Raw genomic sequence first — 57,671 nt, 5'->3', positions numbered from 1 at the left:
TCATAGACTGGGTCATTTTTAGTTCTGATAGGATAAAATACACTTCTTTTGTCTTTCATTTGTATGATTTTATAATGTTTTACAACGGTCAAGTATAAGAGCAGTAGCGGATTTCAAGGCGATTACCTGACTGCCACAACGAAATTTTATTAAATGTACAGACTTTGATTTTACCACTTCACCCGCTATTGCTCTTATACAATGTGTGTGCCTTGAATGGTGAATATAGGTCAAAAAGTTGACCGTTCCAACGGGTGAGAGTCCCTTAAGCGCGGGGGTAACGTCCCGAAGCCAAGCAAGTGGCAAGCTGGTTTGCCGTGAGGCATGCAGTGAAGTAAGCCAGACTGCGGTGTCTGTACTGACGAACAGAAACCATATACGGAGGCTATGAGGTCGGATGAGGTGACACAGCACACCGAAGTCCCAACCTTCCACAAGGAAGGAAGTACCAAAGTAGTAGATATGGCAGGGATAGACACAAGGATATTCATCTTACCGAGGGAGGTCTCTGGGTGTCGGGAACACCTAAGAGAAGTCAGCCGAGGTCGTAGTAGTTGCCGGTAACGAGCTGTAAGAGCTACAGAGGTCTCACTGGGCAGCGAAGGACTGAACATTGGATTACGTCCAAATTCGATAAGGAGCAACTTTTGGGGTAGCCTTATCTTAAGCAGGACCGAGCGTATAGAAATCTTCCTGTGGAAGATTTTAGTGAGGGGCCGGCATGCAGGGGAGGGTTAACAGTTTAACAATGATAGAAAAAGTACTCAACCGTAAGAACCTTTACAAAGCATACCGACAGGTGGTGCGGAACAAGGGTTCGGCAGGGGTGGACGGCATGAAGGTCACCGAACTGCTTTCCTTTCTGGAAAGCAACAGGGATAGGATTGCCACATCCATCCTCAACCACAGTTATGTACCCAAACCTATCAAAGGGGTCGAGATACCCAAGAGTAACGGAAAGACAAGATTGCTCGGAGTTCCCACAGTAGTGGACAGATGGCTCCAACAGGCGTTAAGCCAAGTGCTGATGACTAAATACGAACTTACGTTCGAGGAACACAGCTACGGCTTCCGTCCCGAAAAGAACATCCATAAGGCGGTAACACAAGCCCTGAAAAACATCAATGATGGTCCCGATAGCTATCGGGAGATATTGTGGACATCGACCTTAAGGGATTCTTTGACGAGGTTGACCACTCGGTTCTACTTCAATTGATCTACCAACGGGTAAAATGTCCGACTACCCTAAGGCTTATCAGAAAGTGGCTGCGTGCACCAATCCAGATCAACGGAAAACTGCACAGGCGTAGAAAAGGCGTTCCGCAAGGATCGCCACTCAGCCCACTACTGTCCAACATCCTTCTGGACTTATTGGACAAGGAACTGGAACGGAGAAACCTGAAATACGTCCGATATGCAGATGATTTCAGCATTTACACCAAGTCAAAGAAGGAAGCCAGAAAAGTGGGTAACGAGATCTACCTTTTTCTAAAGGAAAAACTCAGACTTCCCATAAACAGGGAGAAAAGCGGCATCCGAAGACCGTCCAATTTTGAAATGTTGGGTCATGCATTTGTTCCAACCTACCAAAAAGGAGTCAAAGGAAAATATCAGTTGGTGGTGAAGAAAAACAGCTGGGACTCACTGAAACGTAAGCTCAAGCAGATCACCAAGAAAACCAAACCCTACAGTTTTGAGGAAAGACTCAAAAAGATGGCAGAGGTATGGCGGGGATGGGTAAACAATTACCGTCTTGCCAGTATCTCCGCAAAGCTGAAATCACTCGACGAGTGGCTGAGAAACCGACTTCGATACTGTATTTGGTCCCGATAGCTATCGGGAGAAGAAACCCGAGCGGAAACGTAAAAACCTGATCAGATTGGGAGTGGACCAAGACCATGCATATGCATGGAAGGACTGAGCGTATAGAAAATGTCCAGTGGACATTTTTAGCGAAGGGCCAGGCCGCGGGAAGGCAGAAAGGGGGATGGGCTGTTGCCCAGAGTCCGATTCTGATCACTACGATAACTTTGTCACGACTAAGAAGAAAAGGTTATGAATCCATGCTTTCTTATTACCTCAAATCGCAACCTACAATCCAGTGAACCGCCGTATACAGCCTGCCCCGAACTTGATTCGGGGAGACCCGTACGTACGGTGGTGGGTCGTGTACTGAAATAGGTTGACACAATTTTACTAGAAATTGTAAACCTATAATCGGACAAAATGCGAAAGACAGAAAAATTCTCTGAGGAGGCAAAGAGAAAAATTGTTATGGAAGTACTATCAGGTACTTTGACTAAAGAACAAGCAAGGCATGTTTATGGAATTAAAAGTAAATCCGCTATCTTGGAATGGATGAGGATTTTTGCTGGTTTAGAAAGGAGAGTTCCTAAGGACCCTCTTCCGATATTAAGAAACATGTCAGAAAAACAGGATTCCAACAACGAGTTAAAAGCTCGTATTAAGCAACTTGAAGAAGAGTTGAAGCTTAGCCAGTTAAAGGGCAGGGCATATCAGATCATGGTCGATATTGCCAAAGAAGAATATGGGCTGGATCTTGAAAAAAAGTCTGGTGCCAAGCAGTTCAAAGACTCAAAGAAGAAGAGCCAAGGATAAGCTTGGCTCAACTTTGTGGATTGTTTGGCAAGAGCAGACAAGGTTACTATAAAGGTATCAATAATGTTTGTAAAGAGGCATTTGAGGAAGATTTGGTGCTAAGTTTTGTTCTCAAGATCAGGAAGAAGGCTAAAACATCCAGGTGGGGGTTGAGAAAAATGTATTCTTTGATAAAGAAAGATTTAACCCTACATAAAATCAAGATAGGCAGAGATAAACTGTTTGATCTGCTTCGTATGAACGGATTATTAGTTACTAAGAGAAAAAGGAGGTTTTTCACTACCCAGAGCCATCATTGGCTAAGGAAGTACCATAATCTTGTTGAAAATATGGTTGTCTCAAGACCCAACCAGTTATGGGTCTCCGATATTACCTATGTCGAGCTTAACAGGGAAGTCATGTATCTGTATCTTATTACAGATGCTTATTCCCAGAAAATAGTGGGCTGGAATCTTTCTTTTGACCTGAAGGCTGAATCGGCGCTTGATGCCCTAAAAATGGCTTTTCAATCTCAGAAATACATTGAACCATACTCCCTGATTCATCACTCAGACCGTGGGGTACAGTACTGCAGTTATGATTACACGGACCTTTTAAAAAAGAAAAAAGTCTGGATCAGTATGACGAAGCCTGCCTCCCCACATGAAAATGCCATAGCAGAAAGAGTAAACGGTATTCTTAAAGAAGAGTGGTTGGATGATATTGCTAGAGAACAAGGTGTCAATGCACAAAAATATATAAGTCAGATCATCAAAATCTATAATGATATGAGACCGCACGAAGGACTGGGGAGTAATCTTACGCCAAACCAAGTACATGACGAAGGTTTTCTAAGGCATGATACCGAACGCGTTATTGGGAATAAGTACAGCTGGAAAAAGAAGACCGAACCTGTTAAGATCCGGTCTGAAAATAGCAACACTATCGGACCAAACGACTATTCCTTGGCAAGTTGCTCCTCAGCAGAGCTTGCCTCCGCTTCATCGTGGTATTGTAAGTTATCCCAAACTTCTTAGAAATTGAAATACTAACTATATTTGAACAATAAAAGTGTCAACCATTTTCAGGACGAGACAGTGTGAGAGGCGCACCGTGAGCTTATGGCTCACGGCCGTCTACTCGATTGGCAGCTGGCATTTTGACTATATTGGTTCGGCAGTTCCCCATCCTCGATTTGGAAATAAGTTAGATTTTGTATTAATGTGCTTTGTTCCTCCTTTATGTGTACTGTAAGTATTGCAATGTGGTAAGTTTTTTTTAATACAACTGATAACTGCTTTTCGTGGGTGTTTTTTGTTACCTACAGCTGAAACCCAAAATTGGTTAGGATTAAAATTAGAAATCCAATTTGCACTAATATTCCTTCTACTACCGTGGTGGGGTAGCTGACAAATGTGAATATTTCTAATGTCAAAACCGTTATCCTCAGAGGATGCAAATGAGTCTACCCCTGCATCTGATGTGAATAAGTACTTCCTTCCACTTGAGTCAATAAATTTTGTCAATACCGAGGTCAAATTTTCTGCTGATGCGTCATTTTTTTCATCAACAATATCGCAAGGTTTTAGACCTTCTTCTAATTCATTAATTTCACTTTCAGGTTGTATATTTGAACCTACGGTCTTTAAATTATCAATATTTGTAAAATAAGCTAATTGTTCCAAGTAAAATGATTTAGAAGGCCCCACAATTTCAAAAAGATTGTGGTCTAAATGACTGTCGGAAAATGCTGGCAATTTATTTATGCCATATTGGTTCAAAACTTCGCTTAAATTATCCGCTTCTTTTAATGAAGAAAATAGCTTTTGTACTCTTTTGGTAGAGTAAAAAAAAGATTCATTAAGTTGTCTAATTTGTTGACGCTTCGCCTCTTCAATGTAGTCTGTCGGGTCATTATAATAGAACCTAGCAATTTGATTTTTAAAATAATGAACTAAGTCAATTAATCCTCCAATATGGTCAGAATGTGGATGCGTATTGATTATTAATATTGGAGTATTTGAAGGAATGTTTGGCTTAATATAGTCCTCGTAATGTTTAATGATTTTTTTTGAATCACTAGAGTTACCACCATCAATAAATGTTACAAAATCAGAACCCTCTGCTTTTGTCCACACAATTATACAATCTGCGTTACCCAATGATAACATATCTATGCTATGATCCATATTTTTTAGTTTTGATTATCTTTTGATGCCCTCGATTTTTCTATTCCCCAAGTTGCTTGTGCCAAGTCTTCAATTTTCGATATAAATTTGTCTACATTAAGACCGGCAATAAATGCAAGAGCATAAAATCCAAAATTTGAAGAACTAGTGTTAGTTTGTGCTTCAAGTACTAACAAACCTGCTTTTAAGAATAAAAAACTAACAGAACCTGTCAGTATGCTTGCAAATGGTCTTATTATATACCACGGATACCATTCACTGCTCCATTGTTTTCTCGCACTGTAATTGACATACAACCCTCTTAAACAATATAAAACACCACCAAAACCTCCTGCAAGTCCACAAGAGATTGGCAATTGATATGAAATAGTCCATTCAGGAAGTTGTCCGCTTAACAATAGAATTAGAGAGCTAACGAGTCCCAAGAGAAACAGAATTAAATATATTGCAATACCTATCATAATCTTAATTATTTGCGAGTTTGTTTTCTTTTATACAGCTGTTGGCATTCTTTCTGTCCGTCCGTTATGGTTTAAGGAAGTCAAATGCTTTAAATAGTTCATTGTCGGCTGGTTGTTTTAGTTCTGCTTCTTTATCAAAATGGTATGAAACCCAACGAACGTCTTTACTTTCAATGCTTGTATAAAAGTAAATTGCGTCAGACGCTTCAACGAATTTAATGAATGGTAATAATTCTAATGGTTTTGTCTGCTCCGAATTGCACAGATATAGCTTTTTTCTGTCGAGTGGAATTAGGCTTTTTATTGTTACTTCATTGAATGGAGTTCTTGCTCCGATAAGTTCTTTTGCGTTAAAAGTAAAAATACCATCTTCAAAACTGCTTGTTGTCGGAGAAAGCATTCGAGTATCTTCAAAAGCATCAGCAATGTGTTTTCTAAATTCGTTTAGTTGCTGTTCAAGTGTTAGAACCCTTTGATTGTTTTCTTCTTCGCTTGTTATTCCACCGTGTCCTTTCCATTTGTTTCTAAGATTGGCAACTTCAATTAAAACATTGACAATTCCCTTGCTTGTAATCATTGATAAAAAGGCTTCGGTAGGATTACCAAACAGACTTTTGCAATATTCTTTCTTATCGTTGTCTGATAGGTATTCTCTAATTGCTTTTGAAAGTCTCGAAGTAAGGACGTTCCAATTTCCAAACGTTGCTCTTAAATACCAATTTTGAAATTTTTCATCCTTGTCAATCCATTTATGACTTTCTGCTTTGTAAAATTCTTTGTCTTGAACCAAAGCACTTAGCATTAGCATTGATAGAAATTCCGAGAATGCTTCAAAGAAGTGAAACAAGTGTTCAATTTTCTTGCTATTGTCTTTGGTCGCATAATACCGCCAAAGAATTGAAGAAATAGGAAACGGAAGTTTGTCTATCCAATTTTCCAATTTTTCTTCTTGATTTATGGTTTTTAATTCCTTGGAGATTGATTTATAGCTTTTCGGCTGTTTCCATAAGTTCCTCTTGAGTTCATCAAGTCTCAAAGAGAATTGTTGAATTTTACTGTCAACTTCGATTAACTCTGCTTGGGTGGATAAGTCAGGTAAGAAGAAAACACACCTTGAAAGTTGAGATTTTGAAATTTGAGGAATTACTGCACCAACTTCTAAACTCTCTCTTAGTTTTTTACCAACTGGCGTATTAAAATAATTTGCCACATAAATCGCATTGGCTTTTGTCTCGTCAAGTTGGATTTGGTAATAATTTTTTGGCTTGATTTTCAGTTCTGATAAACTTGCAACAACTGGACTGTTTCCGACTTTGGGCAAATAAATAGAATTAGCTAAATGCTCGACTTCATCAGAATTGTCGCCTTTGAGTGCATTTATAGATTTAGAAATGTCAGTTAAGAGAATTGGCGGGTAGCCAATTCTCTTAACTAGTTCTTGCATTTCTTTTTCAGATACAAGTGAGTTCAAGGACTTGAACTCCATAAAATCTACAAAACAACCAAGTTGAATGGCTTTTGCTTCTTTATGATTTTTAAAGTTTTGGAGTATTGTTTTATTCGTTGTATCATCCTGTGAAATTTCAGCAACAAATGTTTTTTCTTTACTCTGTTTAGAAATAAGAATAAGGTTTGACGGAATATTTGTCATAGGTGCAAAAGCACCTGAAGGAACAGAAAAAACAGCTTCAACAAAAAGACCTTTCTTGTTCAATGCTTCTTTTCCTTTGTCGTCCATTAAAAATGAGTTAGAAACAAGGAATATCAATTTTCCATCTTGGGCAAGGTGTTCACCACATTTTAAAAGTAGAGTTGTTGCGAAGTCAAAAGGGCTTTTCTCTCCGTTTATGTGTTGCGTTCGCATTCCAAAAGGAGGAAAGGAAAGAACTAAATCAAAGTTTAGAGTTTCTTTCGATAGTTCATTTAATGTGTCACCAAGTTTTATATTTTGACTTTTTTCTTTGAATAAGGTCTTAATGGTTTCAAATTCTGTTTGGTTAATACAAGTCCCAAAAATGTTGTCAGCTTGAATATAAAAGATAGGAGAGGATATTGTAATCCAAGGGTCAAGAATTGATTTTTTGTTTTCGGGCTTTATTAGTTCTTCAATGAACTTGAAAACATAAGTCGGTGCAGTAATAGAATGAGTGTTTGTGAGTTTGGAAAGCAATTCCATTTCCTGAAAAATATTGTCAAGTTTTTCTTCTCCCAAAGTTGCTCCGATAAGTTCTAACAATCTGGTGTCACGAAACCCTGAAAAATTTCGGTCTGTCCGAAGTCGGTCAAGGTTACTCCAAATTTTATTTTTTATGTCCGTTTGTTCCATTGTTGTCGTTTTTTATGCTTGCTGCCAACGTGATTCAGCTTGGAGACGGCGGGCATTCGGAGCCATTCTCTCCCAGCCTACTCCTAACTTCTTAAAGATACTAAACTTTCAATTTACGTGGATCCGCCCGCTGTTTTACAAGGTGATGTTGGACTCAGTTATTTTTAGGTACACTATTAGTTTAACGAATGCCTACCACCATCTAAAAGAGTTTATCTAAACTATTATAGTCAAAGTTCGGTTTCATCATTCATATTTGAATTTTCTGAATATTAGTATAGTCAATTAAGAATCGAGCTTTGTAGCCATCCAGCTATAACACTCCCCATTTGTTGGACCAAAAGTATCAGTTGCTAAGTTAATTTATTTATTTGTTAATACTTCTTTAGTTGTCCTATTTCCCAAGGGTACCCTTGGGAAATAGGACAACTAACTTTTACTTTATGCTGCTTTTCGGGTTGGCCCATAATATCTTTCCCCAGGCTTCTCCCTAGTGGTATGATGAACCTTTTGGTTGTAATATTCAATATACCATTTGACACCTTTGAGCAGGTCATAACCGTCCTCGCTTGGGTTCAGATAGATGTAATCATACTTGATCGACTTCCAGAACCTTTCAATATATACATTGTCCAAAGCCCTTCCCTTTCCGTCCATTGATACTTTGATATCCAGCCCTTCAAGGTAATTGATCCATAAGGCTGATGTGTACTGGCTTCCCTGATCGGAATTGACTATCTCTGGCTTACCATTTTCTCTGATGGCCTCTTCGATTACCTGCTTACACCATTTGGCGTCCTGACTGTTGGATATACCCCATGACAGTATCCTTCTGCTGTAAACATCCATGACTGCGGTCAGGAACATAAACCCCTTCTGCATCGGAATGTAGGTGATATCGGTTACCCACACTTGGTTGGGCCTTTCAATCTTTAAGTTCCTGAGAAGATAAGGCCTGATATATTCACGCAAACCGGATTTGGTAAGGTTCTTCCTCCTGTAAAGGGTTTCCCTGCCCATCAGCCTGAAAAGCCTCCTGATGCGCTTTGGGCCGACAACGAAGCCCAGTCCTGTCAACAGATAGACCATCGACACAACGCCTTCAGTAGGGTGATCGGTAAGATGCCTGTCCATGATTCCCATCAGTTTCAGATTGATCTCGTTTTCCCCTTTTGGTTTGTAATATAGACTGCTTCGGGGAACCTCCAATACTTCACACTGTTTCCTTATAGAAAGCCCCTTATAATCGGAACAAACCAATGTCGCCCGGTCTTTCATATCCCCAGTTTCTTGCAGCTTTTTTTTAAAAAGTCATTCTCTACTTTTAGCTCTCCGATCTGGGCATAGAGCTGCTCAAGGGCAGGGCCTTCTTCCTTTTTCTTTGAATGATCCTTTTCAAATACAGCTGACATATTATCCAAAAACTCACCCTTCCACTTGGAGATAATCACAGGGCTAACATCGAACTTCTTGGACAATTCAGCCAATGTAAACTGATTCTTGATTGCTTCAAGGGCCACTTTTGCCTTGAACTCAGGAGAAAACTTTCGTCTTGTTTGCTTGTTCATAAGGTTAAATTTAAACGGTTTTTTTAACTTAACCTCTGGTCTCAATTTTGGGGAGTATTATAAGCCTTCCTTTTTTTATTCTTCCAACAGTCAATTTTTCCACCTATGGACATGAAAGTTATTGGAAGTTAGGAACAAAATATCCTGATATTATTAGCAGGTTAAATTAATATTTTGCAATTACTTAATTTAATAATTGTTTAAATCTTTTAAAACGAGGTAAAAAAGAAGTACATACCTGCCAAAAAAGCCACTATTCCTGCATAGTATATATTTACGTTTCCCATGTTAAAATCATCTCTTTTATATGCTTTATCCCTAATTTGAATAATAAAAATAATTATTGAAATGAGAATGAGTAATATTCCTATAAGCATGTTAAATATATCCATGGTCAAATTAATTAATTACCTCAATTTCTACATTATAAGCAATTATCATTTTGACCTGTTTAAGAATTTTTTCAATACTATTACTCCCATATCTTATGCTTCTTCTTTGCCGTTTTGTAATTGAGTCCAACGGTCAAGTATAAGCGTAGTGCGGGTTTTCGGAGCGATTCACTGTCCGCCAACCGCAAAGTTTATAAGAAGCAAAATTGCTCAATTTTAGCCACTCAGCCCGCATTACGCTTATACAATGTTGGGGCATCGTGCTTTTTGTTCCCTTTATTCGTACTTTTTTTTCAACTCTACAAGATACTCTATAAGTGCCTTTTTTTCATTCTCTTTGAGTTTTGCTTCGGGATGCATGAATAAGTACTCACGAAGGGGCATTTTGTTTTCTTCAATCTGGTTAATCATTGACTTGAGTTTCACACGCTTTCTTCTGTCAGAATAGTTGTCAAATTCAGAGTAATTCAACACGGTTTTCCCACTGTCAATATGATTTTGCAAGATAGATGCCACAGGCTGAATGTAAGCATACCAAGGATACTCCGTATGATTGCTGTGGCAGTTGTAACAGGAAAGAGAGAGGGTTCTGCTTATGTTTTCAGGTTGATTATAGATTTTCAAAAAATCCGTTTCCACGTTTCTTTCCCCTGTGTTACGTTGTACGGGGATAAATTGCATTCCCACAATGACAATAATAAGAAAAAGCACTCCCCTTTTTAACCATCGCCTCATTCAACGGTAATTTCTTGCTGTACTTTACCGCATTTGAGCATCTTGCTTCCAAACAAGGGGTTTTTTACTTCGTTTGAAGCACTGAGCCATGAACCACCCCGCTTATTGTTATACATCGGGCAATATTGTACATATAAATTTCTGTCTGCCCCGGCTATTTTTAGAAGGTCCTTTATATCTGTGGTAAGGGTTTCAAAGTGTTCTCTTTGGTGGTCAATTTCGCTTTTAGAGATATGTTCTCCATGCTCTTTTGCTACGTCAAGAATTTCTTTTATCTCTTTTTGCTGTTCTGTGGAAAAAGTATTTATGTTAAATGCTCCAGCGCTTTCAGCGAGTTGTGTACCTGCTTTGGCAGCCGCTTGCTGGTTATCGTTGGCTAAAGCGTCTTTTATACCCAGATAAGCGTTTATGATGCCCGCAGTAACGTCAGAACGTTCTACTGTAATGTTTTCCTGCTGTTCTTCTGTAGCTACGCCTTCATCAGAGTGTTTACCCGAAGCATTCCCATGGCTATGACCGTCATTATGGTCATGTCCTCCCTGATGTTCATGTTCTTCATGTCCTGTAACTTCGGTTTCTTCCCCGTTATTCTGCGAGGAGTTATTGCTGTTGCAGCTTACCATGGCAAAAGCAATGATGGCTGCGAAAAAGATTTTTGTTTTCATGTTGTTTTGTTTTTATTGGTTTATAAACGTTTCTGTTTGTAAATTATTGTCAGACCATGACAATCTATTTTGTTTTTTTCGTCTCAAGGTTATGTTGTCTTGTTTTGCATGTGCCCCAACGGTTTTCTTCACGCAACCATTGCGCTATTTGTTCCATATGGAATGTATTGCGCAACTGTTGCGTATATTTCTTAATTATCTCCCCATAAAACTACCACTTTCTTCACTCTAAAAAAATACCTACTACTGAGTATATTTGATAAAAAATGACACTTTACCAATACTTATAAATTGTCCAAAGAATTTTATATCCTGCTCCGAATACTCCTTTCACCGTTCCACTTACTTTTGAGACGCCTATGCGCTTTCTGTAATCTACGGGGATTTCTGTGGTTTTGAGGCCTGACTGGGCAGCTTTGATTTGCATTTCTATGGTCCACCCGTAGTTTTCATCTACCATTCCTAAGGCTTTCAATTGATCCCACTTGATCGCTCTAAATGGCCCAAGATCGGTATAGTTGGTCTTGTAAATCCAGCGCATCAGCGTCGTCGCTAGCCAATTCCCGAAAACTTGAGGCAAGGTCATCGAGCCGCCTTCTCTTTTCCCCAAAGCCCGAGAACCAATGACCATATCATAATCAGCTTCTATGATTGGCTTTATTAGATCTAGTAGCTGTTCTGGATAATCAGAATAATCTCCATCTAAAAACACGACAATATCTGCTTGTTCTTCAACTTTCGACAGGTAATCCATGGCTGTCAGACAAGCTTTGCCATAGCCTTTCTGCGGTTCATCCAGCACAATTGCTCCTGCTGCTTCAGCAACTTTTTTGGTGGTATCCGAAGAACCATTATTTGCCACGACCACATGCCTGACAATTGTGGGAATGTCTCGGATAACTTTTCCAATGGAATCCTCCTCGTTGAAAGCTGGAATAATGACGTCGATGATAGGCTGATTCAATTGCAAAATTTTTGATTTGGTGAAAAGAAAGGGTTTGAACTTGGTTACTTCAACCTGTAGCTTTTGAAAGATTCAATACTGACCAGCGTAAAACCTAAAGCCAACATCCCATGAAATACAAGCATTTCGTAGGTCTGAAAATAAATTGAAATTACAACCATCGATAGGAATACTACTGCCATGACACCTTCCAAATAAGTCGTCATGGGAACTTTGAGTTGGTGGTAGATATTTTTTTTCCAAGACTGCTTGTCACTGAGGTTGTATTTTGGTGTTCGGATAAAAGGTGATTTTTTACCCGTCAACCCTTGCCATACCGCTTGCGCATTGTGAATGGAAAGCCCCATAGAAACAGAAAGAAATAAGGGTAATTCCCACAGAAACCTCAAAATTCCTTTTGTAGAAAATTCCACCAAGCTCAAGTTGGCGAAGAAATAGACCAAAGCGATAATCACGAATCCAACCAAAAACACAGCTGCACCTCTAAAAATCTCTCCGGGAATCATCTCTTGCTGAAAAGCCCACCACAGTGGAATGCTACATAAACTTACAATCACCACCGCAATAAAAATCACCGCATTGAGTAAATGTGCTGATGCATGAAGTTTTTTTCTCAATCCAAAAGGGTTCAACCAGACATTTTTCAAATGTTTTGCAGCACACTCAGCGCCACCTTTCGTCCAACGAAATTGCTGGGACTTGATGGCTGACATAAAAGGTGGCAACTCAGCAGGTGATTTTATATCTGGACGATAGATAAATTCCCACCCTTTTTGCTGCGCTCTATAACTTAAGTCTAAATCTTCTGTCAAGGTATCGTCATGCCAATTTCCGGCATCGAGGATACAAGATTTTCTCCAAATCCCACCCGTTCCATTGAAATTGATAAATGCCTGCTGATGATTTCTCCCCATCTGCTCCACCATAAAATGTGCATCCAAAGCAAAAGCTTGAAGCCTTGTCAGAATAGAATAACCTTCATTCAGATGGGTCCAGCGACTTTGTACCATGCCGATTTTTTCATTCGAAAAATGCCCGATAGTCTGGAGAATAAAATCAGGATCAGGAACAAAATCAGCATCGAATACCGCAATAAATTCGCCTTTAGCCAAATCCAAACCAGCTTTTAGAGCTCCCGCTTTAAATCCAGTACGGTCTTCTCTGTGGATATACTGAAAATCGATCTCTGGATAATTTTGAATATAGCTTTTGATAATATCCGCAGTTTCATCTGTACTATCATCGAGCAGCTGAATCTCAAGCTTGTCTTTTGGATAATTAAATTTTGCTGCTGCATCAATTAGCCTTTCGACCACATATTTTTCATTGAAAATCGGGAGTTGTATCGTCACAAAAGGAAGCTTTTCCCAAGCAGGAGGACTTGCCTTAGGGATGTTTTTTCTAAACTTAAAAAAATGATAAAGTAAATTTGCCTGAGCAAAGCTATACAGGAGGATAAACAACATCGCAAGGACATAAATGCCCATGATGATATAAATAAAGATCATTAAGATTTTATGCTTATGGATTTATTGCCAATGATGATAGGCATGTCATTGATTCTACCTTCTTCACCTGCATTTTCTAATTTTAAGACTCCTCTTGGACATACTGATGAACATACTCCACAACCTACGCAGGAGGATCTGACGATATTTTGACCTCTCTGAGCATACCAGCGCACATCGATTCCCATTTCACAATAAGTTGAGCAATTACCGCAGGAAATACACTGTCCGCCATTGGTGGTGATTCTGAACCTAGACTTGAAGCGCTGCACCAATCCTAAGTATGCTGCCAATGGACACCCAAATCTACACCAAACTCTGTTACCCATCAAGGGATAAAAACCAGTTCCAATCACTCCCGCAAATGCAGAGCCAATCAAAAACCCATAAACTGTATGCAATTCATTGGTTGCATAACCCAATAGCTCAAATTCCATAAAATAATTGGCCAGCGTAACCGCTGTCATCACCACAGCAAAAACCAAAACGCCATGAATCAAATAACGCTCAATTTTCCAAGCCTTGACTGTTTTATCAGAAAGCTGCCGGTAAGGATCGCCCAGAGTCTCTGCTAATCCACCACATCCACATACCCAACTGCAATACCATCTCTTTCCGTAGAAATATGTAAATAACGGCACACCAACCACAATCAAAATAATCCCCCAAACCAACATAAACATGCCCAAGGCTCCAGAACCTAGCATTCCTTCTAGTCTGTAATCATAAAAAAAGGAATAGTCCAAAGGCCAAATATTTTTAAAATCATGCCACGGCATATTCAGCAAAACCAGGATTTCTGGAAGGATAAAAGCAAAAGCCAATTGGAAAAACATGACTGAGGCTGTCCGAATCGTTTGGTAATTATTGCCGCGATATTTCCTAAACATCCTGATTCCCATCACCAAAATGGCCAGCGTATAGATAAATCCATACAAAAACCATTGTGATGCTGGATTGCCTGACAAGGCAATAGAGATAGGATCCACCATCAAAACCAGATTAGTCAAATATTCTGGAAACCAATAGAGAACGATATAAAATAAAATCAGCCAAGAGCCTGTGATGATTCCTAGCAAGCCCCTAGACTTCATCGAGGAATGATAGATTCCATCATTTTTGATTCCATTGGGTTGATTTTGGTAGAGCGGGATGATATACAATAAAGCTCCAAATGCTCCGAGTAAAATGGTTACAGCAAGAAATAAACTCGGACTTTCACTCACAAGGCCTGTAGCTGATGCTTTGGTCAAAGAAAAAGCATAATCATCCCAAATCACCTTATCCCATTCTTCAGCACTTTTCAATTCATCATTGTATGCATCAAAATATCCCTTAAAGTCAGCAATGAATTTGATATTGGAGGTGTAAACTTTGCCATACATCGGTTGGAGGATTTCCACCATCGCTTCTTGATGGATATCCTTGGTCTCCGAAATGACTAATTCTTCTTCGAGCTGATAAGTGCCATAAAATGGCAAAAGACTGAAACCAGCAAATGCCAAAATGAAAATTACTAAGCCTATTTTTTGAATGAATTTCATGCGCGGGAACCGATTAGCTTTTGGAGAAATGTTTGTTTTTTAACCTGTATTGATTTTCCTTTTTCCTTATTGTACTGTTTAAGAACTTCTTTATGCAAGGATTTGTAAAACTCAGGATTGAAACTCGCTTGTCCCAGTTCTCCGAGTACTCTTTCTATAGGATAACCATGCTCAATGGCATGATCGAAATATTCGTGGCGAAGTCTCCACCCGAATGCATTCACGCCGATTATGGCTTGATTTGATTTTTGATAGAGAATTCTGATGGCGATTTTCCCTTTGGAATCTTCCCAGTAAAAACTCTCTATATCCTCTCCCCAAATCGGCGGGACAAATCCGTAAGTCTGATATTCGATGTCAAAGAATTTGGCTGAATTAAACCAGATTCCAGGCTTATACGATACTTTTTTGGAGTTGGTAAGGTTGTAAGCAAGCGTCTCTCCATGCATTCTTCCTGTGTACCAAACTTGCTCAATATTTTTTCTATCAGGAGCGGGAGATTCTTGAAATTCAGCACAATCGCCAATAGCATAAACATCCTCCACATTTGTTTTAAAATAGCCATTGACCTTAACTCCTCGATTAATTTCAATTTTTGATTCCTTTAAGAAATCAACATTTGGCCTCACTCCTACGGTCAATCCTACAAACTGACATTCAATCAAGTCACCTGATTTGGTTTTTATGGCTTTTACTCGGCCTGTTCCATCGTCTAGAATTTCATCAAGTTCGGTCTCCAACCTTAAATCAATATGGTGTTCTTTGATATGTCTATTGATCAGTTTGGCTTCCTCTTCTGGCAAAACAGTATCCCAAAAATTCTTCTCTCTAACCAAAAAAGTCACAGGAATCTTTCGGCTTGAAAACATCTCTGCCATTTCTATCCCGATCAATCCTCCACCGACGACAACTGCTCTTTTTATAGCTTGAGAATTTTTTTCCATCAATTCCAAATCCTGAATGCTGTAGAGCCCCTGAACTCCTTGAAGATCCTCTCCTTTCCAACCAAATTTATTTGGCTTTGAGCCTGAGGCAATAATTAAAGTATCATAATCAAATGAGGAATTGTCTGCGAAAATTAAAGATTTTTGATCGACATCTACTTTACTCACCCAAGCTTGCTTGAGATTAATCCTATTTTTTTCCCAAAACCAATCTTCATAAGGCTTGGTATGCTCGTACTTCATGTGGCCCATGTAAATATACATCAGTGCTGTTCGAGAAAAAAAATGCTCGCTTTCTCCAGAAATGATGGTTATTTGGCAATTAGAATCAGCTTTCCTTAGATGTCTCGCACAAGTGACACCGGAAATTCCATTTCCTATAATTACAAAATGTTTGGGTTTACTTTTCGTTGAGTGACCAGTCATAATCTAAATAAGAGTCTTTGGCTTTAGGATTGATTTTGACCTTTGAATATTTGTTAAGGTAATCAATTATATTCCCATTTTTTGTAAAATCTCCTTTGAACCAGCTAAATATTTTAGAAATCTCTATTTGATTGGAGCTAATCTTATTGCGCCTTGTGTCATTTATAAATGACTTTGCTACACGATCCAATTGTGAGTCTATTTTTGTCGAAACAAAAGCCTCATTTAAAAGAGGTGGACAAGAAATTGAAGCACAGTTGATTGCAAAATGTATCCTAGGCTCTTCAAATTCCTTTCTGAGGATTTTATGCTCTATTTCGTCCAAATTAGCATCTTGACCACCAATCTTGAAAAATTTGATATGCCAAACGGTATTGATCAGTGGAATTTTAACTTTTGGATGTAAGTCCTGAATACTTTTGACTGGATAATTATCTACGATCAACTTCAAAGTGAATGCGTTGTAAGCATTGATCCAATAAGCCAATTGCTCATTTTTGCTCCAGGTATTGCGGTCTGGCGCATTATTGCTCAGCAGTTCACAATATTGATTTAATTTGGCTTTGTCGTTCATCAAACCTTTATAATTCACTACCCCTGTTGCCGAAACATACTTTTTGAGTAAGGCATCAAAATCTTCATGTGATGGAGATTTTGAATCTTCAGTTCCTAAAGTTGACGCTCCACAGGAAAAATTGAGAATAAGTGATGTAAACAGAATAATTAAGAATTTCATATGGGATGTTTTATTCAATAAACGTGATTAAGGTATTTACAGATTGCTCTATTAAAAAAACATTCGCACATCATGTGTCTTACTCAAGATTCATTTCACTCGAAAACTTTCACTCCTTTATTTAGCCATATTCCCCAAGAACGACTATAAGCATGAACACGATCCGTCTGTTCAGCCTCTTGATTGAATACGGACCTATCTTCATTTACCCAATGAAAAATACCTCCATATAAATTATAAACCTTTTCGTAACCTGCGCCTTTTAGCTTTTTTCCAATTTCTTGACTTCTAGCCCCTATCGAACAATAAACCACAAGTACTTGATCTTTGGGAATTCCTTCAAGAGTTTCAAGAGAGAAAGTATTATAGCCAACCCATTTAGCACCTTTAAGATGACTTACCTCAAATTCCTCCCTCTCTCTTGTATCAAGCAATAAGGCATTTCCCAAAATCTCTTTTTGATGAGGTTTTACTGTTGGAAAATCATTGTCATAAACTCCTTTGAGTAGCATTTTATAAGCTAGACTTTGAGCTATGTTCATTTGAGGTAAAAGAAGTAAAATGAATAGAAATGGACACTTGAATTTCATAGCTTCTAAACTTCTAAAGTCACCTCTAAGTTTCAAGCCTTGATCAAAAATTCAGTTTCTTTCAATTTATTTGCATTGATCAACCATAAAAGTCACTTAATCTGGCTAACCCTTTTTTATTTAAAATGATGATTTTCTTACCATCAAACTCTATAAGTTCATCCTTTTTGAATTCGGAAAGCAACCTGATGACTGTTTCCGTAGCTGTACCTACCAAACCTGCGATTTCTTCTCTAGTTAAAACAATATCTATTTTTTCACCTTCTCCACCATCTATTCCATAAGTATCACCTAATTTTAAGAGTGTAAAAGCCAATCTTTCACGAATAGATTTTTGCGTAGCATCTGTCAATTTCTCTTCCATCATCCCAATATCATTACAAAGTGCTTTGGTCAATCTTCTGTGGAAATTATTATCCTCCTGCAAAACTTTTAAAAAAGTCTCTTTAGGTACAAAACAAATTTTAGCATCTTCGACTATCGTGGCAGTATTCGAATAAAGCTCCTCTCCAAGCATGGAAGAGTAACCTAAAAAATCCCCTTTTTGAGCCAATCGGATTATTTGTTCTTTTCCATTTGAAGCAGTTTTGAATACTTTTACAATACCAGCACTGATACAAAACACGCCTAGAGGTTTTGTTCCTTCGTAATAGAGAATTTGACCTTTTTTATGAGATATAAAGTTTTTATTATCCGAAAGGTTGCATAAATGAGCCTCTGATAAGTCTGCGAACATCGAGAATTTTCTACTGAGACAAAGTTCGCAAGGACTGCTTTTTTCTTTAATCATGGAAAATTTAAATTAATTCTTCTGGGTCTAAATAATAGCTAAAGATAAGAAAAAAAGACAATATTCTCTGATATAATTATCTTATTAATTAGAGAATAGGTAAGCCTTTCAATTGCACAAATTTACCTGAGGACTCCTCAAATTCTAAAAACATATGTTGCTTACCATTTGAGACACCTAAATAAGGTGACTTGATAGTTTTATTATAAACGCAAACTTGTTCGATGGTCTTTTGGGTAAGTTTGACATCTGGAGATTTGCACTCGATCAATAAAAATGGCGCACCATTTCTATCATGAACCAAAACATCAAATCTCTTTTGTAATTGATTATATTTCAATCCCTTTTCCAAAGCAAATAAACTTTTTGGGTAATTATATTTCTGAATTAGAACTTGAATCAAATGCTGTCTAACCCACTCTTCTGGAGTTAAAATCAGATACTTCTTTCTCAAGGCATCGAAAATGCTTAATTTCCCATTCTTTTCTTCCTGTATTCGAAAATCAAATTTAGGGAAATTTAAAGGCTCCTGAAGAAATGAGTAATTTGCTTCCATCATGTTACAAATATGAAGAATTTTATCAAAGAATGTAAACCAATCCACTCCAAATGAAAAAATTATTACTCCTAAGTACAATTTTTATTTCCATCGCTTGCTTGACTTCTTGCAAAAAGGAAAAAGAAAAAGTAGATCTTATTGTTCATAATGGAACCATTTATACCGTATCTGAAGACTTTGATATTGTAAATGCTTTTGCTGTCAAAGACGGAAAGTTTATCGCTGTAGGAAATAATTCAGATATCCTTTCCAAATATGAAGCGAGTCAAACTATAGATGCCGCTGGTCAAGCAATTTACCCTGGTCTGATTGATGCTCATGCACATTTTTATCGGTATGGTTTAGGACTGAAGATAGTTGAGCTACTAGGTGCTGAATCTGAACAAGAGCTCATTGAGCGTGTAATCGAACATCATACAAAAAATCCTGAGTCTCCTTGGATTATGGGAAAAGGATGGGATCAGAATCTTTGGGAAAACAAGGAATTCCCCACAAAAAATCAATTAGATGAGCTTTTCCCTGATACACCCGTCTTGCTTACACGAATCGACGGTCATGCAGCCTTGGCAAATCAAAAAGCTCTTGACTTAGCCGGAATCAGTTCGAAAACTGAAATGATAGGAGGCAAAGTTATACTAGAAAACGGAAGGCCAACCGGGGTTTTGATTGATAACGCTATTAAACTTGTTACCGCTAAGGTCCCTGCACCAAGTGAAGAAGAGTCAAGAGCGGCTTTGATGGATGCTCAAGAGAATTGCTTTTCTGTTGGGTTGACTTCTTTGGTGGATGCTGGGTTAGAGAGAAATATTATCGAGCTCATGCATCAAATGCATCAAGAAAGCTCCTTGAAAATGAGGATTTATGCTATGGTCAACCCAACTGACGAAAACATGGCTCATTATTTTGAAAAAGGATTTTATCAGGATGAATACTTGACAGTTAGAAGTTTCAAGATCTACGGTGATGGTGCCTTAGGGTCAAGAGGTGCGGCCTTATTGCAACCTTATCATGATCACAATACCAATTATGGCTTTCTATTGAATACACCCGAAGCCTTTGATGAATTAGCAAAAAAAATGTATGATAATGGTTTCCAAATGAACACTCACTGCATCGGTGATTCGGCTAACAGAACATTACTTGATATTTATGCCAAGTACTTGAAAGGTAAAAATGATCTTAGATGGAGAATCGAACACGCGCAAGTTGTAAGCAAGGAAGATATGCCAAAATTCGCTTCATACAGCATCATACCTTCTGTGCAGCCCACGCATGCCACCTCAGATATGCCTTGGGCAGGACAGAGATTAGGCCCTTTTCGAATCAAGACAGCTTATGCTTATAAAGATCTACTAGACCAAAATGGTATGATAGCTCTTGGAAGTGATTTTCCAGTAGAACATATCAATCCTATGTATGGGTTTCATGCAGCAGTAGTAAGAAAAGATGCTAGAAACCAACCTGAAGACGGCTTTCAAATAGAAAATAGAATTAGCAGAGAACAAGCCCTAAAGGGCATGACGATTTGGGCGGCCTTTTCGAATTTTGAAGAAAATCTAAAAGGAAGTATTGAAACAGGAAAGCTGGCTGATTTTGTGTTTTTTGAAAAAGATATGATGACTGCACCTGAAAATGAATTGAGGGATTTAAAAGTCACAGGGACTTATATAGGTGGCATGAAAGTCTATTAAAGATAATTTTATTATCCGCAATGACATCAGTATGTTAATATTTCACTTCTAATTTTGCGAATAATCGCCAACAGTACTTAATAAACTGGCCACAACTGATTGAATTGAAATCCATACAATGTTATCAACAGCTACTCCTGCAAAAGCGGATAAACACAAAGGATCAATAGATTCAAAAAAAACCAGCAAAAAGATGCTGGTTTTTTATTCTATTTTGCCCTACTCAATACTCGGAATTGATCCATTACCTTATACGTGGCTCGCATCAGATCCGTATTTACTTCCGGGGACATTTCATCAAAAACTGCAGCTGTATATCCTTGCCAAATGGTATTCCCCTTTTTATTATCAATAACAAAAATGACTAACATCCCATTATTCTGAGCATATTTGACATTTTTGTAATTCTCATCCTTTTCTTTGTCTTCATCTTTCAATTCTTCATCTTCTTCAGTCACTAAGGCACCTTTTCTTTGTAACCAATAATCGAAATTTGGCTGTTCATAACCTCTATATTTCACCTCTTCTCTAAAGACCTTATAATTTACTAAAAGGTCAGGCTTGTTTTCTTCAAATGTAAATCCTTGGGAACCAAGTCTCGTAGAAATCGATCTTTTGATAATCTTGACAAGTTCGTCATCGTCATCATTTGAGTTTTCTATAAAACCAAAAGTTTTGTATCTCTTGAAATTCGCTGAATAGTTGAAATCGTATTCAGCAATAAAGTCTTTTTGTGACATACATCCTGTTGCCACCAACAAGAAAATAAGAATAAATGGAAGGAAATTTTTCATATTAAATAAGGTAAAATGTTTAGCCAAATTTTCACATTTTTGATTTTTGATTAATTTAAGAAATCTAATCGAAGATCTAAAGAAATTCTTATTGTTAACTTCATATATGTTTTTTTGTTTGTGAAATATAGGATATTGGTGATCAAACATTTATGCAAATTTTTCTTTGAAAAAATACCTTTTTGACGTTAAAATCGCTTACTTTCGTTGTAAGTAATGCTTTAAAAAACTAGTCTTTTAACTTCAAAAAAAGGAAAATATGTCGCTTTTTATTATCGGTGATGTCCATGGCTGTTTCCATACTTATCTAAAGTTGATGGATCATTGGGAGCCTAAAACGGAAACCTTAATTCAACTTGGAGATTTGGTTGACAGAGGGAATTTTTCTCCTTTGACTATTAGACTGGCTTTTGAAGTAAAGAAGGTTTTTAAAAATTCAGTACATTTTTTAAAAGGTAATCATGAACAAATGATGCTAAGATACTTGATGGGTGATGATCATTCTGACCATTGGCTTGAAAATGGAGGAAGAGAAACTTTAGAGCAATTCAAAACTCATAATTTAGACCCTCATTTTTACTTAGGATGGATGAATACTATGCCTTTATTTTGGGAAAATAAAAATGTCTTGATATCTCATGCAGGAATTTCAGGGCTTGGATCTCCATATGATGTAAACAACCCAGATGGTGTACTTTGGAATCGAAAGCCAATCATACACATGGGAAAGGTTCAAATCATTGGGCATACACCAAAAATGAACTCTAAACCTGATTTTAATAAAAATTGTAATACATGGAATATTGATACTGGAGCTTACAAAGGAAATTGTTTGACTGGTATCAAACTCAAAAATGATGGCACTTTCATCGAGTCGATAAGTATCCCTACGGATCCGAAGGACATTTTAGAAAAAGCTCAAATCCCTACATCATTATTAGATGCTTCAAAAATAGTTCGATCGAGGGTGCAAAATTAATTTTTGACGCCCCAGTTGTCATTTATCTACAATGACTTATTGAAGAAGAAAAAAGCTAAAAATAATGATTCGATTAGACGAAATCTTCACTTTTTGTCTTTGCATCGCTTACAAATTCTCTGAACTTCTTCTCTGCATCTAGTTTGCAAATTAAAAGCACATTTTCGGAATCATTGATTAAGTAGTTTTCCAATCCTTGAACTACAACTAATTTTTCTGAAGGTACTTTCACATAACAACCTTCAGTATCATAAAGCAAGGCGTTGGCTTCTACTACATTTTCTTTCTCATCTTTATTTCTAATCTCGTGCAAGCCACTCCAAGAACCCAAATCTGACCAACCAAAATCTCCTAAAATCACATAGACATCATTTGACTTTTCCATTATTCCATAGTCTATGGAAATGTTCTTTACTTGAGAATATGCCTTAAAAATAAATGCATTCTCTTGATCTGTATTATAATATTGAGCCCCTTCTTCAAAAGCTTCAGCCACCTCAGGCATGTGCTTTTCAAAAGCCTTAATGATGCTTTCTACTTTCCAGACAAACATCCCAGAATTCCATACAAATTCACCACTTTCCACAAATGTCTTCGCAAGTTTAGAATTCGGTTTTTCAGTAAATGTTTTTACTTTCTTAGCTTCAGCTTTGTCATTACTAAAGTATTGAATATATCCATAACCTGTTTCAGGTCTATTGGGACGAATTCCGATTGTGATGAGTCTTCCTTCTTCGTTTGATGCTTGAAGAGCTAGGTTTATTTTTTGCAAAAAATTGATTTCTTTGAGGATCAAATGATCTGCTGGAGTGACAATAATCTTTGCTTCTTTATCCTTCTGAGCTATTTTGTAACTCGCATAAGCGATACAGTTTGCTGTATTCCTCCTTAAAGGTTCAGTTAGAATATTGGATTCGCTCACTTCTGGTAATTGCTCCCTTACCAAGTCGAAATAGTGTTTGTTTGTGACAATTAAAAATTTATCGGGATCAGAAACCCCAATAAATCTATCATAAGTCATTTGAAGTAAAGTCCTTCCTGTACCTAAAACATCTAAAAATTGCTTCGGTTTTTTGTTTCTGCTGTAAGGCCAAAATCTAGAACCTATTCCTCCAGCCATGATAACAATATAGGGTTTTTCCTGCATCAGTTTTTCTTATACTATTCCTTCTTTCATCAGATCATGAATATGGATAAATCCAGCGATATTATCACCATTCATTGCAACAAGCTGTGTAATATTATATTCTTTCATTAGGTTGAGCGCTTTAATAGCAAATTCATCCTGAGAGATTTTCTTTGGATTTTTTGTCATGATTTCTATTGCTTTCACTTGATGAATATCCGCACCCGATAAAAGCATTCTTCTCAAATCACCATCTGTAATAATCCCCAACAATTTGTTACTTTGGTTGACAACCGCAGTTGCACCAAGTCTCTTACTGCTGATTTCTACGATAATTTCAGATAAAAGTGCATCTTCTTTTACTACTGGCACCAGATTTTTTGGAATTACGTCAGCTACGGTTAGATAAAGTTGTTTTCCTAAAGACCCACCAGGGTGATATTTTGCAAAATCCTGAGAAGAAAACCCTCTCGCCTCTAAAAGACAAACCGCTAGAGCATCTCCCATCGCCATATGAACCGTAGTACTCGTAGTTGGCGCCAAATTATTCGGACAAGCCTCTGCTTCTATAGTTGCATTGAGTACATAATCGGCATGCTCTGCAAGATAGCTTTCTACATTACTTACTAGCGCAATCAATTTTGAACCAAGCCTTTTGAGTAAAGGAACTAAAACCTTGATTTCAGGTGTATTCCCACTTTTAGAAATACAGATGACATGATCATCTTTTTGAATCATACCCAAATCACCATGAATCGCATCTGCTGCATGCATAAACAACGCAGGCGTACCCGTTGAATTCAGCGTAGCGACTATTTTATTGGCAACGATGGCACTTTTACCTATTCCAGTAATAACGACCCTTCCAGAAGATCCCAAAATTGCTTCCACACAAGCTACAAAATCATCATCTATATAATTTATGAGATTTTGTATCGCATTTGCCTCCTTTTGGAGCACTTGTATAGCGTTTGTTTTAATATTTTTTGTTAATTTCAATTTTGACAGGCTTAATCATTAAATTTGTTCAAAGGTAAAAAAGAATTCCTTTAAAGTTTAATGATGCCCAAAAAGCGGAACATTAAAACGTGATTGTGAAGTGGATCAAACAGTAAAAGAAAATCTCAAAGAAATATTTGGCTTCAGCCAGTTCCGAGGGAACCAAGAAGCCATCGTTGACAACATTTTAGGTGGAAGCAATACCTTTGTAATCATGCCTACAGGGGCGGGAAAATCACTATGCTATCAACTTCCCGCTGTTATCAAAAATGGCACAGCAGTAGTCATTTCGCCTCTAATCGCTTTGATGAAAAATCAAGTAGATCAACTCAATGCCTTTGGCATTAATGCTTATTTCTTGAATTCAACTTTAAATAAATCTGAAACTAATAAAGTTAAAAAAGAGGTATTGGCGGGAAATACTAAGTTGCTTTATGTGGCGCCAGAGTCCTTGACCAAAGAAGAAAATGTCAAGTTCCTAAAGGAAGCAAATATCAGTTTTGTAGCTATAGATGAAGCACATTGTATATCAGAATGGGGGCATGACTTCAGACCTGAATACAGAAGGATAAAATCAATAATTGCTCAAATTGGCGAAAAGTTACCTATTATAGCCTTGACCGCTACAGCTACGCCAAAAGTACAACAGGACATTCAGAGAAACTTACAAATGGAAGAAGCTGATCTGTTCAAGTCTTCTTTCAACAGGACAAATCTCTATTATGAAGTTCGGCCGAAGATAAAAAATGAGACCAAAAAGCAAATCATCAAATACATCAAAGGCCAAAAAGGCAAATCAGGAATTATTTATTGCTTAAGTCGAAAAAAAGTCGAAGAAATAGCTTCCCTACTCAAAGTAAATGGCATCAATGCAGCACCATATCACGCTGGATTAGATCAAAATGTGAGAATCAAAAACCAAGACGACTTTCTAAATGAAGAACTTGATGTCATCGTAGCCACTATCGCCTTCGGAATGGGAATTGATAAACCTGATGTAAGGTATGTCATTCACTATGATGTACCAAAATCACTGGAAGGCTACTATCAAGAAACTGGGCGAGCTGGGCGAGATGGTCTAGAAGGGCATTGTTTGATGTTTTACAAATATGATGACATCATCAAACTTGATAAATTCAACAAAGATAAACCAGTCACTGAACGTGAAAACGCCAAAATTCTACTTCAAGAAATGGCTGCTTATGCAGAAAGTTCAATTTGCAGGAGAAAAACTCTACTCCACTATTTTGGAGAATATATGGAGAAAGATTGTGGATTCTGTGACAATTGTAAGCACCCAACAGAGAAGTTTGAAGGTCAAAATTTCTTGGTTACAGCAATCGAAGCTGTAAAAGAGACCAACAATAGATTCAATGTAGAACATATCGTGAAAGTTATCCGAGGAGAGCAAAACGACTACATGAAAAGTTATGGCCACGACAAGCTTTCAGTATTTGGAATCGGTAAGGACGAAGACGAGAGACTTTGGAAGACAGTAGTCAGACAAGCCATGATAAACAATTTTCTTGAAAAAGACATTGAAAATTATGGAGTCATCAAAGTGACTCAAAAAGGCTTAGATTTCATAAAAAATCCATATTCAGTCATGATCAGCAAAGATCACGACTTTGAGCAAATGCTTGTAAATGATTCAACTGAAGATATTTCCCTTGGCGGAAAAGCTTATGATGAAAAACTCTTTGAACTTTTAAAGTTAGAACGGAAAAAAGTAGCAAAGTCAAAAGGCTTACCTCCTTATGTTATTTTTCAGGACCCTTCACTGGAAGAAATGGCTACGGTCTATCCAACTACCCGTGAGGAATTGGCGCAAATTAATGGTGTCGGTATGGGAAAAGTCACTAAATTTGGTTCGTCTTTTCTAAAACTTATAGAAAACTACGTCGAAGAAAACGACATCATGACGGCTTCAGATGTAGTCGTCAAAACAGCTGGAAACAGATCAAAAGTAAAAATCTCTATCATTCAGCAGGTTGATAGAAAAATAAATCTGGATGAAATTGCTGATAATCTGAATATTTCTATGGGGGAATTGCTCCAAGAGATTGAACAGATAATATACAGTGGTACTAAGCTGAATATCAATTATTATATTGAAAACATCATGGATGAAGAGCGAGAAGAAACACTTCACGATTATTTCATGACTGCTGAAACAGACAATATTAAGGCTGCGCTTGAAGAATTGGAAGACGAAGATTTTGCGGAAGAAGAAATTCGTGTCTATCGTGTCAAATTCATCTCAGAACACGCCAACTAAACTAGAATTCACTCAATGAATATATTATTATTAGGAAGCGGAGGCAGAGAGCATGCCTTTGCTTGGAAAATTATAAATAGTCAAAAATGTTCTCAACTTTTTGTAGCACCTGGAAATGCTGGGACTTCACAAATTGCTAAAAACGTTTCTTTATCAATTACTGATTTCCCTGCTATCTCTGATTTTGTCTTAGAAAACAACATCCAAATGGTAGTAGTCGGACCTGAGGAACCTTTGGTGAAAGGAATCGTGGATTTTTTCAAATCAAATCCTAACCTTTCTTCAATTCCGATCATTGGTCCAAGTGAAGAAGGTGCTAGGTTAGAGGGGTCAAAAGATTTTTCTAAACAATTCATGGAGCGCAACAATATCCCTACTGCAGCTTCAGCAACATTTACAAAAGAGACCTTAAAAGATGCTTATCAATTTATCGATCAGCAAAGCATTCCGGTTGTCCTTAAAGCTGATGGATTAGCGGCAGGAAAAGGTGTATTGATTTGTCAAAGTCACCAAGAAGCGAAAGACTCGCTGAAACAAATGCTTATTGACAATATGTTTGGAGAAGCCTCTTCAAAAGTGGTGATTGAGCAATTTTTGGATGGAATAGAACTCTCAGTTTTCGTAGCTACTGATGGCAAAAACTATAAAATCCTTCCAGAAGCAAAGGATTACAAAAGAATTGGTGAAGGCGACAGTGGATTGAATACTGGTGGAATGGGAGCAGTAAGCCCAGTTCCATTTGCAGATGCTGACTTTATGAGAAAAGTCGAAGAACGTGTTGTAATTCCCACAGTAAAAGGTTTAGAAAAAGAAAATATAAAATATACAGGGTTCTTATTCATCGGATTGATGAATATTGGAGGAGATCCTTATGTGATAGAATATAACGTACGAATGGGCGATCCAGAAACCCAAGCCGTGCTCCCAAGAATTAAAAGTGATTTTGTAGATTTACTCCATGCGATGGGCACCATGCAATTAGACCAATACAAAATCGAATTGGAGACATTTACTACCACTACTGTTGTATTAGTGGCAGGTGGATACCCTGAAGCATATCGAAAAGACGATAAAATTATAGGCTTAGAAAATGCTGGAAAAGACAATACTGCTTTAGTATTTCATGCAGGAACAAAAATTGGCTCTGAAGGGGAATTTCTCACAAATGGTGGCCGAGTAATGGCCATTACTGGAATTGGATCAAACATAGAGTTTGCTCTCCAAAACGCATATAAAAATGTTGCAGAAATCTGTTGGGATGACTTATATTTCCGAAAGGATATTGGTCAAGATATTCTAAAACTCAAAAAATAATCCCAAACTAACGAGGAGTAAAAACTCCCTTTTGATATAAATATGGCAGGATGTAGTAGCTGCTCTACCACCACTGGATCAAGTGGAGGATGCCAAAACAACGGCACTTGTGGTACGAGCGATTGTAATAAAATGAACGCTTTCGACTGGCTTTCTCACATGGGAATTCCAGTAGTCGATAAATTTGATATAGTAGAAGTAAAATTCAAAGGTGGTAGAAAAGAATACTATCGAAATGTAGATCATCTCCACCTCACGACTGGCGATCCTATCGTCGTAGATGTTCCTAATGGACACCATATCGGATGGGTTTCTTTGCAAGGTGAGTTAGTAAGACTCCAGATGCAAAAAAGGAAAATCAGAGATGATGATAACATTCTAAGAATCTACAGGGTCGCTAATCAAAAAGATATAGAAAAATGGGAAGAAGCTAAAAATAGAGAGGTTCCAACTATTTATCGCACCAAACAAATAATTGATGAGCTCAATTTGAAAATGAAATTGTCTGATGTGGAATTTCAAGCAGACAATTCTAAGGCAACATTTTTCTACTCAGCTGAAGACAGGGTTGATTTTAGAGAATTGATCAAATTGTTGGCTTCTGAATTCAAGATAAGAGTCGAGATGCGTCAGATTAGTTTGAGACAAGAAGCTGGACGATTAGGTGGAATTGGTGTTTGCGGTAGAGAACTTTGCTGTTCTACCTGGATCCATGATTTCAAAAGCGTAAGTACCTCTGCGGCGAGATATCAAAACCTATCTCTTAATCCTACAAAACTTTCTGGTCAATGTGGGAGATTAAAATGCTGTCTAAATTATGAATTAGATACTTATATGGCTGCGTTGGAAGATATTCCAAATGTAGAAAAAGCACTATTGACCGAAGCTGGGCCAGCACGGTTACAAAAAACAGATATTTTTAGAAAATTGATGTGGTTCAGCTACAACAATGAGAACAACTGGTTTTCCATCACTTGTGAACGGGTTAAGGAAATACAAGCACTCAATGCTAAAGATATCAAGCCATTTGATCTGCAAAATGACCATGCTAAAGATGCTGAAGACAAAATCAGCCAATCTAATATGGAGTTAGAAGCATTAGATAAAAAATTCAGTTCCAATTCTAAGAAAAAGAAAAAAAAGAAAAAGCCTAGAAACGCAGACGGAAACCAGTCTAACAATGAAGGACAAAATCTTCAAAAACCTGCTGGATCAAACCCAATCACAAATAGGACTGGTGCAAAATCGGAACCAAGAGAAGGTAATCGTGACAGAAATAGAAATCGAAACAGTAAACCTGCACGAAAGAACCCGAATCCAAAGGCGCAAAACGGAAATGATTCTGATAACTTATCCAAACCAAATCTTCCGAAAGCAAGAGTAAATCCAATTACCAATTCATCTGGATCCGAAGATAAAAAGCCGCAAGAAAATAGGCCTAAAAAGAAAAGATTCCCTCCTCGGAATAAAGGGAATCAAAATGATAAGGGAGATCAAAATGCCTAAGAAAATATTTCATAGTGCTTTTATTTTGTTATCACTTTGGATGATTTCTTGTGATGGCAATCGAGTTTTTGAATCCTATTCAGGTTTCGAAACACAACAATGGAACATCATTGACACAGTGACTTTCGAGATTCCAGAGATTAAATCTCATTCACATACTTTGATTAGCATCAAGTTTAACACAGATTATGGGTATAGGAATCTTTATGTGAAGTACATTCTATCAGATAGTCTAGGAAATCAAATAGAATCACAATTAGTAAATATCCCACTCTTTGATAGTCAAGGTGGAAAACCTTTGGGTGATGGGTTTGGTAGTACATTCACAAAAATTGACACTTTACCAATCCTCAGCAAAGAAGCATATTCAAGAGTCCAATTTGTACAATATATGCGCGTCGAAGAACTGGATGGCCTAGAAGCATTAGGAATTAAACAAGTGAAGGAATAATTAAAAATGAAAAGGCTGAGAAAAAATTCTTAGCCTTTTTATTTTTCGAAAATATCTTTCCCCATCCAATATTGTCTGCTAAAATAAAAATGGTAAGGCCATGATTTTTGCTTGAGTTGAAGTGGATGATACACAAAGGCTTCTTTTGCACTTGAAGCATCATACAGTCGCTGATCATCTGTAAAAATTGCTTCAACAAAACCTTCTTCCTTATTCTTTACCACCAAATCTAACCAAGCAGAATTGGATATTGGTGACAATTCAAAATCATCATTTTGGGCCACAAGCCTGCTTTTCAGTGACCAGCTAGCCAAAAATCCATGTGGATTATGAACTTCAGTATTTTCCATTTCCCCATTTACTTGACTCTCCACAAAGCTTAAATAAGCTTGAAGCATTTCTATTCCCGAATTAACTAGCTTTAATTTACTGAGATCCCTTGAAGTTATACTTGTGACAAGACTTATTCTCTTCTTAGCTCTTGTCATAGCTACGTTAAGCCTATTTTCGCCACCATTTTTTGATAAAAGGCCAAAATTTGCAATTAACTTTCCTGATTTATTCTTTGCATAACCTATTGAAAAGATCACCCAGTCAAATTCATCTCCTTGGACATTCTCAATATTTTTCACAGACACTTTTTCCAAAAAAATCTTTTCATCTTCTTCTAAAAGTTGATTGATCAATTCCATTTGAAAATAATTAAATGAAATGATCCCTATGCTAAATTCAGGTTCTGATTTCTGAATTCGCTTTACCGTTTCGACAACTGCTTTTGCCTCCAAAAGATTTGTTTGCTTTTCCCACACTCCATCTATAGAAATTAACTCAAACGGGATTTGCTGAAGATTTGCGAGATTTCTATCTGTCAACATCTCAAGTTTGTTTTCGTAAAAATGCTTATTCGAAAATTGGATCAAAGATTTTTGTGCACTCCTGTAATGCCCCTTCAACCAAAACTTTTTGAAAAACCCGGAAGCCAAGTCCAATAATGAATCTGTTTCAACTTCCAATCCCTCCTCTTCAGAATCCATTCTTACCTGATATAAATCAAAAGGTTGTAGCTGCTTCGAATCACCAGCTACCACCACCTGCTTCCCCCGAAGCATCGCAGGAATACCACGCTCAACATAACATTGCGAAGATTCGTCAAAAATAACAAGGTCAAAATTCTGCTTCATGGGAAATAATGCTGAAACAGTTTCTGGAGAAACCAACCAACATGGCATCAACTTAAAAATCTCCTCCTCAAAGTTCTCTATCAGCTTTTTGATCGTCCAAAGCCTTCTTTTCTTGCTGACTTGATGCAAAAGCTCTCTGTAGGTAACAAGATTATTTAACCTATTAAATTCCAAATTTTTGAAAGTAAACTCCCTTACTCTCAACTCAGAAATGTACTGAGAAAGCTCCCATTTTTCCACCACAGCTTTCATTAATTCCTCTTGCGCATTCAGGAATTTGGCCGTACTCACTTCTCTCAAAACAGGATATTTTGCCTCAATATGATCAATCCAGGCATTGCTCAAGCCAATCAAAAACAAATAACTTAACTGACCATAATCATAGTTTGGGAATTCATCGAGCAACTTTTCCATTACATGAATTTCTTCAGAAGTCAATCGTTTTCTCAACTTATCAAAAGCCACCAATTCATCGAAAACAAAAGGAATCTGTTCTTTTTGCTCTAAAAATGACTCACCAGGAGCATGTGAAATCAAATGTTGGATTTGAATCTTACTGAGATAAATGTTCCATGTATCTATTTTTTCTGAAAGAATTAAATTGAACTTTTCAAAACCTTCTAACAAGTCTAAAATCTCTTTGGCTGACTTTCTTTCACCCAAAATCAAATCCGCAAACCCGTCCAAGTCATCAATCAATTTGCGCGCTTGAATAGCTTCGAGATGAATGGAAGCAGCATGATTGAATCTTGAAAAATCAAAAGGTTTAATTGGTAGTTTGAGCCAATCTTTTTGAGATAGAAGCGTGTATTGATGATTAAGATTCAATCTGTTTTCAAGCTTTTTGACCAACAAATCTAGATCATGAGCATTATCAGAAAGTTTATTAGAAGCCAACACTTCTTGGACTCTTCCAAACTTTTTCTTATTTATTAGACGGTCAACTCCTCCTAACCAATTACTCTTAGTCTTAATGTATTCTAGAAGTATGGAAAGAACTTCTTGGACATCATCATCTTCTATATCCCAAGCGACTCCCTCTTCTGAAAGCAATGACTTCACTGCATCAAATTTGTTTTCCAGCCACAGTAAATCAAATTCATCACTTTGGAAAGGCTTTATTCGATCGAAAACAAGCTGCGCATCATTTAAATGTAAATGGTGTTTAAGACTCTTTAACTTTTCTTTTTGCTCAAAAAGTGAATAAAGATAAGTAGAATCAAGTCCTTCAAGCCCCTGAAAAGTATCTTCAAAGGAGCTTTTTATTTGATCAATTTCCTGTAAAGTTTCCTTCATCCGTTGTGAAGCAGAAACTCCAAAACTGCTAAAATCCACCCTATGAAGCCAAAAAGACTTTGCGTTTTGATACTTTTTGTAATAGGTTTCATATTCTTTGAAATTTCTCAAAAATTCAGCAACACTATCCCAATGAAATTTCTTGTAATACTGCGTCAAGTCCACCTCTTCCTCACCCAACTTGGACGTCATGTAAAGTTGCTTAATAGGAATGCCACATTCTTCGGTATTGAAAAGCCCTTTTTTGAATTCATCAAAATAATCTAAATGCATATCTATCGTCCGAGACAATTGAGAGAATTGCCTTTCCAGTTGAATGGCATTGATTCCCCGATTCAGTTCTTGATATTGCTCGATAGAATTGATTTGTTTTTGAATCTTTTCAAAAAGTGATTTTTTATCTGCCCTAAAGTCATGAACCAAAGCCAAAAATGCTGCAAAACCCTTTTCTCCTAATCTTTTAAAAACCACATCTAAAGCAGCACGCTTTTGGGAAACTATCAAAACCTTTTTACCTCTTGAGATATAATCCACTGCCAAATTACTAATCAGCTGAGATTTTCCCGTCCCTGGGGGGCCTTCGATGACGCAAGATTGTCCTGCTTTCACCGCCTTGACGACCTCCTCCTGACTTGCATCTAATGGAAATACATTGTAAAGCTGATCTTCTCTCGGTATCGACATATCCTCCTCTTCAGAAGCAAAATGTTTGGCAAATAACTCCTCAAGATTTTCATATTGATTTTGGCTAATTAGCTCTTCATAATCTTGAATCAGAAAACTGGATTTTTGAGAAAACTGACCCAAAACTGCATAAGATCTCAATTTAAGGACACCTTTGTCAAACTGATTTTCATCTATAGACTTACTGCTTTCTGGAAAAGCTAATATCTTTTGTTCATATAGCTCTTGATTGAAGTTGATAGAAAATTTTGATTTCACAATTTCATAGAGCTCTGTCAAAAAAGAAGTGGCATCCGTTGGAAAGTCTTCCAATTGCATGTCTTCCTCACTTATTGTCAGTGTACCATACGCTCTTTCATAAGCCAATAAAAATGTCTTATTAAATATGATTTGCTGAGACTTATCTAGGTGCAAGACCCAATCATTTCCATCTTTTGACAAGCTCACGGGAAAAAACAACAAAGGACATCTGAGAACTTGATCATTAATCAATTTCCCCTCTATAAAAGGATAACCCACATAAAGACTTTTCTCTCCCGTCTCTTCTTCGGTCAATTTGATCTGATGAAGGATAGATTTGAGATTTTGAGAAAGTAAATTGATTTCCTTGTCTCTCGGGTCAGAAATCGGGATTAAAGAGATTGATTTTCTGCCTGCAATCAGGTCTCTAATGTAATCGAAAGAAACTTTATTCTGTAAAAAATTCAATCTATTCAAGTCTATCATTTGTGTGGAATAGAGCTTTGCGAGATAAAGCGATCTATTTCTGCTTGAGAGATCTGTCAAGCGATTGAGGTAAACTTGAAAAGTTTCTTTGATCATAGTATTTATTTAAATGGAGAATCTTTTTCTTTTGCCATTTGATTGTAAACCACTCCATCCATGATTCCTGGAATCCATTTATTCAAAAATACCGCCAATTTCCCCTGAGTAGTCAAAACTATTTCTCTTTTTCTCTTTGCTGTAGCTTCTACAATATATGAGGCTACTTCCTCTGCTGACATCATTTTGGCTTCATCGCGAGGTGATGCTCCTTGTGGTGTCCCGTCTGCGAGCAAAGCGTTTGATCGGATATTTGATGTTGTAAATCCTGGGCAGGCCACGAGTACATGTACATCTTTTTTGAGCAACTCTGTTCTGAGTGATTCAAAAAAACCATTCATCGCAAACTTACTCGCTGTGTATGCAGTCCGTGCAGGCGTTCCCCGATAGCCATTGATTGAAGAAATTCCGATGATGCTTCCTTTCTGCTGCGTAATCGACTCCAAGCAATACTTGGTCGCATACACTGCTCCCCAGAAATTGATATCCATCACTTTTTTGAAGACTTCAATATCCAAATCCTGAAAAAGTGCCCGCATTGAAATTCCCACATTGTTGATTAGAATATCGATTTTGCCAAAATGAGAGATTGCCTTTTCGGCCATTTTCCTATTGTCCTCCTCTATTGCAGCATCTGCTACAATCCCAATGGCATCTATACCCTCTTTCTGTAATTTGATCAATGAATTATCTAATTTGAGTTGACTTCTCCCTGTAATTACTACTTGAGCACCCTCCTTCCCAAATGCTATGGCACAAGCTTCTCCTATTCCCGATGTGGCTCCAGTGATGACAACTACCTTATTTTTAAATTTCATTTTAATTCAAATTTGACTTCAAAGATAAAAATTTTGCACGCATGCTAAATGGGTGATTTAATGATTAGATGGAAAATTCCTTTCAATAAATAGATATCATCAAAATAAGCCATTTTTAAAGAAAAACCTTAATATTATATGGCAAAGTTGATCTTTGTTCAATTTAAAGATAAAATTTCTTTAATCACGGAAATTCTTAACCTTAAAAGAAAATGAATTGAGTATTGTTTAAGTATCTTTTAATTAATTCAAAAATGAAAAGAAAATTATCTATTGTCTTCGCTTTGACACTTTTTGTGCTTTTGTCTAGTGGGATGATTTTGATTGGGAAAGGTTCTGTGGGAAATCCTAAAAACACTTAAAAAATTCAACTCTTTCAGAGTTGGGAATAGATAACTGGGTTTGCATAGTTGCTTTCTCCTCCGCATTGGCATGCGGGGTTAATTAAGGTTTATCCCCGTTCCCGTTGGAAATATTTGCATGCTCTAGTTCCCAGAGGGAACAAATTTGAATTAGCCCGGATAAAATCTTGCGGACAATGAAATCATCTCACAAATCTTACTGACAACTCAAAAGGAGTTGAATTTGAAAAATCTTCAATAAAAGAATCACTTAAATCCATATTTCATTTTAATTATCAAGGACTGATTATTCTAATATTTAAAGGAAAATTGAGACAGAAAATCATTTATCAACTTTACAATTTGACAATCCACCTTCCCTTTGACTTTTTTGATTAATTTTGCGCCCATGTCGAGAAAAATGAAAAATAAGGTTGTAACAAACCTGACTATTGAAAGAATCGCTACGGAAGGGAAATGTGTTGGACATCATGAAGGCAAAGTAGTATTTGTGCAAGGTGTGGCGCCCGGAGATGTGGTAGATGTGAGAATTACCCGAGGAAAAAGCTCATTTATGGAAGGGGAAGCCATCAAATTCCATGAATATTCTAAAGATAGAATCGACCCATTTTGCTCGCATTTTGGCACTTGCGGTGGCTGCAAGTGGCAACATATCAATTACGAACTTCAAAAGACTTACAAAAGGCAACAGGTCGTGGACCAGTTTACGAGAATTGCCAAAGTGGATATTCCTGAGGTCTTGCCCATACTAGGGTCAGCACAGACACAGTATTATAGAAATAAGCTTGACTTTACTTTTTCAAACAACCGTTGGTTGACACGTGAAGAAATCGACTCTGACGCAGAATTCGAGAGAAATACGCTTGGTTTTCATATTCCAAAGATGTTTGACAAAATCGTCGACATCGAGCACTGCTATCTCCAAGGTGATATTTCTAATGAGGTACGAAATGAACTGAGAGCATTTGCTTTGAGCAATTCACTTTCTTTTTATGATATCCGAAATCAAGTTGGACTACTTAGAAATCTAATCATCCGAAGCACAAGCACAGGCGAAAGCATGGTCATTGTTCAGTTTGGTGGTGACAATGCAGAGGAGATTGACCTTGTGATGAATTTTCTTCATGAAAAATTCCCGCAAATCACTGCATTACTTTACATTATCAATTTGAAGAAAAACGAGACGTTCAATGATCTTGAAGTGGTGACCTTTGCAGGAAGAGACTACATCGAAGAAGAAATGGAAGGGTTGAAGTTCAGAATCGGACCAAAATCATTTTATCAAACCAACTCAGACCAAGCTTATGAACTGTATAAAGTCACCAGAGATTTTGCAGGATTGAAAGGTGATGAAGTCGTTTATGATTTGTACACCGGAACAGGTACGATCGCAAACTTTGTAGCCAAGCAAGCGAAGCAAGTCATCGGGATCGAATATGTGGAAGCAGCGATCGAAGATGCCAAGCTCAACTCAAAAGTAAACGGATTAGAGAACACGCTTTTCTATGCCGGAGACATGAAAGATATGCTCAATGATGACTTTATCGCCGCACATGCCAAGCCTGATGTCATCATCACTGATCCGCCAAGAGCGGGCATGCATGACGATGTGGTCAATATGCTACTCAAACTTGCCGCACCAAAAATCGTCTATGTCAGCTGTAACCCAGCCACTCAAGCAAGAGATGTGGCTTTACTTTCAGAGAAATATAGCGTGGACAAAATCCAGCCTGTGGATATGTTCCCGCAAACTTACCATGTTGAAAATGTTGTACTTCTAACTTTGAAATCATGATATCAGACTTTAACGACCCGGAATTAAGCGGAAAATATTTGGGAACCATCACCAAAGATTTCATCAACGTATCTGACATTCTCAAGGAAGCCTCTTATCAGGTAAGAAGCAGGAAATTCTCCCAATGTCCGATTTTCCCAATTTCCAAAGAGGAGCAACCAATCGGCCAACTCCTCTTGGGAAAAGAAGAAAAGAAACTGGATTGGAATTATTATATCACCTATGTCGATGAATTTATTCAAAGGAAATTGATCGCCGAAGACTTATTGGAAGAATTTGAAAAAAACTACAAAAACCCAGATGAATTCTGTTGCCTCTTTGTGATGGATAAGGAGTTTACAAGTTTTGTTTATATTCCATTTCCGGAGGAGTAGGAAGATGCTCGCAAAGGGGGCGGAGGTGCAAAGGTGCGCTAAGGAGGATAGGAGATTGGGAGATTTGTTAAGATTGTTTATCGGTATCGGAGGATTAAAGGTGTTAGGAGCAATGGAATTTGGTTTGGAGTGAGGTATTTAAGCATCATTGAAATTCACTTTATTCAAAATAACCTTCATTTTCTGCACAGTGGATTTTCCTATTCCTATTACAGAAAGTAAATCTGATTCTGGGGCATTGAATATATGCTGAAGGCTACCAAAATGATTCAGTAGATATTCTGCCCTGTCGGCTCCGATGCCTGGGAAGCCTTCCAAAATATGAATTTTTTGCTTTAAATACTTGTCGGTTCTCTGACTTTTGAATTTAGGCTTTAGCCTTGGGTGAAATTTATAATCAGCCAATTTATCTTTAGTGAGCTGTTTAAAAGATTGCAGCATGATTGAAACAGTGTCTTTCTGAGTCTTAGCTCTTAAAATAGGGATTTTGAAAATCAAGGATACAGACATTAAAATTGCTTGAACTGCATTTTTGCTAAAACCTAAATTCTTGTATTCTCTTTTTCGACCTTCCAAAATCAGACAAGCAGGTACTTTTGAAATCGCCAACTTACCAGCCTGCTTAAAAAATCTTCCATCTTTAATAGAAGCACTAAAATCTGAAGGGGTTTTTCTCTCAACAATTAATTCCGAATCTATAAGATAATCCCCTACAAGCAACCGTTCTTTCCTTACAATGATGTTTTTGTAAAAAAGCAGATACTCAAGCATCGCATCAGGCTCCCTATCATCAATCACAATCTCCAACGGATAAAACTTCGACCCACTCAAAAAATCTTTCATAATATCAAAAGTTGTTACAATTACTCTATAAATATACATAACAACAACTATTTTCACTAAAAGAGGGGAGCTTTGGCTCCCCTCTTTTAGTGAAAATATCAGAAATGTTTCCAGCCTTGAGCTTTGAGCTCTACTACTGTTCCACTTTTGGTCACTAAATTCTTACCCTCTTCTGGCTTGGTGGTGTGGCCGATAAAATGGATATCTGCATGTTTTTCCAACTTCTCAAAATCTTTTTGATCAATAGTAAAGAGCAATTCATAATCCTCCCCGCCATTCAACACGCAAGTAATCGGGTCGAGTCCGAGTTCTACAGCCGTATCAAAAGTCTGTTTGTCTATTGGTAATTTATCTTCATAAATCGTGACACCTACATTAGAAGCTTTGCAGATATGAAACAACTCAGAAGCCAAGCCATCTGAAATATCCAACATACTGGTCGGCACAATTCCCAATTCTCTCATTTCGTGAATGATATCCATTCTAGCATCCGGCTTCAACTGACGGGCTGTCACAAAAGTGTATTTATCCAAATCAGGCTTCATGTCTGGGTTAGCCATAAATACCTGCTTCTCTCTCTCCAATATTTGCAATCCTACCAATGCCCCACCCAAATCTCCAGTCGCGCAAATGATATCATTTACTTTTGCACCTGATCTGTAGGAAAGCTCTTCTTTTTTTGCTTCGCCAATTGCAGTGATAGAAATCACCAAACCCGAACGAGAAGCCGTAGTATCACCTCCAATCACATCAACATTATAGTGTTCTGCCGCAGCATTGACTCCGGAATATAAGGCATCAACAGCTTCTACCGAAAAGCGATTCGACAAAGCGATGCTGACCGTAATCTGCTTTGGAATGGCATTCATGGCTGCTATATCAGAAACATTGACGGCAACCGCTTTGAATCCTACATGCTGCAACGGTGCATAAGCAAGGTCAAAATGCACTCCTTCTATCAATAAATCTGTGGTTACCACTTTGACATGATCGCCTGCTTCGATGACAGCTGCATCATCTCCAATTCCTTTGAAAGTTGAAGGATTTTTGATTACAATACTTTTATTCAAATGATCAATCAGGCCAAACTCTCCCAACTCTCCAATTTCTGTTCTTTTATTTTCTTCCATAATGCTTATTTTTTCTCTTGACACAATTCCACCAAAACACCGTTGGTAGATTTGGGATGCAAAAATACAACTAATTTATTGTCCGCCCCTGATTTTGGCGTTTCATTCAAGATTTCGAAGCCTTCAGCTTTGAGCCGCTCCACTTCCGCATGAATATCCTCCACATCAAAAGCGATATGATGGATTCCTTCTGATTTTTTCTCCAAGTATTTCGCAATTGGGCTATCAGGTTTAGTCGCCTCAAGCAGTTCGATTTTAGTCTCTCCAACTTGGAAAAATGAAGTCATCACTCCTTCCCCTTCCACTTCTTCTTCCTTGTAATGTGATTGTCCAAGCAACTTCTTGAAAAGCTCATTGGAAGCCTTTAGGTCTTTAACAGCAATTCCTAAGTGTTCAATTTTTCTCATGATTCTCGCATTTTGACAAAAATAAGGATTACTTCCTTGAAATCTCCCCTAAATCAGATAAGAGAAGCCAATAAAAAATCCCAGACAACTTATCTGGGACTTTCATAAACCATCTAAACTCCTTTATTTAATCTTTCAATTGGGTACCAATACTTTGTCGATCACATGGATGATTCCATTAGAAGCCTCTACTGTACCAAGTATTTTACCTCCATTGACATAAACCTCTCCAGCTTCATCGACGTTAATTTCCACTGACCTTCCATCAGCTGTACCCATTTTCCTTCCACTGAGAAAGTCCCCTTTTTTATAGACGCCCAAGAGAACATGGTACTCCAAAATATCACGAAGTTTTCTTTGATTTTCCGGCTTGACCAATGATTCCAAAGTTCCCGCTGGCAATTCATCAAATGCTGTATTGACTGGGGCAAAAACTGTAAAAGGCCCTACATTGGTCAAAGCATCTACATAATCTGCTGCTTGCAAGGCTGCAACAAGGGTACTATGATCAGCTGATCCCACTGCAACTTGGACAACATTAGGGTTGGACACATCGTCCTTTACGCCCGATTGCCCTACTGATTTATTTGAGACTTGAGAGCTAGATGAAGCAGAATCTGTTTCTGCACTACCACAGCCTACCATGCCGACTATCAATAAGCCACCTAGCCATTTTTTTAAAGTATCTTTCATTTTGATTGAGTTTGATTAACAATCAAAAGTAATAAGAGATAAAAATATCCTTTATGATAAATGTCAGGTTTTAGTGTTTTTAAATTGTTTTTTGAAAAATAATTCCACGAGAATATTTTCTAAAATCAAGAAACTAAACCATAGAACTCAATTCTTACAAAAATCAATCAACAGACTATTACTTTTCATTCGCTGAAAAAAATACTTATATTTAAGATTGATGTATTTTGAAAAAATGAAAAGCTTAAAAATTACCTGATCATGATTACCAATATTTCATTCTTACGAACTCTTCTTTTTACCACATTCATTTTTCTTGGAATCACATAAATCCCGGTATCTGCAAACTTAAAAAACAAAAGCCCAGAAGTGACATGATTTCAACCATTAATCTTCCTTTTTAAAAATTTATGAACAAAGAAAAACTCACCTTAGAACAAGTCTTCAGTTTAGATTTGCCTAATATCATCCTGTATGCAGCACCTGTCATGATAGGATTGGTTTTGTTAGAATGGTTTTTCTCTTACAGAGAGAAGAAAGACTACTATGATAGCAAAGACACCATCTCTGCGACCTTCATTGGATTGGTCAATGTGGCTATGAGCGCAGGAATCAAAGTGATAACTTTTGGGATCATTTTATTTTTCTACAATCTAGTTCCTTGGTCCATTCCCAATACTTGGTGGGCTTATATACTTTGCTTGTTTTGGTTAGATTTTTGGAGATATTGGGGCCACAGGGTTGCCCATGAAAACAGGTTTTGGTGGGCAACCCACGTGACGCATCATAATTCTGAAAAGTACAACTGGTCAGTGTCTTTCAGGTTGAGCTGGACACAGCATATCAAGATCATATTTTTTATTCCAGTAGCATTAGCAGGTTTTCACCCCATCGTATTCTTCATTGTACATCAAATCGCCGTTTTATATCAATTCTGGATTCATACCGAATATATCACTAAGCTTCCAAGGCCAATAGAGTATTTCTTTACCACCCCATCTCATCACAGGGTTCATCATGCGAGTAACGAAAAGTATTTGGACAAAAACTATGGATCAACATTTATCATCTGGGACAGGATGTTTGGAACTTTCATGCCAGAAGAAGACCGACCTACTTACGGCTTGACCAAGCAAGTGAATTCATACAATCCAATCACACTGAACTTTCATGAATGGGCAGATTTGGTGCGAGATGTCAAAAATTCTAAATCGCTCAAAGAAGCTTATGCCATGGCATTTTCAAGGCCCAGCGAATTAGAAACTATCAAAGAGAAGTATAGAGAAAAGGAAAAAGTCAGTCTATAAAAGCATAGAAGCCAGCCATACGGTTGGCTTTTTTTATTTTACACATCAAATCTAGCCAAAACAGTCTCTCCACTCTCTACTTCAAGGGCGAGTTCTTTAAGTGTCTTTTTGGTGAGCATGCTTACTACATGGGTTCTTACTTTTTTGATTTCATGATGTAGCGGACAGGGATTGGTTTCAGAGCAAGCTTTGAGTCCAAGACTACAGCCACTGAAAAGTCCATCCCCATCTATGGCTATCACGAGGTCTTGTAAGGTGAGTTTTTCATGTTCTGTCCCCGCATAAAAACCACCAGAAGGGCCTTTTTGAGAGCCTATGACTTTTTTTCTGACTAGTTCTTGGAGGATTTTGGCAGTAAATGGCTCGGGAGCATCCACGTGTTCTGCCGTCTCCTTAGCGCCTACTTTTACCCCTTTGAGACTTTGTGACCATATATATATGACTGCCTTGATTCCGTACTGACAAGCTTTTGAAAACATATAAATACAATTTCTTGCTAAATTAAGGATAAAAATGTCTTTATAACAGGATTAGACTTTTTCTTTGAGCCTGTAAAAGACCTTCCCTAACCTATTGATATGTTCAATCAGTGAAGGTGATTTTAGTTTGTGAAAAATAGAAATATCAAAAAGATAAGGAGTATTTAGCTCATCAATTTCCACGCTAATTCATGCGTAAATTTAAAACGTTGTAATATCCCATCTTTGATAATATCAATTGAGTTCACTCCATTGTCTTCAATCGCAGACTTTATTTGACCAAAAGCCTTTTGATAGTTTTCAAACCGCTGTTTCCTCCTGATATCCATTTTTTTTTCGAACTGAATGCTATATGAATGATTGATTCAGTGAAGATAAATATATCCTTTTTAAAATGGGTTTTTACTTTCTTAAAATTTAAGGAAAGCACTCTATTAAAATTCCGATGATTGTTTCTCAAAAGGCAAATAAATTTCAAGACTGTTCTGTTACCTTATTCTCTGTATTTTTAATTTGAACACGAATAGAAGTATTGATTCTTTGAGGAAATTTAGAATACGCGATCTTAGTAAGGACAATTAGCGCCATCAAAGCAAACATGCTTAAAATTGCCCACCCATTTGCCACACCAAACCACATTCTCCAATCTGGTATTTTCAACAAACTACTACCTATTCTACCAATTAGCGTCAATTGAAAGATCATCCAAACAGGCCACAAGATTGGGTGATAGGGTTTTTCTTTAATATTCATGATCATCGGAAAGATAATCGGTGCATGAGCCCAAATCATAGAAAATGTAAACCCTAGAAAAAATGTATGTAAGTAAAGGTCATAAAATAAAGGGTGCATTTCCATAAAACAAAGCACCAAACCATTTACAACCAGCCACAAATAACCTACCCTCAAACCTATTCCTATATACTTGAACTGTCGCTCTTTTTTCGAAGCGACTTTTGCCATATCAAAATGCAACAACCAAAAAGCAATAAATATCACTGTGCCACCCATGAGCCAATTCCCTATCCCATGAAAAGGAATCCACATGCCTATAAAATTCAACCCAAGCAACGCATATAAGATTTTCTTTGCAAAAGCTGGTGTGGGGAGAAACTTACTCAATTCTAACCGCTCTCCAACAATGGTAAACAACAAAAACCCCATCCACCAAGGAACTGCTGCTGGAATAAACCCCGTATAAATCATCGTGAAATTCCCCAAAAACCAAGAAATAGCACCTATAGACATGACATATTGATAAGGTTGGGGATGTCTGATACTCTGCAGGTACATGATGATCACCAAACCAATACTGGCTCCAAGTAATAAAAACTGGCCAAAAGTGCTCCACCCCGGCAACAACAAAACCGGGATAGATACACCACTTAAAAAAGCAACAAACAACCAAAGTCTATTTTTCATCACCATCGCTCGCTCCAGTGTAATCAAGGTTCCTAAAAAACCTCCAACCATCAATACACCATGCTGAGCTGCCGTTCCCGAAATATTCCAGTCTAAAAATCCTAACCTTACAAAACCACCTACAATACCAAGAATCAGCCCTGACAAAACCAATGGAAATACATAAAGTGGCTTCAAGAGTCTCATAGTAAGTCGGATAATTTTATCCGTTTTTATTTGATAAGAAAAGAGAGCATAACTCCCTTTAGTTTCTGAAGACAAATGTATCATGATTTTATTAAAAGATAAATTTATCTTTTATTTATTTTTCATGATATATCTCAACTCAAAACATGACCATTTCTATTTCTGAAGCATACTATTGGCCCTACCTTGAAAAAGTTTTGTGAACTTAAACTATCAAATCAACCCAGCTTATGGACCAATTTGTCATCAAAAGAAATGGAGAATACGCTTTGTTTGAATCTTTCAAAATTAAAGACGCTTTGATTAAGGCATTTCAAAGTGTCAACCAACCCTATCAAAAATATATTCTAAAAAAAATTCTCAAAGACTTAGAGTCCAAAACGACTTGGGCAGTGGAGGAGATTCAGGATATCATCGAAAAGGAATTGTATGCATTCGGGTATTTTGATGTCATGCGCTCCTTTATGCTCTACCGGCATACCCGCAAAATGCAACGGGAGCATGTGGCAGGACTCAATGAAGACACAACCTACGTGGACAGCACGCAGACCATCGAAGAATACATCCATCAAACCGACTGGCGGATCAATGCCAATGCCAATACATCCTACTCCAATGCCGGATTGGTCAATAACGTGGCAGGAAAAATCATCGCCAATTACTGGCTCGATAAGGTTTATAGCAAGGAAGAAGGTTATGCCCACCGCAATGGAGACATACATATCCATGACCTGGATTGTCTGACCGGATATTGTGCAGGTTGGAGTTTGAGAGTTTTGCTCAATGAAGGTTTCAATGGTGTAAGAGGCAGGGTTGAAAGCCGGCCTCCCTCCCACTTCAGAGAGGCACTTGGTCAAATGGCCAATTTCCTTGGAATCCTCCAAAGTGAATGGGCAGGAGCACAGGCATTCAGTTCATTTGATACTTACCTGGCGCCCTATGTTTTCAAAGACCAACTTTCACAGAAGGATGTAGAAAAAGCCATCCGCTCCTTTGTCTACAACCTCAATGTACCTGCCCGGTGGGGACAGTCTCCATTTACAAATATCACTTTGGATTGGGTAGTTCCGGAGGACTTAAAAGATCAGATTCCTACAAAAAATGACATCCATTTGTTCAAATTTATCCAAGATGAAAAACTACTGGAAATCGCCAAAAGCAGAGGTGTAAACACCTTGGAAGATTTGAGCTATAAGTATTTTCAAAAGGAAATGAACATGATCAACAAGGCCTACTACTCTGTAATGACAGAAGGTGATGCCAATGGTCAGCCATTTACTTTCCCCATTCCCACTGTCAACATCACGGAAGATTTCGATTGGTATGGAGAAAATACCGACCTGCTGTTCGAAAATACCGCCAAAATCGGCTCCTCGTATTTTCAAAACTTCATCGGAAGTCAATACACCTTTGATGAATCAGGTAATAAGGTTGAAAACCCAAATGCTTATAAACCCAATGCTGTGCGCAGCATGTGTTGTAGATTGCAACTGGATCTCAGAGAACTTCTTAAAAGAGGAAATGGCCTTTTTGGCTCGGCAGAGATGACCGGAAGCATTGGCGTAGTCACCATCAATATGGCAAGGTTAGGCTATATCTACCAAGGAAACTTGGAGGGATTATACCAAAGGTTGGATCATCTTTTGGAAATAGCCAAATCCACCCTGGAGAAGAAGCGACAATTTATCCAAGAGATGTATGACAGAGGTCTTTTCCCTTATACCAAAAGGTACCTTACCCATTTCCGAAATCACTTCAGCACCATCGGTGTCAATGGCATCAATGAAATGATCCTCAATTTCACCGACGGTGTGGATGATCTCACCTTTGACTCAGGGCAAAAATTGTCGGCAGATATCCTGGAATATATCCGGGAGAAGATGAAAGTCTATCAGGAGGCGACAGGTAACCTATACAACCTTGAAGCAACACCTGCGGAAGGCACTACTTACAGGTTTGCTAAAGAAGACAAAAAACGCTTTGATGACATCATTCAGGCTGGAATGAATGAAAATATCTACTACACCAATTCCTCGCAGATTCCTGTAGACCACACCGATGATCCATTCGAGGCATTGATGCTACAGGATGATCTCCAATGCAAATACACCGGAGGTACAGTTTTACACCTTTACATGCGTGAAAAAGTATCTTCAGCAGAGGCTTGCCGCAACCTGGTCAAAAAAGTACTCTCCAACTTTAAACTGCCTTACATAACTGTCACCCCGGTATTCAGCATCTGCCCGGTTCACGGCTACCTCAACGGTGAACATGAATTCTGCCCAAAATGCGATGAAATCCTATTAGATAATTTAAACCAAAATAAACAAGAACATGCAAACTGAAATCAAAGAACTCCAAACCGAAAATCTACTTTCCCAACATAAAGACAAAAGGACGAAATGTCTGGTATATACTCGGGTCATGGGTTACCACAGACCTGTAGAAAGTTTTAACATTGGCAAAAAAGGGGAACACAAACAGAGAACCCATTTCAAAGAATAAACTTAATGGTCAAAAAACCGATTTACAGTATCACCCCATTTACGCTGCTGGATTATCCAGATCATACAGCCTGCATCCTTTGGTTTGCAGGCTGTAATATGCGTTGTGGCTATTGCTACAATCCTGAAATCGTCAGGGGAAAAGGAAAGGTCGGTTTCGATGAAGTGCTCAGCTTTTTAGAAAAAAGGAAAAACCTGCTTGATGGTGTTGTCTTCAGCGGCGGGGAGTGCACGATGCACCAAGACCTACCCTACTATGCCTCGGAAGTAAAGCACCTTGGGATGAAAGTCAAAATAGATACCAACGGCAGCCGTCCTCATGTGCTCGAAGATTTGCTTTATGAAGGATTGGTTGATTATGTCGCACTGGATTTCAAAGCTTTGCCAGAAGATTTTGAAAGTATCACTCAATCCGATTTATTTGAGCAGTTTAGAGAAAGTCTGGAAGTATTGATAGGCCACGATGTTCCCTTTGAAATAAGGACAACTGTCCATTCTGAATTGATCAACGCTGAAAAGCTTTCGAAAATGGCTAGTTTCCTTCATGACCAAGGCTACAAGGGGAAATATTATTTACAACACTTTGTAGGCGAAAAAGAAACAATCAAGACCTTACCTCACAGCAAAAAGCCAAACCTGGCATTCACAGATTATCCCGAACTTGAATTAGTCTGGCGAAACTGAGATTTTTTCCTTGACACCGAAGCACTGAATACACGGAAATAAATTCTAAAAAAGTAAATCTCTTTTCCGTGCTCCACCGAGTCTCCGTGGTAACTATTTTTGCCACGGAAGCACCGAAGACACGGAGAAATATCTCAAAACATTACAATCCTAAATACCGCTAACCACCCCATCCGTACTCCTCCGAGCCTCCGTGGCAAATATTCTCTTGCCACCAAAGCACCGAAGGCTCGGAGAAATATTTCAAAACAATAAAATCCTAAGTACCACTAACCACCCCCTCCGTGCTCCTCCGAACCTCCGTGGCAAATATTCTCTTGCCACCGAAGCACCAAAGACTTGGAGAAATATCTCAAAACAATAAAACCCTAAATACCGCTAACCCTCCCTTTCCGTGCTCCTCCGAACCTCCGTGGCAAATATTCTCTTGCCACCGAAGCACCGAAAACACGGAAGAAATATTTCAAAACAATAAAATCCTAAGTACCACTAACCACCCCCTCCGTGCTCCTCCGAACCTCCGTGGCAATAATAATATCAAAGCAATACCCTTTTAATATCCAACTTTACCTTCCCAAAATTAAGAATCAACCCAACTTCACATCCTGAGCATTTCAAGTAATTGATCGTTTGAGCCATATCTTCATTGGCAATTGAACTTTTGGCTTTGATTTCCAAAATCACAGAATCAAAAACAACAAAATCGGCAAAAAACTTATGGGGCAAAATCACTGTCTTATACGGGACATCATACATTTTTTCTCGCTCATAGAAAATGTTGTTCCTGTTGAATTCATACTCCAAAGCATCCATATAAACCACCTCCAAAAACCCCATCCCCAATGTCTTGTGTACCTCGATTGCCAATCCAATGATAATTTCAGTGTCCCCTGCTAGAGGGAAAAATTCTTGCTTAATTTCCATATTTTAAAAGTTTTAGTAAAAAATAATGAACTAAATTAATGATTCTCAGAAAATTATTCAATCACTACAGCCCTCGATTAGTGAATTTCAAAAAGACATCCCCACCACTATCACGACCAACATCCCTACCATGATAGTTGCAATCTTCCAGAAAACATGCGCTTTTCTCAATTCCATAAACTCAAAGGCTACCAAATAAAACTTGACCCCTGCGATTCCCATAACCATAAGAGACAGTAGCCTTGAATCTCCCCAAAAACTGACTATCAGTGCAGTAGTCAAAGTCAATCCTATCAAAACCGAGAGCGTAAATAAATTTTCATTTTTCATATCAAAACACAAGATAAAGTGACGGGAAAAGCAACAACCATATCAGGTCACACATATGCCAAAATGCAGCTCCAGACTCAACATCAGCCAGCTCTACTGCCATAGATTTACTTTTCATATTGATCCAGATTACCAGCAAAATCACCAAACCCACGAGCACATGCGCCAAATGAAAACCTGTCAGTAGCCAATAAAAAGTAAAAAACATATTATCTGCCATTTCTATGTCTGATGAAAGCTTTTCATAATATTCCCAGCTTTTCAGACCTACGAATACCAGGCCGCCAAGCATGGTCAACAAAAGACTCCTCTTAGAAGATTCCAGCTCCCAAGATTTCAACTTGGCAACAGTATCGGCCATAAAATATCCACTCACTAATAGTACCAAGGTATTCAGCATTCCCAGCGGCGCATTGAGCATTAATCTGGATGTATGAAAAAGTTCCAGCTCTAAATTTCCATAATAAACCAAACCTCCAATCCCCAAACCAAAAGTGACCAATTCCAATATGATGATAATCCATAACAGGATTCCACCTGGGGGATAAGAAATGTCTCTATGGTTTATGGCATGTATTTTTATATCCATATTACTGGTGTTTAATCCTTTCGTACAACTTGACCAGTGAGCTTAACAACTCCACTGGTGTGGTCAGAATCTGATAATGATTTTGTCCAAACATCTGAGGCAGGTAGTATTTGGCTTGGGCTTCAATGGCAAGGGCATAGGAATGTATCTGCCTCTCATTCAGTTCGCGTAGTGCCTGCTTGATGTCCTGAATGCCGTATTTCCCTTCATATCGGTCATAATCGTTGGGCTTGCCATCTGATATCAGGATTACCCATTTGTTTTTGGTCTTCCGTTGATCTAGCCTGGCACCGGCATGACGCAGTGCAGCCCCAATTCTGGTATAGCCTTGAGGTTCGACCGCCCCAATTCTTTGTTTGCCTAAATTCCAGCTTTCGTCAAATTCCTTAAGGGTAAGGTACGTGGAGTAATTTCTGGTTTTGGAATAAAAACTATCAATGGAAAAATCGATATTAAATTCATTCAAAATCTCTCCGAAAAGAAGGGAGACTTCTTTTTCCACGTCAATCACCCGATTATTGGCAGCATAACCATCGCTGGATAAACTCACGTCCAAAAGAAGTAATATGGAAAGGTCCTTCTCTTTTTTCCTTTTGGAGAGATAAATATTTTCAGCAGGGGTTTTCCGGGCATGTACATCTGTAAATAAATCCGTCAAAGCATCTATATCAAACTCATCCCCTTGATTCTGCCTGCGCTGCTGCTGCATTTTGTTGTTGACGGAAGTAAGTATTTTACGTAAACCCAACAAGGTATTTGCATGCTTGGAAATGGTATTTCGGTAATAGTCCAAATCAGTTTTCACCAAAGTTTGGGGATACACTTTACAAAAATCAGGTTTATAAATCCGCTTTTTAAAATCCCATTCATCATAAAGCAAATGGAAGCCTTTTTCATCCCGCTCAGCACTTTCAGAGACGGTAGTATTTTCTACAAATTCTGCCTGATAAATCGAATGCGCAGGGTCATCCACCCTGACAGTAAATTTCATGCTCAACTCTTCCAATGCATCCTGATGGTCTTCCAACTCGTCTTTGCCATCAAAATCCCGCCAAACCCCATTGGATTCTTCAGCCGTTTCCACCTTTTCAAAGTTGTGCAGTAAAACATAGTCTTCCTGCTGTTTTTTATCGATGGTGAGGTTTTTTACTTCCTCCACCGCTTTGGCCATCAATGTGGTTGTTGGATTTTCTTCTTTGCCCTTTTTGGTTCGATCGTCAAAATTCTGAAGGGAATCATCTACATCTGCCAAAGGGTCAGCATACATCCATTTTCCATAAAGTAAACTCAAATCCGCTTGCTCTCCGGGCTTGGTCTTGGACTCAAAATGGCTTTTTATTTTATCATGCAGTTGGGCAGCAATCCTAAACTCATCAGCTAACTTTTCCATGACGGCAGGAGCCGTCTGTTCGGCCATCTGACGGGAAAGGATCAGATCGTCCGTTTCCTTAGTCCAATTATAGCCTAGGTCTTGTTGTGCGCTCAGATAAAGTGTTCTAAAAAAATAGAAATAGAGGTTTTCTTCCCAAGTTGGAAACTCGGCAAAAGAAATGGGAAGGAAGAAATTATTGTTTTTAAAACCTCCCTCTGCTTCAGCAGGATAAATGTCAATTGCTTTCCCGGTAATGGCCCTGGCCAAAAAAGTCAATCTTGGCCGGATTACTTCCAAATCCACCTTCTGGTGCATTTCCAATTTGGCTTTCAGTCGGCTTTTTTTAAAATACCGAACCAACCTGCCATATACCCATTCATCTATATCCAGTCCCATTTTCTGATTTATTTCTATTTAGTTCAATTTTATCCCGAATCGCTTCGCTCTCGGGATCTCCGTTTCACTCCGATTTCGCACCGCATATTTCAATTATATTTCAACCCTATTCCAATATCATATCATCAAATCCACCAAATCCTTCATAGACTCAATGGTCTGTGCATCATCGCTAAGGGGTTCGACAATCGCCACATGACAGGCAAGCCTCTTGGGTAGACCACTATTGATCAGTTTAGCCGCATCCACCAACAAGCGGGTAGAAACCGTTTCTGTCAAACCCAATTCGGTAAGATTCCGGATTTTACCACCTATAGCCACCAGCTTTTTGGCAATATCCTGCTCCACTCCAGTTTCGTTGACAAGAATTTCTGTTTCAATTTTTGCTGTTGGATAACCAAAGCTCAAAGCCACAAAACGTTGCCTTGTGGAAGGTTTCAGCTCTTTGAAACCTCTTTGGTAACCTGGATTGAAGGAAGCAATCAACATAAAGTTTTCGTGCGCTTTTACCGTCTCTCCCAATTTATCTATAAACAGCTCTCTTCTATGGTCTGTCAAAGAATGGATCGCAACAATCACATCGGGCCGGGCCTCTGCCACTTCATCCAGGTAAAGGATGGCTCCTTCTCTAACAGCGGTGGTCAGTGGGCCATCTATCCATACCGTTTCAGCTCCTTTGATAATAAACCTACCTATCAAATCCGTAGAGGATGTTTCTTCATGGCAGGAAATAGTGATCAGTTTCTGACCTGTTGTGTGGGCCATATATTCCACAAACCGGGATTTCCCACTTCCTGTTGGCCCTTTTAGCAGTAAAGGCATGCGGTTTTGGAAGGTTTGTAAAAAAACCTCCGATTCCTGATGTGTCTGATGATAATAAGGTGCTTCGATGACCATAATGTTGAGTTTTGAGTTTTGAAAGCCGGGCTGCCAGAAGAGACAATCCAGCTAAAATCAGGAATCGGCAAATCTGATAAAGAAACAGACCGATGGCCTATTTTCCTGTTTGAGAATTAAAATGAAGGCTTTAACTAACCAAAACAGCTTCTTCATTTTTGGTTAGTGCTTCATCAGTAGGCCTACCATATTTGATAAATTCATAAATATAGATTCCGATTCCGGTTGCAAACATGGTAGCACAAAGCAGCATGACCACAAAGTGGATTTTGACTTCTTCCTGAGCCACCATAAAATCCATGCTGAGTCTTCTTTCCAGATAGACTTGTACTACACCTGCAACTCCAAGTGCTACCACCATCCCGAGCATACCGATATTTGACAGCCAGAAAGCAAGATGCCCGTTGGTTTTGTCATGTCGTTTTCTGCCGGTGATATTAGGCATGGCATAACTGATGATGGCCAATACAATCATCACATAAGCACCCCAGAAAGCATAATGCCCATGCATAGCCGTTACCAAAGTACCGTGGGTGTAGAGATTGGTCTGAGGAAGTGTATGGGCAAAGCCCAGCAACCCTGCACCGATAAAAGAAACAATAGCCGCTCCGATAGTCCAGAAAAGGGCTATTTTGTTGGGGTGGTTTTTCTCACCTTTGCGGTACATATAGACTGCAAACAAGGCCATGGCCAAGAATGCAAGTGGCTCCAAGGCAGAGAATACTCCCCCTACGACCAACCAGATTTTGTTGACACCGATGTAATAATAGTGATGACCTGTACCAAGAATTCCTGACAGGAAGGTCAAACCAACAATCACATAAAGCCATTTTTCAATGACTTCCCTATCTACCCCTGTCAATTTGATCAGAAGGAAGGCTAATATTCCGCCCATGATCAGTTCCCAAACACCCTCTACCCAAAGATGAACTACCCACCATCTAAAAAAGGAGTCAGTCACCTGTGAATCAAACCAGATCATTCCAGGAAGATACAAAAGCGCAGCAAATACCAGCCCCATGGTCATGACCAATGCTGTAGTAGTCTGCCTTTTCCCTTTAAACAAAGTAGCTAGTATGATCCCTAAAAAGAGCAGTACATTGACGACTACCAGATAATCCAATTCACGTGGAATTTCCAGAAATTTCCTTCCCTCCCAAATATTAAAGTGGTAACCTGTGATGGCAGCCACCCCAACCACAGCCAGAGAAATCAGCTGCACGTAAGCCAGTTTTACACTGACGAGTTCCCTTTGGGCTTCTTCCGGAATGATGTAATATGCTGCACCCATAAATCCGGTCAGCAACCAAACAACCAATAAATTGGTATGAACCGCCCTCGCGGTATTGAAGGGAATCCAGTCATGGAGTCCATCCATGCCGATTCTGGCAAATCCCATGATAAATCCATAGACGATCTGTAGAGCGAAGAGCAGCATACATAAGGCAAAAAACCAGTAGGCTACCTGTTGTGATTTATATTTCATGTGTTTGTTTTTTTGTTTACAATGGTCATAACCTGCCCCGATAATCGGGGTGGAATCTCGCATGACAGCATTTTGTCTCTAAAAGAGATTTTTGACATGCTCGATTTCATAGTTCTAGTCTTTTATTTTGTCTTTTGCCAATGGTGAAACAATCCTCTCAAAGCCATTGAGGTCGATCTCCCCAATCCACTTGAGGTATTCAACCATGGCTTCTGCATCTTCGTCGCTCATTTCATAGGCTACCATTTTCCTTCCATTGGGAGCCCATGGAATCGGAGATTGAAGGATAGCCTTTACCATAGGGGCTCCCTTCCTATCGATGACTTTGGTAAGCTCAGGAGCATAGTAGCCACCTTCTCCCAGAATAGCGTGGCAACCCATGCAATTATTGGTTTCCCAAATGTGCTTGCCTTTGATTACCTGTTCGGTAATGTTCTGATGATTGGACTGGTCATTGCTGGGAGCCATGGAATAAATGGTCAATCCGATAAATATCAGAAAGGTCACCACCGTACCACCCAGAAAGAATGTCCTTGCCTGTGATTTTGATAGCATATATAACCGGGTTTAAATATTTTAGTATTAAAAGACCTTTTTATCTTTTAATGAAACGAAGGTACAACCAGAATTGAAAAATCAAATAGGATTTTGAAAAAAAATTACTAAATTGAAAAAAACCTGATGTAGATCAGGTTTAGACTTGGCGCAGGTCAGAAAAAAAAGCTTCAACAAAAGTTTACTTGCATCTTCAAATTATGGAAGTCAATTGTAAAGTATGTATAACTTCTTCTTGCCTTGTAAAAAATTGTAGCGAGGAGTGGCTGGATAAATTGTCTCTTGCCAAAAACTCACCTATTTACCCCAAAGGGCAGTTTATTTTTATGGAAGGGAGTTTGGTGATGGGTGCTTATTTTATTCTGAAAGGAAAAGTAAAAGTTATCAGTTCAAGCTTGGATGGCAAAGAACATACCGTCCGATTGGCACGAGAAGGCCATATGCTGGGCCATACAGCCATAGATATGGAAAAATACAGTATTGGTGCTGTCACCCTGACAGATTCTCAGGTTTGCTTTATTGATAATCGAACTTTGCAGGATGCATTTATTGAGAATCCCAAATTCACTTTTGAGGTGATGCGGTTTTATTCAAGAGAGTTAAGAAAAAGTGAAATCAGAACTAAGTGTCTTGCCTTGATGAACAATGAAGAGAAGGTAATTTTAGGTTTATTGTACATAGCTGACAATTACTTACCCGATCCAAATGATAATCAGGTAGAGATCAATCTCAGCAGACAGGAAATTGCCCAGATCATAGGTACCAATTCCGAACAGGTCAGCAGGGTTCTTTCTTCTCTCAAAAAAGATGGCCTGATAGGAACCCATGAAAGGGCAATTTTGCTCTGTGATATCCGAAAACTGAAAGAAGTTATCAGCCACTATGCTTTTGCAACACAATATTAAACCCAAACCTGCGATTTCGCAGATATTTTTCTGCCAAAATAGTTAAATCGGATTGACTCCAATCATGAGCATTCTATAGCTTATCTATTTTCTTTGTAGTGACAAAAAGCCTAATCGCCTTTTGAAGTCAACGAAGTAAATCCATGAAATTAAAAAATACGAAACCATGAACTACAAAAACATTAGCCCAATTAAAGGATATTTCTATCCTTTACTCTTTATATTAGCTTTAGCTTTTACAGCCTGCACCCAAAGCCAGTCTAGGAACACAGGTGCCAAAAGCTACACAAAGGATTACAGCAAAACCAAAGTATTCGGAGAAATGGTAGCAGAACTGACTGCACCTCCCCATGTACCTCCACCTGTTGGAAACAGACCAGCCATGAAACTCTACATGGAAATGGAAATCACCGAAGAGGAAATGGAAATGGCCGATGGGGTATCTTACCTTTTCTGGACATTTGGCGGAACTGTACCAGGATCATTTATCCGCGCTAGGGTTGGTGATGAAGTGGAATTTAAAATCAAAAATCACCCTGATAATAAGCTTCCTCACAATATTGACCTCCACGCGGTGACAGGTCAGGGAGGTGGCGCCGAAGCTTCATTTGTTGCACCAGGCCATGAAAAAACCTTCTCTTTCAAATTGATCAATCCTGGGCTTTATGTATATCACTGTGCTACAGCTCCAGTGGGCATGCACATCGCCAACGGAATGTATGGACTGATTCTCGTAGAACCAGAAGGCGGTTTACCTCCAGTAGACAAAGAGTTCTATGTGATGCAAGGAGACTTTTATACTGAAGGTAGATTTGGAGAACCTGGTTTACAGCCTTTCGACATGCAAAAAGCTTACGACGAAAGACCTGATTATGTGGTATTCAACGGTAGCGTCAATGGGCTCAGCGGAGAAAATGCACTCCAAGCAAAAGCAGGTGAAACCATCAGGATCTTCTTTGGAAACGGTGGCCCTAACCTGGCTTCTTCCTTCCACGTCATCGGAGAAATTTTCGATAAAGTCTATGTAGACGGTGGTGATCAGATCAATTCCAATGTGGGTACTACTTTGGTCCCGGCAGGTGGAGCTGCGATCCTGGAATTCAAAGCTGATGTACCCTCTAACCTTGTCCTCGTAGACCACTCCATTTTCAGGGCATTCAACAAAGGTGCTTTGGGAATCTTAAGTGTAACTGGTGAAGAAAATGAAAAAATCTTTGCCGGAGAAATCATGGAAGGGATCTATCTCCCTGAAGGAAGTACCATTCAGAAAATGCCCAAAGATGGCAATGATGTAAGCCCTCCAGTGACTATGACCAAAAGTGAGCTGATCGATACAGGAAAGAAAATCTACATGCAGACCTGCTTTGCCTGTCACCAAGCCAATGGTGAAGGGGTAGCTAATGCCTTCCCTCCCCTAGCCAATGCCGACTATCTGAATGCTGACGTCAATCGCTCTATAGATGCATTACTTCATGGGCTTTCAGGTGAAATCACAGTAAACGGAAAAAAATACAACAGCATCATGCCTTCCCAGCAGCTCAAGGATGAAGAGGTAGCAGCCGTATTGACTTATGTGTACAACAGCTGGGGGAATAACGGTTCCGAAGTCACCCCTGAAATGGTGAACAAAAGAAGAAAGAAATGAGAAAGTTAATCTTACTGATGGCAGGCTTTTTTCTGATCAGCAATGCCTCAGCCCAAAATAATCAAATGGCTCTGATAGAAGGGGGGAATTATACTCCCCTCTACGGAGTAGGTGAACAGCCCGAAACTGCTGTGGGGGACTTCTATTTGGACAAACACCCTGTCACCTATGCGGACTTTCAGGAATTTGTCCGAAATCACTCCAAATGGCAAAAATCCAATGTCACCAAGTTATTTGCTGACAACAGGTATTTGTCCAACTGGGAAAATGACCTGAAAGCGCCTGCCAATCTGATGGACAAGCCTGTCACTATGGTATCTTGGTTTGCTGCCAAAGCTTACTGCGAGTGTCAGGGAAAAAGACTTCCTACAGTGGATGAATGGGAATATGCTGCCATGGCCTCAACTTCCAAAAGAGATGCCCGCTCAGACAGCCTCTATAATGTATCCATACTCAGAAGCTACGAACAACCCAAAACCTACATGAAAACCGTAGGGAACTCTGAAGCCAATTACTGGGGAGTCCAAGACATGCATGGCATGGTCTGGGAATGGACTCAGGACTTCAATTCCATCATCCTGACCGGAGAATCCAGAAACAACGGCAACACAGATGCAGGATTATTCTGCGCCGCAGGTGCTATCGGTGCCAAAGACATGATGAATTACGCAGCATTTATGCGCTTTGCCATGCGCTCCAGCCTGAAGGCCAACTTCTCCCTCACAACTCTGGGGTTCAGATGTGCCAAAGATGCCGGCCCACAAAATCAACTCACATTTAAATAAACCTGTCATGCGTTACTTCAGCCTTATACTTCTATCTTTTTTCCTTTTCTCTTGTCAGGAAAACACCCAAATAGAACAATCTGAAAATATGGAAGAGACCATGGATGACCTCTCTATTTATCAGCTTCCTTCTGAATGGAATACCCAGGATGGCCAGACCATCGAGTTCAAAGACCTCAAAGGAAAACCATTGGTCGTAGTGATGATCTATACGGCCTGTAGAACAGCCTGTCCTAGATTGGTAGCAGATATGCGCATGATCGAGGAAAGAGTTTCATCCAAAAAAATGAAAGATATCCAATACGTGATGGTCAGTATTGACCCTATCAATGATACCCCTGAAAAACTAAAGCAATTTGCCAAGGACAACCAAATGGAAGGCCCGGAATGGCTTTTCCTACAAGGCACCGAAGATGGCGTGAGGGATTTTGCCAATATCATGGCCGTCAAGTACAAACAAATCAATCCCATAGATTTTTCCCATTCCAACATCATCTCCGTTTTTGACCGTCAAGGAGTCATGAAGTACCAAAAAGAAGGGCTTGGATTGGTCAATGAGGAGATCGTAAACAAGATTGTGGCTGTGGCAAAAAATTAGCTGTACCTCGAAATTTGCAATTTCGAGGATTGATAAAAGGAATTTTAAATTCCATTTTACCCTAAACCG

General features: G+C 38.6%; 55 protein-coding genes (1 of these 55 running past the window's edge). 20 read left to right on the top strand and 35 right to left on the bottom strand.

From position 1 onward, the window contains the following. Positions 1 to 59, bottom strand: the start of a protein-coding gene (locus BELBA_RS10120; RefSeq protein WP_014772599.1) for a hypothetical protein. 733 nt of this gene lie to the left of the window's left edge; 59 of the gene's 792 nt are visible here — the first part of the coding sequence; the start codon lies at positions 57 to 59; its stop codon lies beyond the left edge, outside the window. 689 nt (positions 60 to 748) lie between these two features. On the opposite strand from BELBA_RS10120, the gene BELBA_RS20340 reads away from it, so the two are divergent. From BELBA_RS20340 to BELBA_RS10105, 4 genes are all read left to right on the top strand, one after another. After that, entirely contained in the window at positions 749 to 1,216 is a 468-nt protein-coding gene (locus BELBA_RS20340; protein WP_280956308.1) for a reverse transcriptase family protein, read from the top strand. Next, entirely contained in the window at positions 1,156 to 1,833 is a 678-nt protein-coding gene (locus tag BELBA_RS20335) for a reverse transcriptase domain-containing protein (RefSeq protein ID WP_280956307.1), read from the top strand. Before BELBA_RS20340 ends, BELBA_RS20335 begins: the two co-directional genes overlap by 61 nt. A 393-nt stretch (positions 1,834 to 2,226) precedes the next feature. Next, the gene (locus BELBA_RS10110) at positions 2,227 to 2,619 is read left to right on the top strand and encodes a hypothetical protein (RefSeq protein ID WP_014770964.1); all 393 of its coding nucleotides are present in this window, start codon (positions 2,227 to 2,229) and stop codon (positions 2,617 to 2,619) included. Positions 2,620 to 2,621: 2 nt separating this feature from the next. Continuing rightward, positions 2,622 to 3,635, top strand: coding sequence for an IS3 family transposase (locus BELBA_RS10105; protein ID WP_014771252.1), 1,014 nt, complete (start codon positions 2,622 to 2,624; stop codon positions 3,633 to 3,635). Between the two features lie 126 nt (positions 3,636 to 3,761). Here BELBA_RS10105 and BELBA_RS10100 read toward each other — a convergent pair whose 3' ends face one another. From BELBA_RS10100 to BELBA_RS10025, 15 genes are all read right to left on the bottom strand, one after another. Then, positions 3,762 to 4,787, bottom strand: a complete 1,026-nt coding sequence (locus BELBA_RS10100; RefSeq protein ID WP_014772598.1) for an MBL fold metallo-hydrolase — start codon at positions 4,785 to 4,787, stop codon at positions 3,762 to 3,764. A gap of 5 nt (positions 4,788 to 4,792) precedes the next feature. After that, entirely contained in the window at positions 4,793 to 5,248 is a 456-nt protein-coding gene (locus BELBA_RS10095; protein ID WP_014772597.1) for a hypothetical protein, read from the bottom strand. Between the two features lie 64 nt (positions 5,249 to 5,312). Then, a complete protein-coding gene (locus BELBA_RS10090) occupies positions 5,313 to 7,574 on the bottom strand; it encodes an N-6 DNA methylase (protein ID WP_014772596.1) in 2,262 nt (753 codons plus the stop codon). 441 nt (positions 7,575 to 8,015) lie between these two features. After that, complete coding sequence (locus BELBA_RS10085) at positions 8,016 to 8,852, bottom strand: IS3 family transposase (RefSeq protein WP_014771031.1); 837 nt, start codon at positions 8,850 to 8,852, stop codon at positions 8,016 to 8,018. After that, complete coding sequence (locus BELBA_RS10080) at positions 8,849 to 9,142, bottom strand: transposase (RefSeq protein WP_014770860.1); 294 nt, start codon at positions 9,140 to 9,142, stop codon at positions 8,849 to 8,851. The genes BELBA_RS10085 and BELBA_RS10080 overlap by 4 nt, the downstream gene beginning before the upstream one ends. A 668-nt stretch (positions 9,143 to 9,810) precedes the next feature. After that, a complete protein-coding gene (locus BELBA_RS10070; protein WP_014772594.1) occupies positions 9,811 to 10,269 on the bottom strand; it encodes a heme-binding domain-containing protein in 459 nt (152 codons plus the stop codon). Continuing rightward, positions 10,266 to 10,934 (bottom strand): DUF3347 domain-containing protein, encoded by a 669-nt coding sequence (locus BELBA_RS10065; protein ID WP_014772593.1) that lies wholly within the window; start codon positions 10,932 to 10,934, stop codon positions 10,266 to 10,268. Before BELBA_RS10065 ends, BELBA_RS10070 begins: the two co-directional genes overlap by 4 nt. Before the next feature lie 274 nt (positions 10,935 to 11,208). Continuing rightward, on the bottom strand, positions 11,209 to 11,898 hold the full coding sequence (locus BELBA_RS10060; protein WP_014772592.1) for a glycosyltransferase family 2 protein: 690 nt from the start codon (positions 11,896 to 11,898) through the stop codon (positions 11,209 to 11,211). Between the two features lie 44 nt (positions 11,899 to 11,942). Then, on the bottom strand, positions 11,943 to 13,406 hold the full coding sequence (locus tag BELBA_RS10055; protein WP_014772591.1) for a cellulose synthase family protein: 1,464 nt from the start codon (positions 13,404 to 13,406) through the stop codon (positions 11,943 to 11,945). Next, a complete protein-coding gene (locus BELBA_RS10050; RefSeq protein WP_014772590.1) occupies positions 13,406 to 14,950 on the bottom strand; it encodes a 4Fe-4S binding protein in 1,545 nt (514 codons plus the stop codon). Before BELBA_RS10050 ends, BELBA_RS10055 begins: the two co-directional genes overlap by 1 nt. Next, a complete protein-coding gene (locus BELBA_RS10045) occupies positions 14,947 to 16,320 on the bottom strand; it encodes an NAD(P)/FAD-dependent oxidoreductase (protein ID WP_014772589.1) in 1,374 nt (457 codons plus the stop codon). The genes BELBA_RS10050 and BELBA_RS10045 overlap by 4 nt, the downstream gene beginning before the upstream one ends. Further along, positions 16,295 to 17,056 (bottom strand): DUF547 domain-containing protein, encoded by a 762-nt coding sequence (locus BELBA_RS10040; RefSeq protein ID WP_014772588.1) that lies wholly within the window; start codon positions 17,054 to 17,056, stop codon positions 16,295 to 16,297. Before BELBA_RS10040 ends, BELBA_RS10045 begins: the two co-directional genes overlap by 26 nt. Positions 17,057 to 17,151: 95 nt before the next feature. After that, on the bottom strand, positions 17,152 to 17,646 hold the full coding sequence (locus BELBA_RS10035) for a rhodanese-like domain-containing protein (protein ID WP_041779607.1): 495 nt from the start codon (positions 17,644 to 17,646) through the stop codon (positions 17,152 to 17,154). A 79-nt stretch (positions 17,647 to 17,725) separates the two neighbouring features. Continuing rightward, positions 17,726 to 18,436 (bottom strand): Crp/Fnr family transcriptional regulator, encoded by a 711-nt coding sequence (locus BELBA_RS10030; RefSeq protein WP_014772586.1) that lies wholly within the window; start codon positions 18,434 to 18,436, stop codon positions 17,726 to 17,728. Positions 18,437 to 18,524: 88 nt separating this feature from the next. Then, positions 18,525 to 18,992 (bottom strand): type I restriction enzyme HsdR N-terminal domain-containing protein, encoded by a 468-nt coding sequence (locus BELBA_RS10025; protein WP_014772585.1) that lies wholly within the window; start codon positions 18,990 to 18,992, stop codon positions 18,525 to 18,527. 53 nt (positions 18,993 to 19,045) lie between these two features. Between BELBA_RS10025 and BELBA_RS10020 the strand changes: the two genes are divergently transcribed. Further along, the gene (locus BELBA_RS10020; RefSeq protein ID WP_014772584.1) at positions 19,046 to 20,686 is read left to right on the top strand and encodes an amidohydrolase; all 1,641 of its coding nucleotides are present in this window, start codon (positions 19,046 to 19,048) and stop codon (positions 20,684 to 20,686) included. A gap of 209 nt (positions 20,687 to 20,895) precedes the next feature. Here the strand turns inward: BELBA_RS10020 and BELBA_RS10015 are convergent, their stop codons facing one another. Next, on the bottom strand, positions 20,896 to 21,480 hold the full coding sequence (locus BELBA_RS10015) for a DUF4136 domain-containing protein (RefSeq protein ID WP_041779606.1): 585 nt from the start codon (positions 21,478 to 21,480) through the stop codon (positions 20,896 to 20,898). A gap of 259 nt (positions 21,481 to 21,739) precedes the next feature. Here BELBA_RS10015 and BELBA_RS10010 point away from each other — a divergent pair, with 259 nt between their 5' ends. Beyond that, a complete protein-coding gene (locus tag BELBA_RS10010; RefSeq protein ID WP_014772582.1) occupies positions 21,740 to 22,459 on the top strand; it encodes a metallophosphoesterase family protein in 720 nt (239 codons plus the stop codon). 73 nt (positions 22,460 to 22,532) lie between these two features. On the opposite strand, the gene BELBA_RS10005 is transcribed toward BELBA_RS10010, so the two are convergent. Next, positions 22,533 to 23,606 (bottom strand): mannose-1-phosphate guanylyltransferase, encoded by a 1,074-nt coding sequence (locus tag BELBA_RS10005; protein WP_014772581.1) that lies wholly within the window; start codon positions 23,604 to 23,606, stop codon positions 22,533 to 22,535. 9 nt (positions 23,607 to 23,615) lie between these two features. Then, positions 23,616 to 24,584 carry a KpsF/GutQ family sugar-phosphate isomerase gene (locus BELBA_RS10000; RefSeq protein WP_014772580.1) on the bottom strand — a complete coding sequence of 323 codons (969 nt, stop codon included), beginning with the start codon at positions 24,582 to 24,584 and terminating at the stop codon, positions 23,616 to 23,618. Between the two features lie 100 nt (positions 24,585 to 24,684). On the opposite strand from BELBA_RS10000, the gene recQ reads away from it, so the two are divergent. Genes recQ through BELBA_RS09980 form a run of 4 tightly spaced genes read left to right on the top strand, consistent with a single transcriptional unit; the run spans position 24,685 to position 30,133 of the window. After that, positions 24,685 to 26,862, top strand: a complete 2,178-nt coding sequence (recQ, locus tag BELBA_RS09995; protein ID WP_014772579.1) for a DNA helicase RecQ — start codon at positions 24,685 to 24,687, stop codon at positions 26,860 to 26,862. 15 nt (positions 26,863 to 26,877) lie between these two features. Further along, positions 26,878 to 28,176 (top strand): phosphoribosylamine--glycine ligase, encoded by a 1,299-nt coding sequence (purD, locus tag BELBA_RS09990; RefSeq protein ID WP_014772578.1) that lies wholly within the window; start codon positions 26,878 to 26,880, stop codon positions 28,174 to 28,176. A gap of 42 nt (positions 28,177 to 28,218) precedes the next feature. Continuing rightward, a complete protein-coding gene (locus BELBA_RS09985; protein WP_014772577.1) occupies positions 28,219 to 29,682 on the top strand; it encodes a PSP1 domain-containing protein in 1,464 nt (487 codons plus the stop codon). Continuing rightward, positions 29,675 to 30,133: a gliding motility lipoprotein GldH gene (locus tag BELBA_RS09980; protein WP_041779604.1), complete on the top strand. Its 459-nt coding sequence runs from the start codon at positions 29,675 to 29,677 to the stop codon at positions 30,131 to 30,133. The genes BELBA_RS09985 and BELBA_RS09980 overlap by 8 nt, the downstream gene beginning before the upstream one ends. 38 nt (positions 30,134 to 30,171) lie before the next feature. On the opposite strand, the gene BELBA_RS09975 is transcribed toward BELBA_RS09980, so the two are convergent. Continuing rightward, a complete protein-coding gene (locus BELBA_RS09975) occupies positions 30,172 to 34,116 on the bottom strand; it encodes an AAA domain-containing protein (RefSeq protein WP_014772575.1) in 3,945 nt (1,314 codons plus the stop codon). Between the two features lie 5 nt (positions 34,117 to 34,121). After that, the gene (locus BELBA_RS09970; protein ID WP_014772574.1) at positions 34,122 to 34,934 is read right to left on the bottom strand and encodes an SDR family oxidoreductase; all 813 of its coding nucleotides are present in this window, start codon (positions 34,932 to 34,934) and stop codon (positions 34,122 to 34,124) included. 750 nt (positions 34,935 to 35,684) lie between these two features. Between BELBA_RS09970 and rlmD the strand changes: the two genes are divergently transcribed. Together rlmD and BELBA_RS09960 are read left to right on the top strand one after the other, a co-directional pair. Beyond that, positions 35,685 to 37,091 (top strand): 23S rRNA (uracil(1939)-C(5))-methyltransferase RlmD, encoded by a 1,407-nt coding sequence (gene rlmD, locus BELBA_RS09965; protein WP_014772572.1) that lies wholly within the window; start codon positions 35,685 to 35,687, stop codon positions 37,089 to 37,091. Beyond that, entirely contained in the window at positions 37,088 to 37,465 is a 378-nt protein-coding gene (locus tag BELBA_RS09960; protein ID WP_014772571.1) for a hypothetical protein, read from the top strand. The genes rlmD and BELBA_RS09960 overlap by 4 nt, the downstream gene beginning before the upstream one ends. A 138-nt stretch (positions 37,466 to 37,603) precedes the next feature. Here the strand turns inward: BELBA_RS09960 and BELBA_RS09955 are convergent, their stop codons facing one another. The 4 genes from BELBA_RS09955 to BELBA_RS09940 form a co-directional block, all read right to left on the bottom strand. Further along, the gene (locus BELBA_RS09955) at positions 37,604 to 38,308 is read right to left on the bottom strand and encodes an ERCC4 domain-containing protein (RefSeq protein ID WP_211208386.1); all 705 of its coding nucleotides are present in this window, start codon (positions 38,306 to 38,308) and stop codon (positions 37,604 to 37,606) included. Positions 38,309 to 38,406: 98 nt separating this feature from the next. Further along, a complete protein-coding gene (thiL, locus tag BELBA_RS09950) occupies positions 38,407 to 39,438 on the bottom strand; it encodes a thiamine-phosphate kinase (protein ID WP_014772569.1) in 1,032 nt (343 codons plus the stop codon). A 5-nt stretch (positions 39,439 to 39,443) separates the two neighbouring features. Further along, positions 39,444 to 39,845 carry a methylmalonyl-CoA epimerase gene (mce, locus tag BELBA_RS09945; RefSeq protein WP_014772568.1) on the bottom strand — a complete coding sequence of 134 codons (402 nt, stop codon included), beginning with the start codon at positions 39,843 to 39,845 and terminating at the stop codon, positions 39,444 to 39,446. 135 nt (positions 39,846 to 39,980) lie between these two features. Then, entirely contained in the window at positions 39,981 to 40,538 is a 558-nt protein-coding gene (locus BELBA_RS09940) for a fasciclin domain-containing protein (RefSeq protein ID WP_014772567.1), read from the bottom strand. Between the two features lie 410 nt (positions 40,539 to 40,948). Between BELBA_RS09940 and BELBA_RS09935 the strand changes: the two genes are divergently transcribed. Then, positions 40,949 to 41,845: a sterol desaturase family protein gene (locus tag BELBA_RS09935; protein ID WP_014772566.1), complete on the top strand. Its 897-nt coding sequence runs from the start codon at positions 40,949 to 40,951 to the stop codon at positions 41,843 to 41,845. Positions 41,846 to 41,883: 38 nt separating this feature from the next. Here the strand turns inward: BELBA_RS09935 and BELBA_RS09930 are convergent, their stop codons facing one another. The 3 genes from BELBA_RS09930 to BELBA_RS09915 all read right to left on the bottom strand — a co-directional run bounded on the left by BELBA_RS09930 (position 41,884) and on the right by BELBA_RS09915 (position 44,016). Then, a complete protein-coding gene (locus BELBA_RS09930) occupies positions 41,884 to 42,324 on the bottom strand; it encodes an RrF2 family transcriptional regulator (RefSeq protein WP_014772565.1) in 441 nt (146 codons plus the stop codon). Positions 42,325 to 42,488: 164 nt separating this feature from the next. After that, the gene (locus BELBA_RS19300; protein WP_083833697.1) at positions 42,489 to 42,653 is read right to left on the bottom strand and encodes a nucleotidyltransferase substrate binding protein; all 165 of its coding nucleotides are present in this window, start codon (positions 42,651 to 42,653) and stop codon (positions 42,489 to 42,491) included. A 145-nt stretch (positions 42,654 to 42,798) separates the two neighbouring features. Further along, positions 42,799 to 44,016 (bottom strand): hypothetical protein, encoded by a 1,218-nt coding sequence (locus BELBA_RS09915; protein ID WP_014772564.1) that lies wholly within the window; start codon positions 44,014 to 44,016, stop codon positions 42,799 to 42,801. Between the two features lie 146 nt (positions 44,017 to 44,162). Here BELBA_RS09915 and BELBA_RS09910 point away from each other — a divergent pair, with 146 nt between their 5' ends. Genes BELBA_RS09910 through BELBA_RS09905 form a run of 3 tightly spaced genes read left to right on the top strand, consistent with a single transcriptional unit; the run spans position 44,163 to position 47,120 of the window. Next, on the top strand, positions 44,163 to 46,277 hold the full coding sequence (locus BELBA_RS09910; protein ID WP_014772563.1) for a ribonucleoside triphosphate reductase: 2,115 nt from the start codon (positions 44,163 to 44,165) through the stop codon (positions 46,275 to 46,277). Next, positions 46,267 to 46,437 (top strand): anaerobic ribonucleoside-triphosphate reductase, encoded by a 171-nt coding sequence (nrdD, locus tag BELBA_RS20330; RefSeq protein WP_014772562.1) that lies wholly within the window; start codon positions 46,267 to 46,269, stop codon positions 46,435 to 46,437. The genes BELBA_RS09910 and nrdD overlap by 11 nt, the downstream gene beginning before the upstream one ends. Positions 46,438 to 46,442: 5 nt before the next feature. Next, positions 46,443 to 47,120, top strand: coding sequence for an anaerobic ribonucleoside-triphosphate reductase activating protein (locus BELBA_RS09905; RefSeq protein WP_014772561.1), 678 nt, complete (start codon positions 46,443 to 46,445; stop codon positions 47,118 to 47,120). 537 nt (positions 47,121 to 47,657) lie between these two features. On the opposite strand, the gene BELBA_RS09900 is transcribed toward BELBA_RS09905, so the two are convergent. From BELBA_RS09900 to BELBA_RS09870, 7 genes are all read right to left on the bottom strand, one after another. Further along, entirely contained in the window at positions 47,658 to 48,044 is a 387-nt protein-coding gene (locus BELBA_RS09900; protein WP_014772560.1) for a GxxExxY protein, read from the bottom strand. A gap of 87 nt (positions 48,045 to 48,131) precedes the next feature. Next, entirely contained in the window at positions 48,132 to 48,374 is a 243-nt protein-coding gene (locus tag BELBA_RS09895; protein ID WP_014772559.1) for a cytochrome C oxidase subunit IV family protein, read from the bottom strand. Between the two features lies 1 nt (position 48,375). Next, complete coding sequence (locus BELBA_RS09890) at positions 48,376 to 48,963, bottom strand: cytochrome c oxidase subunit 3 (RefSeq protein WP_014772558.1); 588 nt, start codon at positions 48,961 to 48,963, stop codon at positions 48,376 to 48,378. Between the two features lies 1 nt (position 48,964). After that, entirely contained in the window at positions 48,965 to 50,731 is a 1,767-nt protein-coding gene (locus BELBA_RS09885; RefSeq protein ID WP_014772557.1) for a nitric oxide reductase activation protein NorD, read from the bottom strand. Between the two features lie 117 nt (positions 50,732 to 50,848). After that, on the bottom strand, positions 50,849 to 51,628 hold the full coding sequence (locus BELBA_RS09880; RefSeq protein WP_014772556.1) for a CbbQ/NirQ/NorQ/GpvN family protein: 780 nt from the start codon (positions 51,626 to 51,628) through the stop codon (positions 50,849 to 50,851). Between the two features lie 130 nt (positions 51,629 to 51,758). Beyond that, positions 51,759 to 53,177, bottom strand: coding sequence for a cbb3-type cytochrome c oxidase subunit I (locus BELBA_RS09875; RefSeq protein WP_014772555.1), 1,419 nt, complete (start codon positions 53,175 to 53,177; stop codon positions 51,759 to 51,761). Between the two features lie 51 nt (positions 53,178 to 53,228). After that, complete coding sequence (locus BELBA_RS09870) at positions 53,229 to 53,669, bottom strand: c-type cytochrome (RefSeq protein WP_014772554.1); 441 nt, start codon at positions 53,667 to 53,669, stop codon at positions 53,229 to 53,231. Positions 53,670 to 53,869: 200 nt separating this feature from the next. On the opposite strand from BELBA_RS09870, the gene BELBA_RS09865 reads away from it, so the two are divergent. From BELBA_RS09865 to BELBA_RS09850, 4 genes are all read left to right on the top strand, one after another. Continuing rightward, positions 53,870 to 54,574 carry a Crp/Fnr family transcriptional regulator gene (locus tag BELBA_RS09865; RefSeq protein ID WP_014772553.1) on the top strand — a complete coding sequence of 235 codons (705 nt, stop codon included), beginning with the start codon at positions 53,870 to 53,872 and terminating at the stop codon, positions 54,572 to 54,574. A 166-nt stretch (positions 54,575 to 54,740) separates the two neighbouring features. Further along, the gene (nirK, locus tag BELBA_RS09860; RefSeq protein ID WP_014772552.1) at positions 54,741 to 56,219 is read left to right on the top strand and encodes a copper-containing nitrite reductase; all 1,479 of its coding nucleotides are present in this window, start codon (positions 54,741 to 54,743) and stop codon (positions 56,217 to 56,219) included. Continuing rightward, positions 56,216 to 57,004 (top strand): formylglycine-generating enzyme family protein, encoded by a 789-nt coding sequence (locus BELBA_RS09855; protein WP_014772551.1) that lies wholly within the window; start codon positions 56,216 to 56,218, stop codon positions 57,002 to 57,004. Before nirK ends, BELBA_RS09855 begins: the two co-directional genes overlap by 4 nt. 7 nt (positions 57,005 to 57,011) lie before the next feature. Then, entirely contained in the window at positions 57,012 to 57,602 is a 591-nt protein-coding gene (locus BELBA_RS09850) for an SCO family protein (protein ID WP_014772550.1), read from the top strand. Positions 57,603 to 57,671 lie beyond the last annotated feature (69 nt).

Source organism: Belliella baltica DSM 15883 (assembly GCF_000265405.1).
Taxonomy (GTDB): domain Bacteria; phylum Bacteroidota; class Bacteroidia; order Cytophagales; family Cyclobacteriaceae; genus Belliella; species Belliella baltica.
This window is presented reverse-complemented; position numbering and strand designations above follow the sequence as displayed.

Bases quoted from the DNA above. Each gene is read 5' to 3' on its own strand.
- BELBA_RS20340 (WP_280956308.1), top strand. From the start codon at position 749: ATGATAGAAAAAGTACTCAACCGTAAGAACCTTTACAAAGCATACCGA.
- BELBA_RS10110 (WP_014770964.1), top strand. From the start codon at position 2,227: ATGCGAAAGACAGAAAAATTCTCTGAGGAGGCAAAGAGAAAAATTGTT.
- BELBA_RS10100 (WP_014772598.1), bottom strand. From the start codon at position 4,787: ATGGATCATAGCATAGATATGTTATCATTGGGTAACGCAGATTGTATA.
- BELBA_RS10095 (WP_014772597.1), bottom strand. From the start codon at position 5,248: ATGATAGGTATTGCAATATATTTAATTCTGTTTCTCTTGGGACTCGTT.
- BELBA_RS10090 (WP_014772596.1), bottom strand. From the start codon at position 7,574: ATGGAACAAACGGACATAAAAAATAAAATTTGGAGTAACCTTGACCGA.
- BELBA_RS10085 (WP_014771031.1), bottom strand. From the start codon at position 8,852: ATGAAAGACCGGGCGACATTGGTTTGTTCCGATTATAAGGGGCTTTCT.
- BELBA_RS10080 (WP_014770860.1), bottom strand. From the start codon at position 9,142: ATGAACAAGCAAACAAGACGAAAGTTTTCTCCTGAGTTCAAGGCAAAA.
- BELBA_RS10070 (WP_014772594.1), bottom strand. From the start codon at position 10,269: ATGAGGCGATGGTTAAAAAGGGGAGTGCTTTTTCTTATTATTGTCATT.
- BELBA_RS10065 (WP_014772593.1), bottom strand. From the start codon at position 10,934: ATGAAAACAAAAATCTTTTTCGCAGCCATCATTGCTTTTGCCATGGTA.
- BELBA_RS10055 (WP_014772591.1), bottom strand. From the start codon at position 13,406: ATGATCTTTATTTATATCATCATGGGCATTTATGTCCTTGCGATGTTG.
- BELBA_RS10050 (WP_014772590.1), bottom strand. From the start codon at position 14,950: ATGAAATTCATTCAAAAAATAGGCTTAGTAATTTTCATTTTGGCATTT.
- BELBA_RS10045 (WP_014772589.1), bottom strand. From the start codon at position 16,320: ATGACTGGTCACTCAACGAAAAGTAAACCCAAACATTTTGTAATTATA.
- BELBA_RS10040 (WP_014772588.1), bottom strand. From the start codon at position 17,056: ATGAAATTCTTAATTATTCTGTTTACATCACTTATTCTCAATTTTTCC.
- BELBA_RS10035 (WP_041779607.1), bottom strand. From the start codon at position 17,646: ATGAAATTCAAGTGTCCATTTCTATTCATTTTACTTCTTTTACCTCAA.
- BELBA_RS10030 (WP_014772586.1), bottom strand. From the start codon at position 18,436: ATGATTAAAGAAAAAAGCAGTCCTTGCGAACTTTGTCTCAGTAGAAAA.
- BELBA_RS10025 (WP_014772585.1), bottom strand. From the start codon at position 18,992: ATGGAAGCAAATTACTCATTTCTTCAGGAGCCTTTAAATTTCCCTAAA.
- BELBA_RS10020 (WP_014772584.1), top strand. From the start codon at position 19,046: ATGAAAAAATTATTACTCCTAAGTACAATTTTTATTTCCATCGCTTGC.
- BELBA_RS10015 (WP_041779606.1), bottom strand. From the start codon at position 21,480: ATGAAAAATTTCCTTCCATTTATTCTTATTTTCTTGTTGGTGGCAACA.
- BELBA_RS10010 (WP_014772582.1), top strand. From the start codon at position 21,740: ATGTCGCTTTTTATTATCGGTGATGTCCATGGCTGTTTCCATACTTAT.
- BELBA_RS10005 (WP_014772581.1), bottom strand. From the start codon at position 23,606: ATGCAGGAAAAACCCTATATTGTTATCATGGCTGGAGGAATAGGTTCT.
- purD (WP_014772578.1), top strand. From the start codon at position 26,878: ATGAATATATTATTATTAGGAAGCGGAGGCAGAGAGCATGCCTTTGCT.
- BELBA_RS09985 (WP_014772577.1), top strand. From the start codon at position 28,219: ATGGCAGGATGTAGTAGCTGCTCTACCACCACTGGATCAAGTGGAGGA.
- BELBA_RS09980 (WP_041779604.1), top strand. From the start codon at position 29,675: ATGCCTAAGAAAATATTTCATAGTGCTTTTATTTTGTTATCACTTTGG.
- BELBA_RS09975 (WP_014772575.1), bottom strand. From the start codon at position 34,116: ATGATCAAAGAAACTTTTCAAGTTTACCTCAATCGCTTGACAGATCTC.
- BELBA_RS09970 (WP_014772574.1), bottom strand. From the start codon at position 34,934: ATGAAATTTAAAAATAAGGTAGTTGTCATCACTGGAGCCACATCGGGA.
- rlmD (WP_014772572.1), top strand. From the start codon at position 35,685: ATGTCGAGAAAAATGAAAAATAAGGTTGTAACAAACCTGACTATTGAA.
- BELBA_RS09960 (WP_014772571.1), top strand. From the start codon at position 37,088: ATGATATCAGACTTTAACGACCCGGAATTAAGCGGAAAATATTTGGGA.
- BELBA_RS09955 (WP_211208386.1), bottom strand. From the start codon at position 38,308: ATGAAAGATTTTTTGAGTGGGTCGAAGTTTTATCCGTTGGAGATTGTG.
- thiL (WP_014772569.1), bottom strand. From the start codon at position 39,438: ATGGAAGAAAATAAAAGAACAGAAATTGGAGAGTTGGGAGAGTTTGGC.
- mce (WP_014772568.1), bottom strand. From the start codon at position 39,845: ATGAGAAAAATTGAACACTTAGGAATTGCTGTTAAAGACCTAAAGGCT.
- BELBA_RS09940 (WP_014772567.1), bottom strand. From the start codon at position 40,538: ATGAAAGATACTTTAAAAAAATGGCTAGGTGGCTTATTGATAGTCGGC.
- BELBA_RS09935 (WP_014772566.1), top strand. From the start codon at position 40,949: ATGAACAAAGAAAAACTCACCTTAGAACAAGTCTTCAGTTTAGATTTG.
- BELBA_RS09930 (WP_014772565.1), bottom strand. From the start codon at position 42,324: ATGTTTTCAAAAGCTTGTCAGTACGGAATCAAGGCAGTCATATATATA.
- BELBA_RS19300 (WP_083833697.1), bottom strand. From the start codon at position 42,653: ATGGATATCAGGAGGAAACAGCGGTTTGAAAACTATCAAAAGGCTTTT.
- BELBA_RS09915 (WP_014772564.1), bottom strand. From the start codon at position 44,016: ATGATACATTTGTCTTCAGAAACTAAAGGGAGTTATGCTCTCTTTTCT.
- BELBA_RS09910 (WP_014772563.1), top strand. From the start codon at position 44,163: ATGGACCAATTTGTCATCAAAAGAAATGGAGAATACGCTTTGTTTGAA.
- nrdD (WP_014772562.1), top strand. From the start codon at position 46,267: ATGCAAACTGAAATCAAAGAACTCCAAACCGAAAATCTACTTTCCCAA.
- BELBA_RS09905 (WP_014772561.1), top strand. From the start codon at position 46,443: ATGGTCAAAAAACCGATTTACAGTATCACCCCATTTACGCTGCTGGAT.
- BELBA_RS09900 (WP_014772560.1), bottom strand. From the start codon at position 48,044: ATGGAAATTAAGCAAGAATTTTTCCCTCTAGCAGGGGACACTGAAATT.
- BELBA_RS09895 (WP_014772559.1), bottom strand. From the start codon at position 48,374: ATGAAAAATGAAAATTTATTTACGCTCTCGGTTTTGATAGGATTGACT.
- BELBA_RS09890 (WP_014772558.1), bottom strand. From the start codon at position 48,963: ATGGATATAAAAATACATGCCATAAACCATAGAGACATTTCTTATCCC.
- BELBA_RS09885 (WP_014772557.1), bottom strand. From the start codon at position 50,731: ATGGGACTGGATATAGATGAATGGGTATATGGCAGGTTGGTTCGGTAT.
- BELBA_RS09880 (WP_014772556.1), bottom strand. From the start codon at position 51,628: ATGGTCATCGAAGCACCTTATTATCATCAGACACATCAGGAATCGGAG.
- BELBA_RS09875 (WP_014772555.1), bottom strand. From the start codon at position 53,177: ATGCGAGATTCCACCCCGATTATCGGGGCAGGTTATGACCATTGTAAA.
- BELBA_RS09870 (WP_014772554.1), bottom strand. From the start codon at position 53,669: ATGCTATCAAAATCACAGGCAAGGACATTCTTTCTGGGTGGTACGGTG.
- BELBA_RS09865 (WP_014772553.1), top strand. From the start codon at position 53,870: ATGGAAGTCAATTGTAAAGTATGTATAACTTCTTCTTGCCTTGTAAAA.
- nirK (WP_014772552.1), top strand. From the start codon at position 54,741: ATGAACTACAAAAACATTAGCCCAATTAAAGGATATTTCTATCCTTTA.
- BELBA_RS09855 (WP_014772551.1), top strand. From the start codon at position 56,216: ATGAGAAAGTTAATCTTACTGATGGCAGGCTTTTTTCTGATCAGCAAT.
- BELBA_RS09850 (WP_014772550.1), top strand. From the start codon at position 57,012: ATGCGTTACTTCAGCCTTATACTTCTATCTTTTTTCCTTTTCTCTTGT.